General features: G+C 68.7%; 59 protein-coding genes and 1 tRNA gene (2 of these 60 only partly in view). 28 read left to right on the forward strand and 32 right to left on the reverse strand.

Annotation, left to right across the window (positions count from 1 at the left end; all coding sequences use genetic code 11):
* A protein-coding gene (locus DVH23_RS00515) for a DNA topoisomerase VI subunit B (RefSeq protein WP_114575481.1) crosses the window boundary here: on the forward strand, positions 1-1,605 show its 3' portion. The gene continues 837 nt to the left of window position 1, outside the view; the window shows 1,605 of its 2,442 coding nt (coding positions 838-2,442); its start codon lies beyond the left edge, outside the window; its stop codon occupies positions 1,603-1,605.
* Positions 1,602-2,690: a DNA topoisomerase IV subunit A gene (locus tag DVH23_RS00520; protein ID WP_114575482.1), complete on the forward strand. Its 1,089-nt coding sequence runs from the start codon at positions 1,602-1,604 to the stop codon at positions 2,688-2,690. The genes DVH23_RS00515 and DVH23_RS00520 overlap by 4 nt, the downstream gene beginning before the upstream one ends.
* A gap of 9 nt (positions 2,691-2,699) precedes the next feature.
* Here the strand turns inward: DVH23_RS00520 and DVH23_RS00525 are convergent, their stop codons facing one another.
* Positions 2,700-3,059, reverse strand: a complete 360-nt coding sequence (locus tag DVH23_RS00525) for a helix-turn-helix domain-containing protein (protein WP_114575483.1) — start codon at positions 3,057-3,059, stop codon at positions 2,700-2,702.
* A 98-nt stretch (positions 3,060-3,157) separates the two neighbouring features.
* On the opposite strand from DVH23_RS00525, the gene DVH23_RS00530 reads away from it, so the two are divergent.
* Both DVH23_RS00530 and DVH23_RS00535 read left to right on the forward strand, forming a co-directional pair.
* Entirely contained in the window at positions 3,158-3,970 is an 813-nt protein-coding gene (locus DVH23_RS00530) for a succinylglutamate desuccinylase/aspartoacylase family protein (protein ID WP_114575876.1), read from the forward strand.
* Entirely contained in the window at positions 3,970-4,302 is a 333-nt protein-coding gene (locus tag DVH23_RS00535) for a hypothetical protein (protein WP_114575484.1), read from the forward strand. Before DVH23_RS00530 ends, DVH23_RS00535 begins: the two co-directional genes overlap by 1 nt.
* A 53-nt stretch (positions 4,303-4,355) precedes the next feature.
* Here DVH23_RS00535 and DVH23_RS00540 read toward each other — a convergent pair whose 3' ends face one another.
* The 3 genes from DVH23_RS00540 to DVH23_RS00550 all read right to left on the reverse strand — a co-directional run bounded on the left by DVH23_RS00540 (position 4,356) and on the right by DVH23_RS00550 (position 7,081).
* Positions 4,356-5,012, reverse strand: coding sequence for a hypothetical protein (locus DVH23_RS00540; RefSeq protein ID WP_114575485.1), 657 nt, complete (start codon positions 5,010-5,012; stop codon positions 4,356-4,358).
* A 40-nt stretch (positions 5,013-5,052) separates the two neighbouring features.
* The gene (locus DVH23_RS00545; RefSeq protein ID WP_114575486.1) at positions 5,053-6,597 is read right to left on the reverse strand and encodes a flippase; all 1,545 of its coding nucleotides are present in this window, start codon (positions 6,595-6,597) and stop codon (positions 5,053-5,055) included.
* A gap of 97 nt (positions 6,598-6,694) precedes the next feature.
* Complete coding sequence (locus DVH23_RS00550) at positions 6,695-7,081, reverse strand: FxLYD domain-containing protein (protein WP_114575487.1); 387 nt, start codon at positions 7,079-7,081, stop codon at positions 6,695-6,697.
* Positions 7,082-7,169: 88 nt separating this feature from the next.
* On the opposite strand from DVH23_RS00550, the gene DVH23_RS00555 reads away from it, so the two are divergent.
* Positions 7,170-8,096 carry a sulfide-dependent adenosine diphosphate thiazole synthase gene (locus DVH23_RS00555; RefSeq protein ID WP_114575488.1) on the forward strand — a complete coding sequence of 309 codons (927 nt, stop codon included), beginning with the start codon at positions 7,170-7,172 and terminating at the stop codon, positions 8,094-8,096.
* Positions 8,097-8,105: 9 nt separating this feature from the next.
* Here DVH23_RS00555 and DVH23_RS00560 read toward each other — a convergent pair whose 3' ends face one another.
* The gene (locus DVH23_RS00560; RefSeq protein WP_114575489.1) at positions 8,106-9,668 is read right to left on the reverse strand and encodes a SagB family peptide dehydrogenase; all 1,563 of its coding nucleotides are present in this window, start codon (positions 9,666-9,668) and stop codon (positions 8,106-8,108) included.
* Positions 9,669-9,759: 91 nt separating this feature from the next.
* Here DVH23_RS00560 and DVH23_RS00565 point away from each other — a divergent pair, with 91 nt between their 5' ends.
* Together DVH23_RS00565 and DVH23_RS00570 are read left to right on the forward strand one after the other, a co-directional pair.
* A complete protein-coding gene (locus DVH23_RS00565; RefSeq protein WP_114575877.1) occupies positions 9,760-10,524 on the forward strand; it encodes a DUF7001 family protein in 765 nt (254 codons plus the stop codon).
* A 69-nt stretch (positions 10,525-10,593) separates the two neighbouring features.
* Positions 10,594-10,995, forward strand: coding sequence for a thioesterase family protein (locus DVH23_RS00570; RefSeq protein WP_114575490.1), 402 nt, complete (start codon positions 10,594-10,596; stop codon positions 10,993-10,995).
* Positions 10,996-11,009: 14 nt separating this feature from the next.
* On the opposite strand, the gene DVH23_RS00575 is transcribed toward DVH23_RS00570, so the two are convergent.
* The 5 genes from DVH23_RS00575 to DVH23_RS23375 form a co-directional block, all read right to left on the reverse strand.
* Entirely contained in the window at positions 11,010-11,714 is a 705-nt protein-coding gene (locus DVH23_RS00575; RefSeq protein WP_114575491.1) for a class I SAM-dependent methyltransferase, read from the reverse strand.
* Positions 11,715-11,717: 3 nt separating this feature from the next.
* On the reverse strand, positions 11,718-12,617 hold the full coding sequence (locus DVH23_RS00580) for a thiamine-phosphate synthase family protein (protein ID WP_114575492.1): 900 nt from the start codon (positions 12,615-12,617) through the stop codon (positions 11,718-11,720).
* A 134-nt stretch (positions 12,618-12,751) separates the two neighbouring features.
* Positions 12,752-13,816, reverse strand: coding sequence for an NAD-dependent epimerase/dehydratase family protein (locus DVH23_RS00585; protein WP_114575493.1), 1,065 nt, complete (start codon positions 13,814-13,816; stop codon positions 12,752-12,754).
* Positions 13,816-15,120 (reverse strand): nucleotide sugar dehydrogenase, encoded by a 1,305-nt coding sequence (locus tag DVH23_RS00590; RefSeq protein ID WP_114575494.1) that lies wholly within the window; start codon positions 15,118-15,120, stop codon positions 13,816-13,818. The genes DVH23_RS00585 and DVH23_RS00590 overlap by 1 nt, the downstream gene beginning before the upstream one ends.
* 283 nt (positions 15,121-15,403) lie before the next feature.
* On the reverse strand, positions 15,404-15,949 hold the full coding sequence (locus DVH23_RS23375; protein ID WP_157972291.1) for a hypothetical protein: 546 nt from the start codon (positions 15,947-15,949) through the stop codon (positions 15,404-15,406).
* 258 nt (positions 15,950-16,207) lie between these two features.
* Here DVH23_RS23375 and DVH23_RS23380 point away from each other — a divergent pair, with 258 nt between their 5' ends.
* From DVH23_RS23380 to DVH23_RS00615, 5 genes are all read left to right on the forward strand, one after another.
* On the forward strand, positions 16,208-17,407 hold the full coding sequence (locus DVH23_RS23380; protein ID WP_157972292.1) for a glycoside hydrolase family 18 protein: 1,200 nt from the start codon (positions 16,208-16,210) through the stop codon (positions 17,405-17,407).
* A gap of 132 nt (positions 17,408-17,539) precedes the next feature.
* Positions 17,540-18,223 carry a PIG-L deacetylase family protein gene (locus DVH23_RS00600; protein WP_114575496.1) on the forward strand — a complete coding sequence of 228 codons (684 nt, stop codon included), beginning with the start codon at positions 17,540-17,542 and terminating at the stop codon, positions 18,221-18,223.
* 160 nt (positions 18,224-18,383) lie between these two features.
* Entirely contained in the window at positions 18,384-19,418 is a 1,035-nt protein-coding gene (locus tag DVH23_RS00605; RefSeq protein ID WP_114575497.1) for a WbqC family protein, read from the forward strand.
* Positions 19,419-19,538: 120 nt separating this feature from the next.
* On the forward strand, positions 19,539-21,014 hold the full coding sequence (locus DVH23_RS00610; RefSeq protein WP_114575498.1) for a glycosyltransferase family 2 protein: 1,476 nt from the start codon (positions 19,539-19,541) through the stop codon (positions 21,012-21,014).
* A 7-nt stretch (positions 21,015-21,021) separates the two neighbouring features.
* A complete protein-coding gene (locus DVH23_RS00615) occupies positions 21,022-22,323 on the forward strand; it encodes an alkaline phosphatase family protein (RefSeq protein WP_114575499.1) in 1,302 nt (433 codons plus the stop codon).
* An 18-nt stretch (positions 22,324-22,341) separates the two neighbouring features.
* Here DVH23_RS00615 and dcd read toward each other — a convergent pair whose 3' ends face one another.
* Entirely contained in the window at positions 22,342-22,929 is a 588-nt protein-coding gene (gene dcd / locus DVH23_RS00620; protein WP_114575500.1) for a dCTP deaminase, read from the reverse strand.
* Positions 22,930-22,967: 38 nt separating this feature from the next.
* Positions 22,968-23,684 carry a Yip1 family protein gene (locus DVH23_RS00625; RefSeq protein WP_114575501.1) on the reverse strand — a complete coding sequence of 239 codons (717 nt, stop codon included), beginning with the start codon at positions 23,682-23,684 and terminating at the stop codon, positions 22,968-22,970.
* A gap of 83 nt (positions 23,685-23,767) precedes the next feature.
* Between DVH23_RS00625 and pth2 the strand changes: the two genes are divergently transcribed.
* The gene (gene pth2, locus DVH23_RS00630; protein WP_114575502.1) at positions 23,768-24,106 is read left to right on the forward strand and encodes a peptidyl-tRNA hydrolase Pth2; all 339 of its coding nucleotides are present in this window, start codon (positions 23,768-23,770) and stop codon (positions 24,104-24,106) included.
* Here the strand turns inward: pth2 and DVH23_RS00635 are convergent.
* Together DVH23_RS00635 and DVH23_RS00640 are read right to left on the reverse strand one after the other, a co-directional pair.
* The gene (locus tag DVH23_RS00635; RefSeq protein WP_114575503.1) at positions 24,100-25,137 is read right to left on the reverse strand and encodes a S9 family peptidase; all 1,038 of its coding nucleotides are present in this window, start codon (positions 25,135-25,137) and stop codon (positions 24,100-24,102) included. The genes pth2 and DVH23_RS00635 overlap by 7 nt on opposite strands.
* Positions 25,138-25,162: 25 nt before the next feature.
* Positions 25,163-25,942 carry a hypothetical protein gene (locus tag DVH23_RS00640; protein ID WP_114575504.1) on the reverse strand — a complete coding sequence of 260 codons (780 nt, stop codon included), beginning with the start codon at positions 25,940-25,942 and terminating at the stop codon, positions 25,163-25,165.
* A 135-nt stretch (positions 25,943-26,077) separates the two neighbouring features.
* Between DVH23_RS00640 and DVH23_RS23385 the strand changes: the two genes are divergently transcribed.
* Both DVH23_RS23385 and DVH23_RS24035 read left to right on the forward strand, forming a co-directional pair.
* Complete coding sequence (locus DVH23_RS23385) at positions 26,078-26,242, forward strand: hypothetical protein (protein WP_157972293.1); 165 nt, start codon at positions 26,078-26,080, stop codon at positions 26,240-26,242.
* Positions 26,239-26,397, forward strand: coding sequence for a hypothetical protein (locus DVH23_RS24035; RefSeq protein WP_198667820.1), 159 nt, complete (start codon positions 26,239-26,241; stop codon positions 26,395-26,397). The genes DVH23_RS23385 and DVH23_RS24035 overlap by 4 nt, the downstream gene beginning before the upstream one ends.
* 17 nt (positions 26,398-26,414) lie before the next feature.
* Here the strand turns inward: DVH23_RS24035 and DVH23_RS00645 are convergent, their stop codons facing one another.
* The gene (locus DVH23_RS00645; protein ID WP_232833679.1) at positions 26,415-27,611 is read right to left on the reverse strand and encodes a CynX/NimT family MFS transporter; all 1,197 of its coding nucleotides are present in this window, start codon (positions 27,609-27,611) and stop codon (positions 26,415-26,417) included.
* A gap of 147 nt (positions 27,612-27,758) precedes the next feature.
* Between DVH23_RS00645 and DVH23_RS00650 the strand changes: the two genes are divergently transcribed.
* Entirely contained in the window at positions 27,759-28,931 is a 1,173-nt protein-coding gene (locus tag DVH23_RS00650) for an MFS transporter (RefSeq protein WP_114575878.1), read from the forward strand.
* Here the strand turns inward: DVH23_RS00650 and DVH23_RS00655 are convergent.
* Complete coding sequence (locus tag DVH23_RS00655) at positions 28,925-29,827, reverse strand: DNA-3-methyladenine glycosylase (RefSeq protein ID WP_114575506.1); 903 nt, start codon at positions 29,825-29,827, stop codon at positions 28,925-28,927. The genes DVH23_RS00650 and DVH23_RS00655 overlap by 7 nt on opposite strands.
* A gap of 122 nt (positions 29,828-29,949) precedes the next feature.
* On the opposite strand from DVH23_RS00655, the gene DVH23_RS00660 reads away from it, so the two are divergent.
* A complete protein-coding gene (locus DVH23_RS00660) occupies positions 29,950-30,414 on the forward strand; it encodes a DUF555 domain-containing protein (RefSeq protein WP_114575507.1) in 465 nt (154 codons plus the stop codon).
* 299 nt (positions 30,415-30,713) lie between these two features.
* Here DVH23_RS00660 and DVH23_RS00665 read toward each other — a convergent pair whose 3' ends face one another.
* The 4 genes from DVH23_RS00665 to DVH23_RS00680 form a co-directional block, all read right to left on the reverse strand.
* On the reverse strand, positions 30,714-30,950 hold the full coding sequence (locus DVH23_RS00665) for a UPF0058 family protein (RefSeq protein ID WP_114575508.1): 237 nt from the start codon (positions 30,948-30,950) through the stop codon (positions 30,714-30,716).
* A 243-nt stretch (positions 30,951-31,193) separates the two neighbouring features.
* On the reverse strand, positions 31,194-31,373 hold the full coding sequence (locus DVH23_RS00670; RefSeq protein WP_114575509.1) for a hypothetical protein: 180 nt from the start codon (positions 31,371-31,373) through the stop codon (positions 31,194-31,196).
* A gap of 142 nt (positions 31,374-31,515) precedes the next feature.
* Positions 31,516-32,505: a transcription initiation factor IIB family protein gene (locus DVH23_RS00675; protein WP_114575510.1), complete on the reverse strand. Its 990-nt coding sequence runs from the start codon at positions 32,503-32,505 to the stop codon at positions 31,516-31,518.
* A gap of 204 nt (positions 32,506-32,709) precedes the next feature.
* On the reverse strand, positions 32,710-32,994 hold the full coding sequence (locus DVH23_RS00680) for a DUF357 domain-containing protein (protein WP_114575511.1): 285 nt from the start codon (positions 32,992-32,994) through the stop codon (positions 32,710-32,712).
* Between the two features lie 84 nt (positions 32,995-33,078).
* On the opposite strand from DVH23_RS00680, the gene DVH23_RS00685 reads away from it, so the two are divergent.
* The 5 genes from DVH23_RS00685 (at position 33,079) to DVH23_RS00705 (ending at position 38,798) form a co-directional block, all read left to right on the forward strand.
* The gene (locus DVH23_RS00685; protein ID WP_114575512.1) at positions 33,079-34,386 is read left to right on the forward strand and encodes a TIGR00341 family protein; all 1,308 of its coding nucleotides are present in this window, start codon (positions 33,079-33,081) and stop codon (positions 34,384-34,386) included.
* Between the two features lie 80 nt (positions 34,387-34,466).
* Positions 34,467-35,786 (forward strand): FAD-dependent oxidoreductase, encoded by a 1,320-nt coding sequence (locus DVH23_RS00690; protein WP_114575879.1) that lies wholly within the window; start codon positions 34,467-34,469, stop codon positions 35,784-35,786.
* Positions 35,787-35,869: 83 nt separating this feature from the next.
* Positions 35,870-36,637, forward strand: a complete 768-nt coding sequence (locus DVH23_RS00695; RefSeq protein WP_114575513.1) for a Nif3-like dinuclear metal center hexameric protein — start codon at positions 35,870-35,872, stop codon at positions 36,635-36,637.
* Positions 36,638-36,874: 237 nt separating this feature from the next.
* Entirely contained in the window at positions 36,875-37,699 is an 825-nt protein-coding gene (locus DVH23_RS00700) for a hypothetical protein (protein ID WP_114575514.1), read from the forward strand.
* Between the two features lie 94 nt (positions 37,700-37,793).
* A complete protein-coding gene (locus tag DVH23_RS00705) occupies positions 37,794-38,798 on the forward strand; it encodes a deoxyhypusine synthase (RefSeq protein WP_114575515.1) in 1,005 nt (334 codons plus the stop codon).
* On the opposite strand, the gene DVH23_RS00710 is transcribed toward DVH23_RS00705, so the two are convergent.
* The 4 genes from DVH23_RS00710 to DVH23_RS00725 form a co-directional block, all read right to left on the reverse strand.
* Positions 38,795-39,178: a pyridoxamine 5'-phosphate oxidase family protein gene (locus tag DVH23_RS00710; RefSeq protein ID WP_114575516.1), complete on the reverse strand. Its 384-nt coding sequence runs from the start codon at positions 39,176-39,178 to the stop codon at positions 38,795-38,797. The genes DVH23_RS00705 and DVH23_RS00710 overlap by 4 nt on opposite strands.
* A gap of 44 nt (positions 39,179-39,222) precedes the next feature.
* The gene (locus tag DVH23_RS00715) at positions 39,223-39,894 is read right to left on the reverse strand and encodes a glycosyltransferase family 2 protein (RefSeq protein ID WP_114575517.1); all 672 of its coding nucleotides are present in this window, start codon (positions 39,892-39,894) and stop codon (positions 39,223-39,225) included.
* Between the two features lie 58 nt (positions 39,895-39,952).
* Complete coding sequence (locus tag DVH23_RS00720) at positions 39,953-40,888, reverse strand: NAD(P)-dependent oxidoreductase (protein ID WP_114575518.1); 936 nt, start codon at positions 40,886-40,888, stop codon at positions 39,953-39,955.
* Positions 40,889-41,086: 198 nt separating this feature from the next.
* Complete coding sequence (locus tag DVH23_RS00725; RefSeq protein WP_198667803.1) at positions 41,087-42,388, reverse strand: hypothetical protein; 1,302 nt, start codon at positions 42,386-42,388, stop codon at positions 41,087-41,089.
* A 125-nt stretch (positions 42,389-42,513) separates the two neighbouring features.
* On the opposite strand from DVH23_RS00725, the gene DVH23_RS00730 reads away from it, so the two are divergent.
* Positions 42,514-43,485: an aldo/keto reductase gene (locus tag DVH23_RS00730; protein WP_114575519.1), complete on the forward strand. Its 972-nt coding sequence runs from the start codon at positions 42,514-42,516 to the stop codon at positions 43,483-43,485.
* Positions 43,486-43,488: 3 nt separating this feature from the next.
* Here the strand turns inward: DVH23_RS00730 and DVH23_RS00735 are convergent, their stop codons facing one another.
* Together DVH23_RS00735 and DVH23_RS00740 are read right to left on the reverse strand one after the other, a co-directional pair.
* Positions 43,489-44,964 (reverse strand): sodium:solute symporter, encoded by a 1,476-nt coding sequence (locus tag DVH23_RS00735; protein ID WP_114575520.1) that lies wholly within the window; start codon positions 44,962-44,964, stop codon positions 43,489-43,491.
* The gene (locus DVH23_RS00740; RefSeq protein WP_114575521.1) at positions 44,961-45,224 is read right to left on the reverse strand and encodes a DUF3311 domain-containing protein; all 264 of its coding nucleotides are present in this window, start codon (positions 45,222-45,224) and stop codon (positions 44,961-44,963) included. The genes DVH23_RS00735 and DVH23_RS00740 overlap by 4 nt, the downstream gene beginning before the upstream one ends.
* Positions 45,225-45,370: 146 nt before the next feature.
* Between DVH23_RS00740 and DVH23_RS00745 the strand changes: the two genes are divergently transcribed.
* On the forward strand, positions 45,371-46,336 hold the full coding sequence (locus DVH23_RS00745) for a helix-turn-helix domain-containing protein (RefSeq protein WP_114575522.1): 966 nt from the start codon (positions 45,371-45,373) through the stop codon (positions 46,334-46,336).
* Between the two features lie 102 nt (positions 46,337-46,438).
* Complete coding sequence (gene dnaG, locus DVH23_RS00750; protein WP_114575523.1) at positions 46,439-47,758, forward strand: DNA primase DnaG; 1,320 nt, start codon at positions 46,439-46,441, stop codon at positions 47,756-47,758.
* Here dnaG and DVH23_RS00755 read toward each other — a convergent pair.
* A complete protein-coding gene (locus DVH23_RS00755) occupies positions 47,755-49,068 on the reverse strand; it encodes a DUF92 domain-containing protein (RefSeq protein WP_114575524.1) in 1,314 nt (437 codons plus the stop codon). The two genes, dnaG and DVH23_RS00755, sit on opposite strands and share 4 nt — an antisense overlap.
* Before the next feature lie 103 nt (positions 49,069-49,171).
* Between DVH23_RS00755 and DVH23_RS00760 the strand changes: the two genes are divergently transcribed.
* Positions 49,172-49,777 carry an undecaprenyl diphosphate synthase family protein gene (locus DVH23_RS00760; RefSeq protein ID WP_114575525.1) on the forward strand — a complete coding sequence of 202 codons (606 nt, stop codon included), beginning with the start codon at positions 49,172-49,174 and terminating at the stop codon, positions 49,775-49,777.
* A 17-nt stretch (positions 49,778-49,794) separates the two neighbouring features.
* Here DVH23_RS00760 and DVH23_RS00765 read toward each other — a convergent pair whose 3' ends face one another.
* Both DVH23_RS00765 and uppS read right to left on the reverse strand, forming a co-directional pair.
* A complete protein-coding gene (locus DVH23_RS00765) occupies positions 49,795-50,142 on the reverse strand; it encodes a hypothetical protein (protein WP_114575526.1) in 348 nt (115 codons plus the stop codon).
* A 56-nt stretch (positions 50,143-50,198) separates the two neighbouring features.
* The gene (uppS, locus tag DVH23_RS00770; RefSeq protein WP_114575527.1) at positions 50,199-51,155 is read right to left on the reverse strand and encodes a polyprenyl diphosphate synthase; all 957 of its coding nucleotides are present in this window, start codon (positions 51,153-51,155) and stop codon (positions 50,199-50,201) included.
* Between the two features lie 124 nt (positions 51,156-51,279).
* Between uppS and DVH23_RS00775 the strand changes: the two genes are divergently transcribed.
* Positions 51,280-51,696, forward strand: a complete 417-nt coding sequence (locus DVH23_RS00775) for a DUF5778 family protein (RefSeq protein WP_114575528.1) — start codon at positions 51,280-51,282, stop codon at positions 51,694-51,696.
* Between the two features lie 158 nt (positions 51,697-51,854).
* On the opposite strand, the gene DVH23_RS23390 is transcribed toward DVH23_RS00775, so the two are convergent.
* From DVH23_RS23390 to DVH23_RS00785, 3 genes are all read right to left on the reverse strand, one after another.
* Positions 51,855-52,028, reverse strand: a tRNA-Trp gene (locus tag DVH23_RS23390).
* Between the two features lie 46 nt (positions 52,029-52,074).
* Complete coding sequence (locus DVH23_RS00780) at positions 52,075-52,983, reverse strand: DUF5794 domain-containing protein (RefSeq protein ID WP_114575529.1); 909 nt, start codon at positions 52,981-52,983, stop codon at positions 52,075-52,077.
* Positions 52,980-53,192 carry a hypothetical protein gene (locus DVH23_RS00785; protein WP_114575530.1) on the reverse strand — a complete coding sequence of 71 codons (213 nt, stop codon included), beginning with the start codon at positions 53,190-53,192 and terminating at the stop codon, positions 52,980-52,982. Before DVH23_RS00785 ends, DVH23_RS00780 begins: the two co-directional genes overlap by 4 nt.
* A gap of 195 nt (positions 53,193-53,387) precedes the next feature.
* Here DVH23_RS00785 and guaB point away from each other — a divergent pair, with 195 nt between their 5' ends.
* Positions 53,388-54,072, forward strand: partial view of an IMP dehydrogenase gene (gene guaB, locus DVH23_RS00790; RefSeq protein ID WP_114575531.1) — the 5' portion only. The gene runs 806 nt beyond the window's last position; only the first 685 of its 1,491 coding nucleotides appear in the window; it begins with the start codon at positions 53,388-53,390; the stop codon falls past the right edge of the window.

A 54,072-nucleotide genomic window follows, 5' to 3' on the forward strand; every position in this document is an offset into this window, starting at 1 on the left:
GACTCGGTCGTCGACGCCTTCCGGGATCGCCACTACGGCCGCGAGATGGCCTGGACGCCGCCGGGCGCTCGCGGAGGGGTTTCGGAGGGCGACGTCGCGAGCGCGGTCGTCGAGGCGACCGCGAACAAGGGAGCCGACGCGACCGATGCCTTCGCGGAGGGAGTCGCCGATTCCCTCAGAGAGCGCGAGCGCGTCGCCCACCACCAGCTCAGCGAGATCGTCGAGGACGCAGCCGAGGAGATCGGTGAGGAGTTCGGAACGACTTTCGGCGAGACGGTCCGCGAGCGCGCGACCGAGGCCGCCTGGCTGACCGTCGTCGGTGCAGGCGACGAGAGCGAGGACGACGCCGTTGACGAATCCCGAACCGCCGACGACCTCTACCGGATCGCCGACGACGCGACGAGTTCCCGGAAGGACGACGCCGTGATCCGGGCCTTTGCCGACCGACTCGCGGGCACCTTCAGGGAGGGAAGTCACCGACTGACCCGCGACGAGCTTGAGGACCGGGTCGGCCGCGCCGCCGAACTCACCGAGGAGTACGACGACGTCAGTTTCGGGGAAACAGCCCGGGAAAACGTCGTCGAGTCGGTCTGGTCGGTGATGGAGACGGTGCCGGACGACCCGCCGCTCGTGCGCGAACTGGCCGGGAGCCGGGACGCCGCCAGCGACCTCGTCGAGGCGATGCGGGAAACCGACATCATGGCGCCGCCGACGCGGTGTCTCTCGCCGATTTCGTCCGAGCTGATCCAGGCCGGACTCGAAAAGGAGTACGACGCGGACTTCTACGCGGCCGCGACCCGCGACGCGGGCGTGGCGGGCGGGGACCCGTTCATCGTCGAGGCGGGGATCGCCTACGGCGGCGAGATCGAGGCCGAAGGCAGCGCCGACGTGATGCGCTTTGCCAATCGGGTCCCGCTGGTCTACCAGCGCGGGGCGTGTGCGACGACCGACGTCGTCAAGGGAATCGGCTGGCGCAACTACGGGCTCGATCAGCCGGGCGGCAGCGGGATGCCCAACGGCCCCGCCGTGATCATGGTCCACGTCGCCTCGACGAACGTCCCCTTCACGAGCGAGTCCAAGGACGCCGTCGCGAACGTCCCCGAGATCGAAGACGAGATCGAACTCGCGATCCGGGAGGCCGCCCGCGACCTGAAGAGCTACCTCAATAAGCGCCGGTCGATGCAGAAACGCCGGAAGAAACAGAGCGTGCTGGGGGAGATCCTCCCCGAGATGGCAGAGAAGGTCGCCGAGGTCACCGGCAACGACGAACCCGAGATCGACGACGCGATCGCCCGGATCATGAACAACGTGCTCGTCGAACGCCGGACGGAGGCGAACGGCGACGGCCAGCGGGTCCGGGTGGCCATCGAGAACCACTCGGGGACCAACGAGTCGATCGAACTCACCGACATCGTCACCGCCGAACCGACGGAGGTGAGCGACGGCGCGAGCGTCGTCGAGATGGACGGCGAGTGGTTCGTCCGCTGGGAGACCGACGTTCCCAGCGACGGCGAAGCAGTGCTCGAATACCGGACGGGAGACGACGCGGCGTTCGACCTCGACGTGAAGGGAGTCGAAACCGAGAAACTCACGGTGAACCAATGAGCGCAGACGACGACCGGGCCAGAGAGCAATTGATCGACCTCGCCGCACGGTTCTACGACCAGTTCGAGCAGGGGGAGGTCCCCTCGATGTCGATCCCCACCCGGACGAAGAGCAACATCGAGTACGACGAGGAGGCCGACGTCTGGGTGTACGGCGACCGGGAATCGACGCGGTCGGCGAACTCCGTTCGGGGCGCCCAGAAGCTCCTGAAGGCAGTCTACACCATCGACTTCCTCGCCGACCAGCTAGAGCAGGACAGGTCGTCGACCCTGCGTGAGCTGTACTACCTTTCCGAAAGCTGGGACAACGACAACGCCCAGTTCAACGACCAGGACGAGTCGAACCAGCTGGTCGAGGACTTAGAGATCGTCAGCGAGGTCACCCGCGAGGACTTCCACATGCGCCCCGAGGAATCGGGCGCGAAGGTGATGGGGCCGCTTCGGATCAGAGAGCAGACGAACCGAGGTGCCAGAGAGATCCACTGCCAGGACGACGTCGGACAGGGTGGCTACCAGATCCCGAACAATCCCGACACGATCGAGTTCCTCGAGTGTGACGCCGAGTTCGTCCTCTGTGTCGAGACCGGCGGGATGCGCGACCGGCTCGTCGAGAACGGGTTCGACGAGGAGTTCGGCGCGCTGACCGTCCACCTCGGGGGCCAGCCCGCGCGGGCGACCCGGCGGCTCACGAAGCGCCTCCACGACGAACTCGACCTGCCCGTGACGGTGTTTACCGACGGCGACCCGTGGTCCTACCGGATCTTCGGCTCGGTCGCCTACGGCTCGATCAAGTCCGCTCACCTCTCGGAGTACCTCGCGACGCCCCAGGCGCAGTTCATCGGGATCCAGCCCGCCGACATCGTCGAGTACGACCTCCCGACGGACCCCCTCTCGGACTCGGACGTCAACGCCCTGGAGAACGAACTTGAGGACCCCCGGTTCCAGACCGACTACTGGGAAGAACAGATCGAGCTCCAGCTCGAAATCGACAAGAAGGCAGAACAGCAGGCACTCGCCGCCCGCGGGCTCGACTTCGTTACGGAGACGTATCTGCCCGAACGGCTGGACGAGATGGGCGTCCTGTAGTCCGGCGTCTCACTCGGTTTCGACCTCTCCGAGCCAGTCGCCCGCCCAGCACTCGATCTCGTCGAAGACCGGCGCGAGGGACTCGCCTTTCGCGGTGAGGCTGTAGTAGGTCGCGACGGGTGCGTCCTCCTCGAGCCGGCGATCGACGAACCCCGTCTCGCCGAGGTCGTCGAGCACTCGCGAGAGGGTCCGTGCGTTCGCGCCGGTCGCCCGCTTGAGCTCGTTGAACCGGTACTCGCCGTCCTGGAGCTCGTGGAGGACCGCGAGGCGCCACTGGGAGCCGATCTGTTCGATCGATTCGATCACCGGGCAGGCCTCGGGGTTCGGTTCCCGGGCAGTCGCCGCGGGGCTCGAGCGGTCGGATGCCATCGCCGGCCGTACGTCGCCGGGGAGTATAGTGGTTCGGTATCGAACCGCTTTGCCCCGGAGGGAAACACGCATTAGTGGCGAGGGCCTCGAGGACGACGATGACCCGATGGGAAGTTCTCGTGGCCGATATCCTCGCGGGAACGACCGTGGTCGGCCGGGAGAGCGCCTCGGCCGGCGCGGGGCTGGTGGCGGCCGCACGGCGTCCCGGCGGCGAGCCCGTCCGGACGGAGACCGAGACGATCCTCCCCGGGACCCGCCACGAGACGCCCCTCTACGTGGTCGACGCGCCGAAAGCGGGACCGACGGTGATGGTGACGGGAGGGATCCACGGCGACGAACCCAACGGGATCGAGGTCGCCCGCGAGGCCGCGAGCTGGTATCCCGACGCGGGCCGGCTGGTCGTGATCCCGGAGGCCAACCGGGTCGCGATCGAGAACGGCCGCCGGGACGGGGTCGGCGGCGACCTGAACCGCCAGTTTCCGCCGGATCGACCCCCGGAGACGGAGCTCGCCCGCGGGCTCTGGACCGCCATCGAACGCCATGCCCCCGACGTCTTCCTCGACCTCCACCGCTCGCTCGGGATCTACGGCGTCCATCCCAGATACGTCGGCCAGGCGATCTTTCACTCGCCGTCGGCCCGCGGCGAGGAGCTCGCGGCGTACTTGAACGAGGTCGCGATCCCGTGGTACATGCCCTTTCACCGATTCACCGCGGCCACGAGCATGATGGGAGGCCCGCTGCTCTTTCACGCGGTCGACCGGGAGTTCGGCGCCGACGCCTACCTCTTCGAGACGACCGCGTTCCTCCTGGACCAGGAGACGAAAAACGAGCTGACCCGCCACGCGGTCGCGAAGGTCCTCTCGCTCCACGGACTGCTCGAAGCGGCCGACGGCCGGGGGGGTGTGGGCTGATGACCGAACGAACCGTCTCGCTCCGGCGGGTCCTCGCGGGGCCGGCGACGCTCGCCACCTACGCCGTCCTCGTCGTGCCGCTCGCGGCCGGCTGGCTCAGGACCGCCTGGATGACGCCGCTGGCGCTGCCGGGCTATCTCATCTACGTGGTCGGGACGGCGATCGGCAACGTCCTCTCGGCGCGCTTCGAGTTCTGGGCGTACTGGGTTCCCTTCACCGTCGGCTGCTACGCAGTGTCGGTCGCCGTCGGCTACTGCTACGAACTCCTCCGGATCCGCGGGTCGAGCGGGACTGGAGCGGCCGAACCCGATCGCCGGTCGACCGGCCGATAGTCCGGAGCCGCGGCCGGGAGTCACGGTGGACCGACGGTGATCGAGCGACGGGATCAGATCTCGTCGGTGATCCGCGGGGAGACGGCGTCGCGGGCGTCCTCGCGGTCGATCGTCATCCCGCGGTCGTCGCCGTCGACCAGCGGCAGGCGTTTGCGGAGGGCGAGTTCGTACTCCTTTACCTTGTAGTACGAAAGCGAGAGGCGCTCGCTCAGCCGGCGCTCGATGGAGTCGTCGATCTCGTACTCGAGCCCGTCGATGGCGTCGCCGTCGTAGCCGGTGAGCCACCGGCGGGCGAGTTCGACGCCCGTCTCGGCGTCGTACCCCCGGGCGACGTAGTGGCTGTAGGGATGGCGGATCCAGGAACACTCCCAGTGGGCGTAGACGTCGACGCGGTCGTCGGGGTCGTCCGTCAGTGCGTGGAGGACGACGTGGAGTTGCCACGAGGAGCCGAGTGAGGGCCGCCAGACCCACGATCCCTCCGAGGTGTTGCCGTCGAATCGGACCTTCAGGGAGGCGATCGGGTTCCGGGAAAACCCCATCTCCGAGAGGACGGCCTCGATCGACGCCTCGCTACAGTGGGCGGTCAACACGTACTCCTCGGCGGTCGTGTGGCTCACGGCGTAGCCGCCGAAGGTCCCCCGGAAGAGGTAGTGGAGCTGGGGGATCGTGCTCCGCCGGAGGGCGTTTACGACGTCCTCGCTGTAACCCATCGGAGGCGTCTAACGACTGGTTCGCTATGAGGATTCCGACCTACCGACCCCGCAGGCGGGAGCCGAGCCGGTCGAGCGTCGAGCGGGGCGACCAGTTCTCGAGCCCGACGCCGAACTCGGCGGCCATCCGAGCGTCGGCCTCGGTGAACGCGTCGGTGGCGACCAGCGCGAGCGCGTAGGTGCCGACGACGGCCACCGGGAGGGCGGCGGCGATCGCGGTGGTCGACTCGAGGAGGGTGACGACGACGGCGCCGGCGGCCGTTGCCGGGACGCCCGCGAGGAGCACCTTCCCGAACGCGGCCGTAAACGGGTGGACCCGATCGAGGTAGTAAAGTTCGGCGAGCGTGAGCAGGCCGACGAGGACGAGCGCGGTCGCCGAGCCGATCGCGGCGCCCTCGATACCGATGCGAGGGACGAGCAGAAAGGAGACGAGCGTGTTCGCCCCGAAGAGGACCAGCGTGTTCGCGAAGACGATCCGCGAGTAGCCCATCCCCTGTAGGAGGGTACCGTCGGGGCCGCCGAAGACGGCGTTGAAGAGGAAGGCGCCACAGAGGGTCACGACGACGAGGTTCGCCTCGGCGTACTGGGGGGTGTAGAACACCGAGAGGTAGGAGGTGGCGCCGAGCGAGAGGACGATCGCGATCGGGAGGGTGAAGCCGGCGATCCAGCGGGCGGCGATCCGGAAGCGCTCCCGGACGAGTTCGCTGTCGTCTCTGGTCTCGGCGATGAGGGGTTTGAAGACGGGTGCCAGCGAGTTGAAGATGATCATGAGCGCGGAGCCGAGCATGTAGCCGACGCGGTAGATCCCGACGTCGCCCGAGTCGAGGAAGAACCCGAGGACGAAGTAATCGACCTGGCCCATGAGCACGAAGACGACGCTCGTCATCGCCAGGGGAACCGAGTAGGTGACCAGCGGGCGGGCGGGGACGAACTCCGTCTCGGCCGTGAGCACCGACCATGCCTTGTAGAGGAAGACGGCCGTCCCGACCGAGATGGCGACCAGGAGACCGACGATATACCCCCCGAGCAGCCCGAAGAGGCCAAAGCCCGCGAGCAAGAGCCCGAGCGTGATCGAAAAGCGGACGGTCGGACGGACGAGGTCGCGCATGATCACACGGTACTGGAGCTTCTTGATGCTGTAGTAGGACGTGAGCAGGACGTTGTAGATCGCGAGCATCGGAATCGTGACGCTCAGGGCGAGCAGCGCGATCCGGAGAGAGGGCTCGCCCAGGAACACGGAGAGGAAGGTGGCGCCGTAGGCCAGCACACCGGCGACGATCGTCGAAGTCACCAGCACGGTCGCGGTCACCTGGACGATGACGCCCTTTGCCTTCCCCTGCTCGCCGTCGTCTAGGTACTGGGGAACGAAGTAGTCGATCGCCAGCGGGAGTCCGAGGTTCCCGAAGACCTGCATGAAGAGGACGATCGAGGTCGCGAGGATGAACAGCCCGTAGATCGAGGGGCTGACGTACCGCGTCATCAGCATGACGATCGCGAAGCCAAAGAGTCCGTTGGCGACGTTGCCGACGAAGGTGATCGTTCCCTGTTTGGCGAGCACCGACACGCCCTCGTCGTGGTCGCTCATGGCCGTCTCGTGGGGAGTGTTCGCACGGACATGCCAGTCTGTCCGGTCGTTCCGGAGGCGGTCGTGCGATCGGGGAGGGTGGTCGTCGATCTCATTGCTATACGCCCGTGACGATCTCGAGGTCGTAGCCGGCGACCCTGCGGGCACGCGCGCCGAAGTCGGGGAACTCGATCTCGAACTCCCACTCGTCGCCGGAGGTGACGTCGGGAACGGCCTCGATGACCCGGTCTAGCTCCTCGCCGTCGTCGTCCAGAAAGATCGCCCGGATCTCGACCAAGCTCATCTCCCGGTCGCCCTCGTTGCGGACGACCCCCCAGACGTAGACGCGTTCGTCGTCGGTACCGGCGTCCTCCCGAACGAGTTCGTCGTAGGTGATCGCAACGTCCTCGGGGTCGATCGGGTCGCCGCCCTCGTCCTCCGAAAAGCGGTCGAGACAGCCCGCCGTGGCCGCGAGCAGGGAGACGAGGAACGCGCGGCGTTTCATCCTGGCGGTACGTTGGAAGGGTCCCACCTTGAGGGTTCGGACGGCGGGACGACAGTCTTTTCTATACCCAGTGGTACTACCTCGTTGTATGAGCGAGTTCGGCCAGTTCAGCGACGTCGGCGAGGCGGACGTGACCCGCGCGATCGGACAGGAGTGGACCGAGGAGTTCATGGACTTCTCGGACTCGGACGTGATCATCGTCGGCGGCGGCCCGTCGGGGCTGATGGCCGCAAAGGAGCTCTCCGAGCGGGGAGTCCAGGTGATGGTCGTCGAGAAGAACAACTATCTGGGCGGCGGGTTCTGGCTCGGCGGGTTCCTGATGAACAAGGTCACCGTCCGGGATCCGGCCCAGCAGGTTCTCGAGGACCTGGACGTCGACTTCAAGCAGTCCCGCGACAGCGAGGGGCTGTACGTCGCCAACGGCCCCGAGGCCTGTTCGGGACTGATCAAGGCCGCCTGCGACGCGGGCGCGAAGATGCAGAACATGACGGAGTTCACCGACATCGTCATCCGCGAGGATCACAGAGTCGGCGGGATCGTGATGAACTGGACGCCGGTCCACGCGCTCCCGCGGGAGATCACCTGCGTCGATCCGATCGCCGTCGAGGGGAAGCTGGTGATCGACGCCACCGGCCACGACGCGATGGCGGTCACCAAACTCCACGAACGCGGCGTCCTCGACGCCCCGGGGATCGGCGACGCGGCCGCGAGCGCCGGCGGGATGGACCAGACGGGCGACGACTCCTACGGCGCGCCCGGCCACGACTCGCCGGGCCACGACTCGATGTGGGTCGGCGAGAGCGAGGACGCCGTCGTCGAACACACCGGCCTCGTCCACGACGGCCTGATCGCGACCGGGATGGCCGTCGCGACCACCTACGGCCTCCCACGGATGGGGCCCACCTTCGGCGCCATGCTCGTCTCGGGCAAGCGTGCCGCCCAGGTCGCACTCGACGAACTCGAGGTCGAGGCCGACCCCGTCGAGATGACCTCGCGAGCACCCGCCGACGACTGAGAATCCTGCTTAGTCTCCCCGCTTCCCGAAGGCGAACAGACAGGTCGGCGTCCGTTCCCCCTGGGCGAGTTTCTCGCTGGCGAAGTCGTCGTAGAACGTGAGCCCGAGCCCGCCCAGCTCGCGGTGGGCGTAGGTCGCGAGGTAGAGTCGGCCGAGCGTGAGCCCCGCCTCCAACTGGGCGAGCCGGTAGCCCCGATTCCCGAACTCCTCGACGATCCCCTCCACGTCGGCGAGCAGGTAGACGTTGACGTGGGCGTCGCCGGCCCACGACTGGTCGAGTGCGAGCCTCGCTTTCTCCTCACGGTCGATTTCTGCGGCTCGCTCGAGGACGTCCTCGTCGGAACGGTACCGGTAGCTCCCGTCGGGAATCCCCGAGACGCCGGTCGTGAGGACGTGGAGGTCGTTGAACGCCAGGCCGTTTCCCGCCCCGGCGTTCCAGTCGGCGGGAATGCCTCGAGTCGCCCGGTCGAGGATCGTCCCGACCTGCCGTCGGCTCGGCCCCTCCCGGGCGTACTCCCGACAGGAGCCCCGCCGCCGGATCGTGGCGTGCAGGGGGCGCGCGGAGGCCGTCTCGGAATCGACCGGGTCGAGGGCGATCCGTTCTCGGTCCTCGTCCCCCTCGGTCTGACTTCCGAAGCGGCGCCCGCTGATCGCGTCCCGGACCCGCCGGCGCCACTTCCCGGCCGCGTTGCCGTCGGTGAGGGTACTCGCCCCCCACGCCTCGCCGATCAGTGGGTACTCCTCGCAGTCGGACGAGAGCGGTTCGGTCGTAGGGTCGATCGGCTCCACTGGGTGGGGATCGGGAACCGGATCGCCGTTTCCGATCGGGGCGAGTGCGATCGGTGCCTCCTTGCCGGGATCGACGCCCACCAACTCGGCGATCGGGTCGTCGGCGAAGGCGGCGACGACCTCCGCGCGCCAATCGGTCGCGTGGGCCGCCGCCAGCAGGTTCGCGAGTACGGTCCCCGAATCCCAGAAGGCGTGTCGATAGGTGCGCTCGCGGTACTTCCAGGCGTTTCGCCACCACGTCGAGGTCGCGACGAACGTCACGGGCGCGTCGGCGACGCCGCTCGAGCCGTCGCCGCCACCCCCTACTGCGTTGGCAACGATCCCCCGGAAGTCGCCCTCCCGGAGGACGTCCAGCGCCATCCGCGAGGGATCGAAGTGGTAGACGCCGGCCGCGAGGTCGGCGAGGTCGCCACAGACGGCGTAGAGGTCGACGTGGTAGAGCTTTCCCGTACACGAGGCCGCCCGGAACGCCATCTCGCGGCCGTCGGACGTGGTGATCTCCCGGATGACGCCGCTGGCCTCGTAACAGAGCGTCGCGAGGGCCTCACGGCCGAACTCCTCCGGTCCGTCGGCGGCGTCGGTCACGGGGTCCGCTCGGGACTCCGAGATCACATCGAGTGCCGGCCCCTGTGGCGGGCGAATCGACGGCAGTTCGACCCGCGGGAGGTCCTCGTAGACCTTGTACGGCCGGGGCTTGGTCCGCGGATCCAGCGAGAAGTCGGCGTTGCGGATCTCACGGGGGGAGTGGTTCGTCTCCCCGTGGTACTCGAGTGCATCGACCATACCGGATGGTCGAAGGTCAGGGGGAAAGTCGCTGTGGTGGGGCGCGACCGGAAGCGTTTCGTCGGTGGTACCACGAAGAGGTTTCATGAGCGTGGAGCGAGTTTCGATCTACCGCGCGCCGACGACCGTCGCCGACGCCGACGCGATCGAGGAGTGGCTCGCAGAGCCGATCGGTGGTCGGGTGGAGGTTCGCGATCGCTTTCTGGGGACCGACGGCGACGACTCCCTCGCGGAGGCGTTCGCCGCCGCGCGGGTCCGCTCGCCGGGCGAGCGAGAGACCGGCAACACGATGTTCGGCGCCGTCCGCTACGAGGAGCGCGCCATGGCAGAGCCAGAGCGCGCGGGCGGGGTGCTCTACGACGGGATCGCCCTCCGCCTGGCGTTCAACGACGCCCTCCCCGAGGGCGAACGCGGGCTCGACCACGCTCATGTCGTCCTGCTCGATCGGGCGATCGCGACCTGGGGCGACCACGACGCCCGGTGGCACAAGCGCGTCGTGGTTCCGGGCCAGCCCTCGATCGTCTCCGTCCCGGGGCTGTACGAGGCTCCCGCCAAGCCCGAGGCGTATTATCGAGAGAAGGAACGCCACGCGTTGCTTTCGGGAGGGCCGCCGCCGCGGGAAGTCCTCGAAAACGAGGTCGAGGGCGAGTTCTTGGTGGCCGACGATCCCCGGACGACCGATGCGCTGAAAGGGTACGCCCTCGCGGCGGTCCACTTCCTCGAGACGGGCGAGGCGTTCTGCCCCGAGGAAGGCTGTCGGCTCTACGACGCCCACTACCAGGAGAAACTGGTCTCCGCACAGCTCCGCGAACCGGAGTTCTGCCCCGACCACGCCGACCGCTACGGCGGTGGGTGAGAGACCGAGAGAGGAGTCGAGCGCCGGAGAGACCACAGCGCACTTGACACGAGGCCCCGTCTCTCCGCCATGGACGATCCCTTCACGACCGAGGTGCGGGTCCGCTACAGCGATCTCGACACCTACGGCCACGTCAACAACGCCGTCTACGCGACCTACCTGGAGGAAGCCCGCATCGCCTACCTGAAGGACGCGATCGACCAGGACCCTGAAAGCTTCCCCGGCGTCGTCGCGGGAATCGAGCTCTCCTTCGAGCGCCCCGTCGCCCGACGGGGGCCGCTTACCGTCGCCGTCGAGACGACGGCGGTCGGCGAGACCAGCGTGACGATGGCCTACGAGGTCCGCGACGGCGACGACGTGGCGGCGACCGGCGAGACGACGCTCGTCTCGGTCGGCGGCGACGGCCGCCCGACGCCGATCCCCGAGGGGCTTCGGGAGCGCCTCGTCGGCTACGAGGGTCTCGAGGGCTGACCCCAATACCGCGCTCACCGCACCCGGCCGCCGGTGAGCCGGACCGCGCCCAGGGCGTGGGTCTCGTCGGCGACCGCCGACGACCGCTCCCGGAGCCGGTCGTGAGCCGCCGCGACCCGTTCGTCGAGCCGATCGAGTGGATCCTCGTCGTACCGGAGTCGGGTCGTCGGGGGCGTCGAGAGGATCGTTACCGCCCGGAGCGCGGCGTTGACCGCCGGGGCGTACCACCGGCGGCTGCTGGCGGCGTTGACGAGAACGACGTGTCCGCCGGGACCGACGAGGTCCGCCCAGTCGGAGACCGCGCCCGCGGGATCGTCGAGCATTCCGACGACGAACGTCGCGAGCACCGCGTCGCAGTCGGCGACCGGCGCCCGGGTCGCGTCGGCGCGGACGACGTGGACGTTGTCGTAGTCGGCGGTGAGCCCGCGAGCGCGCTCGAGCACTGGTCGGGTGAAATCCACGCCGACCACGCTGCCCTCGGGACCGACCGACTCCCGCAGATGGGGGAGGTTCGCGCCGGTGCCACAGCCCATCTCGACGACGCGGTCGCCCGGAGAGAGTTCGCAGGCCGCAGCCGCCCGCTTCCGGAGGGCGACGATCCCGGGGGTCCGCCGTGCGAGCAGGTCGTAGAGGCGGGCCCACCGGCCGTAGAACCCCTGGGCGTCCTCTCCGTCGCTCGCCCGCTTCGCTCCGCCGTTCGGTCCGGACGGCCCGGTCATGGCTCAGAGCAGCGACCGGGCGGTGTCGGCGACCGCCTCGGCATCGGGGCCGAGCACGTAGACGATCGGCTCGATCCCGTAGCCGCCGGTCTGGTAGAGCACCGCCGCTTCCGGTTCGGCCTTGATCGCCGCACCGACGCTTTCGGCGAGATCGCCGTCCTCCTCGAACTCGACGGCGACGTGGCCCGCATCCTGTAGGTCCGCCACGATCCCGGCGTCGTACCGGAGGTTGATCGCGGCCGACGCGGGGCTGCCGGCTTCCCGGGCCGCCAGCAGCACGCTCGCGACGTGGCCCGAGGCCCCGAACTCCGGCTCGGCGGGCACCGTCGCCCGGCCCTTGACGTCGACGATCCGGCCGGGGACGCCCGCGACGTCGTCTACGTCCTCGGCGTCGGGGAGCGCGGCGACGAGGTTCGACCCCACCGCCGGGATCAGCCCGGCGAAGCCGCTGGCCGACTCGACGATCCGGAGCCCTCGACGGACCGAGGAGAGCACCCGCTCGCTGGTCCGAAGCTCGTTGTCGGGGTCGTGGACCCGGATGCTCGCGTCGTGGTCGGCGAGTTCGGGCATCCGCTCCTCGTGGAGCCGCGAGAGGACGTCGCCGCCGGCCTCGAGTTCGCGGATCAGGACCTCGATCTCGACTAAGGCACCGACCCGGGTCGTCTCGCCGGTCGCGAGTTCCTCCCCCAGCCGATCGACCAGCGACCGCACCCGTTCGTCCTCGGCGATCGCCTCGGTGGTCTCGACGTCGCCGTGGGCGTACTTCGAGACGGCGCTCTGGCTGATCCCGAGTACGTCGGCGACCTCGCTCTGGGTCAGCCCCTGTTCGCGGAGTTCGGCCGCCAGCAGCGACCGCACCGTCGGCAGGAACTCCTCGACGACGACTTCCTCGACGAACCTCATTTGGCGGACGTTGGAACGCCGCGACCAAAACCCTGCGGTCGTCCGGCCGCCTCATCCGGACCGTTGTAAGTCATCACCGGCGTACCCGCGACCCGCCATGCGGGTACCCCGGGAAACGGGTACAGCAAACCGTATCAGCGGTCGCCGGATCGGGCCTCCCCTCCCGCGGGCGCTACCGACTCGGCGACTCTCCCGATCCCCTCCCGGAGGGGAACCCGCGGCTCGTAGCCCAGCCGGTCGCGCGCCCTCGTGACGTCGGCACACCGGCGCTCGACTCGGTAGGGACGGGGATCCTCGACGTGCTCGACCCGGCCGCCCCCGACGACCTCCGCGACCCGGTCGGCGAGCGTCCGGACGCTCGTCTCGATGCCCGTCCCGAGATTGAACGTCCCGTTCCGGCCGGCGGGGCCGAGCGCGCGGACCGTTCCGTCGATCGCGTCGTCGACGAACGTGAAGTCCCTGCTCTGCTCGCCGCTGCCGTAGACCGGGATCGACTCGTCGGCGAGCGCGCGCCGGATGAACTTCGGGACGACGTAGCCGTCGGTCGAGCCGTCCTGGTTGGGCCCGTAGACGTTGAAGTAACGCACGATCGTGTAGGACATCCCGGCCTGCTCGCAGTAGGCCCGGACGTAGCGCTCGTTGACCGCCTTCGCGACCGCGTAGTTGGTCTTGGGCGCGATCGGCCCGTCCTCGCGGTAGGGAGGGTCCGAGAGGTCGCCGTACATCTCCGAGGTCGAAGTAAAGAGGACTCGATCGACGTCCGCCTCGAGAGCCGTCTCGAGGACCGTCCGGGTGCCCTCGACGTTGACCTCGAGGGTGTCGACCGGGTTGTCGATCGTCCGCTGGACGCCCGCCATCGCGGCCATGTGGACGAGGACGTCCTGGCCGTCGACGGCCGCCGCGACGGCCTCGCGGTCGCGGACGTCGGCCGTCTCGACGTTGACCCCCAGGTCGCTGACGTTCTCGCGGGCGCCGCTGGTGAAGTCGTCGAGGACAGTGACCTCGGCGTGTGGCGCGAGCCACGCCGCGAGGTTCGAGCCGATGAACCCGCCCCCGCCCGTGACGAGGACGCGCCGGCCCGCGAGGTGGTCGATCGCCTCGCCGTGGGATCGTTTGCGTGCCCGGACCTCCCCGTCGCTTCGGGGCTCTGCCGGGAGGGGATCGGTCGATGTGGCCCCCGACGACGATCGGTCCGCCATTAGAGCCTCCGGTAGATGACGTCGGCGTCGGCCGGCGCCTCGAGACGACCGGTCGTATCGACGACGACCGGGGACTCCCGGAGATCCTCGACGAGGTCCTCGACCGTGAGGTCGGCGAACCGGTCGTGTGCAGTGAGCGCGAGCACGCCCGCGATGTCGCTGACGTCGAGCTCGGGCCTGACCTCGATGCCGAACTCCTCGGTCGCGGCGTCGGGATCGACGTGCGGGTCGTAGCCGATCGGCTCTATGTCGGCCTCGCGGAGCCCGTCGAACAGCCGGCGTTTCGCGTTCGACCGGACGTCGTCGGTGTCGGGCTTGTACGCGAGCCCGACGGCGAGGAGGCGCTCCCCGCCACCTTCGCCCACGCGCTCGCGGCGCTGCTCGAACGCGTCGACGGTCAGCGACCCGACGTGATCGACGACCGATTCGTTGACCGCCCTGGCCTCCCGGATGAGCGACGTCTCCCCGCCCTCGCGCTCTATGGCGTGGGCCAGGAAGTACGGGTCGATCGGGATGCAGTGGCCCTCGACCAGCCCCGGCTCGTAGCGCCGGAAGTTCCACTTCGAGTCCGCGACCGCAAGCACCTCCTCGTGGTCGAGCCAGTCGATCCCCGAACACGCCATCGCGAACTGGTTGACGAACGCGATGTCCACGTCGCGCTGGGCGTTCTCGAGACACTTGGCGGCCTCGGCGGCCTCGATCGACGGCGCCAGGTGGACGTCGCCGACGACCTCCCCGTAGAGGGCGGCGAGCATCGACCGGGTGGCCGTCGAGCTCGCGCTGACGGGCTTCGTCGTGGTCTCGAGCCGTCGGTCGCTGCCGGGATCGATCCGCTCGGGCGAGTAGCCGACCTCGAAGTCCGTCCCCAGCCGAAAGCCCGAGGCGTTCTCGATCTCGGGGACGAACTCCCCCCGGGTCGCACCCGGATACACAGTCGACTCGAGGACGACGGTCGTCCCCGCGGTGAGCCGTTCGCCGATCGTCCGACCCGCCGCCCGGACCCTGCTCAGATCCGGGCTCGACTCCTCGGTCAGGGGCGTCGGGACCGCCGTGACGATCACGTCACAGGCGGTCAGCGAGTCCGGATCGGTGGTGTAGACCGGTGGTTCGGTGCCGACCGTCCCTCCCGCCGACCCCGTGCCGGTCGCGCCTCCGGCCGGCTCCGCGACCAGCGTACGGTTCGCCCGGAGGGAGTCGATTCGCGCGTCGTCCACGTCGTAGCCGGTGACCGGGAAGTCGGCGTCCGCGAACGCTGCCGCGAGCGGCGCACCGACGTATCCCAGCCCCACGATTCCTATGTGCATCTCAGGTAACCCCACCGGGATCGGCTACCGTCTCGGATTAATCACCCACCCATAGTTTCCACAATAAGAATCCGATTTCCACGCCTAACGGGGATTACGTTCCCTGAAACGGCCGTGTACGCACTGTCTACCACTCGACGGCGGTCGGATTCGAACTACGGGCCACGGAGTCCTCACTGGCCCGCTCCGTTCTCGGCGATATTACTTTCCGATGGTGATATTTAACTATCCCTTCTCCCGCAGGTCCGTAGGGGTGATTGCCGGAGCGGATGAAATCGGTTCCTCATCCCTCTCGGCGACGACTCGCCCACCGTTCGACCCGGTCCGTGATCTCCAGACAGAGCCCGGAGACCGGGACCTTCGGCCGGCCGTCGGGACGCGTGTAGGGGACGTACCGTTCTCCCGCGTAGGCGTCCTCGACCGCCGCCGGGAGCGCGGGGACGTCGGCGTAGAACCGCCGGCGCTCGGCGTCGATCTCGAATCCGAGGATCAGCAGGTCCTCCTCCGGGTTCGCCGCCTCGGCGGGATCGGCCCGGAACTCGACGATCGCCGTCCGGTTCCTGCGGGCGAACCGCCGGAGCGGTCCGTGGGCTCCCAGTCCCGTCGGCGCCGACTCCCGGCCGTCGCGGACGTCGAGGAGGTCGATCGCGGCGTTGATCCCGACGAGATATCCCCGCAGCGAGCTGGCGATCCCCGAAGTGTCGATCGGCTCGAGACCCGCCGCCTCCGGATCGACGTCGCCCGCGCTCTCGACGTAGCCGGCGAAGGCCCTCGCTCTCCCGATCGAGTCCCCGATCGCGCCCGTCAGTTCCCGTTCGACTGCGTCCATCGTTCGTTCCCTCGGTCAGTGTCCGTCCGACGGCCAGCAGAATATTTCTATTGGATATTGTTATGGGCATCGTACCGGGAGCGGGTTTCCGGCCCGGCCGTCCGAACCGTCTATAACGGCGAACCAATCCGGGATTACCGGAGCGTCGCCCGACGTACCCTCATCCTAACAAAACCGGCGAGCGCGATACACGGTCCAATGGTGCAGACGACGTGGGGAAGAGAGGGGGGGTCGGAGCGAGCGGCGTCGATCCGTCGGATGTTCGCATCCCCACCGCCTCCCGACGACCTCCGTTCGACGACCCGCCGCCGGCTCCTCGAGTCCACCCTTCCGGTCGGGGCCGCCGTGCTCGCGGGCTGTCTCGACCGCGTCGGATCGACCGCGGATTCGGCGGGGGGGCGGGACCTCCCCGTACTGGGGTGGTATCCGGGCTGGATGCGCGAGGAGTACCCCCCCGAGGACGTCGCCTTCGACCTGCTCGACCTGCTCTACTACGCGAACTTCGAGCCCGCGGCCGACGGGACGATCGAGTTCACCGACGAGCACGACGAGCCCAACCTGGCGGACATCCGGGAGCTCACGGCGCCGGGAGAGCCCGGCGAGGACGTCCGGACGGGGTTTGCGGTCGGCGGCTGGAACAGTTCGACCCACTACTCGGACGCGGCGAGCTCGCCCGAGAGCCGGGCACGACTCGCCCGGAACGCGATCGCACTCATGCGCGAGTACGGCTTCGAGGGGTTCGAGATCGACTGGGAGTACCCCACCGGCGGCGGCCGAGCGGAGAACGCTCGGCGCGAGGACGACGTCGAGAACGCGCTCGCGCTGGTCGAGGAGTGTCGCCGACAGCTCGACGAGGCAGGCGAGGCCGACGGTCGGGAGTACGTCCTCTCGTATTCGGGGCCGTCCGATCCGAACCACGTCCGGCCGCTCGACGTGGAGGGCCTCTCGGAGCACCTCGACTGGGTCAACGTGATGTCCTACGACATGTCCGGCCCCTCGAGCCCGACGACGGCCCACAACGCGCCGGTGTACGGCTCTCCGTCCGCCGAGGAGGCGGTCTCGACCTGGGCGGCCGAGGGGATGGACCGATCCCAGTTGATGGTCGGCCACGCCTTCTACGGCCGCGCGTTCGACGGGGTCGAACCGGGACCGAACGACGACGGCCTCGGCCAGGACTTCGAGTCCTACGAGGCCACCATCGACGGCGGGGAGTGCGCGCGGCGGATCGCCGACGGCGCCTGGAGCTACTACTGGGACGACCACGCCGAGGTTCCCTACCTCTACGACGCCGACGAGCGCAACTGGGTCTCGGCAACCGATCCCGACTACGTCCGGGCGGCGACCGGGTTCGCCCGCGACGCCGGCTGTCGCGGGGTGTTCTGCTGGGAACTGAGCTACGACTACGACGACGAGTTGCTCGAGGCGATGGCCGACGCCGCGAGCGGCTCCGACGGCTGACTCCCGAGGTCGGGCCCCGTTCGTCCGTAAACGGAGCCGCCGGGTCCGAAAGGGGCGCGGTTCGGAGTAAGTCGCGATTGCCGGCTGTATCGTCCGCATACTTACTCCCGGGACCCCCGACAGAGGGGAGCGATGACCGTGCTCTGTGTGGGGGCCCATCCCGACGACGAGGTCCTCGGAGTCGGCGGGACGCTCGCGAGACACGCGGCCGACGGCGAGACGGTCTCCGTGCTCCTCCTGGGCGACGGCGAGATGGCCCGTCACGAGACCGAGACCGAGGCCGCGAGGGAACGCCGGGAGGAACGCCGCCGCGAGGCCCGCGCCGCCGGCGAGGTCCTCGGCGTCGAGTCGGTACGAATCCTCGACTACTGGGGCAACCAGCTCGACGACGTCGCGCTGATCGACGTCGTGAGGGACGTCGAGCGGGCCATCGCGGACGTCGAGCCGACGACGATCTACACACACTATTCGGGGGATCTGAACGTCGACCACCAGCTCGTCGCGCGGGCCGTCCGGACGGCCGCACGCCCCGTCGCCGACACCACGGTCGATCGGATCCTCTCCTTCGAGACCCCCTCCTCGACCGAGCTGGCGATCCCCACCGAGAACAACCCGTTCCAGCCCTCGACGTTCGTCGACATCACCGAGACGATGGAAGCGAAGATGGAGGCGATCGACGTCTACGGGAGCGAGATGCGAGACCGCCCGCATCCGCGAAGCCCGGACAGCCTCCGGGCGAACGCCCGCCTCTGGGGGGACCGGTCGGGCTTTCGGGCCGCCGAGCCCTTCGAGGTGGTGCTGGATCGCCGCCGATGACTCGATTTCGATCGGAGCCATCGGCCGCGCGCGCGACGGACGGCTGTTTCGCCATTCGAACGCGGTCGGTCAGTAACGGTCGCTTTCGGCTGCCGGCGCCCCGGCGAGCGATCGCTGTACGCGACGGATACTGAAGGGCGTCGTCGGGGAGGCGACTGCCATGACCGGCCTCGTCGCGGCGTACCAACCCCATTACTATCCGCGACTGCACTACCTCGCGCGGGCGCGGCAGGCGGACGTGTTCGTGATCTACGACGACGTCCAGTTCTCCCGGAGTTCGCCCCACCACCGGGCGCCCATCGACTACCAGGGCCGGTCGTGGCTGACGGTTCCGGTCCGGAACACCGGCGTCGAGACGCCGATCGACGACGCCCGGATCGACATGTCCGAGCCGTGGCCGGCACGCCACCTCCGGACCCTCGTCGGGAAGTACGGCGAGGCGGCGACTGAGCTGCGCCCGTTCTACGAGCGGCTCTGCCCGCCGCTGGTCGATGCCTCCGACCTCCGGGAGAATCCACCCGCCGACGCCGGCGACGACGAGGTGGACGCGTGGCGGATGGTGGACGCCGAGTGGCGCACCCGCCGACGACGGCTGGATCGGCTGCGAGCGCGCAAGAACCGGCTCGGGGACGAGATCGCCCTGCGAAAGCGCGAGGATCCGGCGGCGCCCGTCGAGGGCCTGGTCGCCGCCGCCGCCGACCTCGAGTCCCGGCTCGAGCGGGTCGAGGGCGACTGCCGGGAGCTCAAGGCCCGGCGCGACCGTTCGCTGGCGGCGCTCTCCGCGGAACTCGAGGGCACCGTCGAGGGTACTCCGATGGAGCGGCGCTGGGAACTCGAGGGCGTCGACGTCGGCGAGTGGGCCGGGGAGGTCCGACTGGTCGATCTCACGGTTCCGCTGCTCTCGGAGCTGTTCGACCGGTTCGGGGTCGGCTCCCGGGTCGTCCGCTCGAGCGAGCTTCCGGTCGAACGGACCGGGGACGCCCCCGAGTATCTCGCCCGGTTGACCGAGCACTTCGGCGGCGACGGCTACCTCTCGGGGAGGACGGGTTACGAGAACTACATGCGAACCGGCCCGTTCGAGCGCCGGGGGCTCGAGGTCCTCGTCCAGGACTGGACCCCCGACTGGGAGGGCGGGAACGTCTGTGCGCTCGACGTGCTCTACGGGGCCGAGGACCCCTCTCGGTGGATCGAGTGAGCGTCCATCTCCCGTCTTCGCTCCCGCCGTACGTCGTCCCTATGGCGGGTAACGGCGGGCTTCCCGGCGAAACGGTGGACGCCCTCATATGAGCCTGCCCCGAACCTGGGGGACGGGGAGATGGTCGTAGGACTCTCGACGCTGATCTCGGCGTACGGCAAACTGTTCAGGTCCCGTAGGTCGTTTCCGGCGTCGGGAGAGCGGCCGACGGTGACGGCGATGATCCCGGCGCTGAACGAGGAACGGACGATCCCCTACGCGCTGGCGTCGCTTGCCGCCCAGACGGTCCCGCCCGACCGGGTCGTCGTCGTCGACGACGGCTCGACCGACGACACGACCGAGATCGTCGCCGAACTCGCGACGGAGTTCGACCTCGAGATCGTCCACCGGCGCCACGAGGTCCCTCAGGGGAAAACGGTCGGGATGAAGGAGGTCGCCCGGGAGTCAGAAACCGACACGGTGTTCGTCCTCGACGCCGACACCTTCCTCGAGAGCCCCGACTACGTCGAGCGGCTGCTCGAACCCCATGCCGATCCCGGCGTCGCCAGCTCCTTCGGAACCGTCTACCCGACGAGCCCGCGGGCCAAACGCCAGTTTTACCACGAGCAGGTCGTCGATTCACTCCCCGAGGGAAGCGTCGCTCATGAACACGTCCGGGCGGACCTTGCCGAACACGCCTCCCGGACCGGGGTCGAGGGCTACCTCGCGAACAACGAGGCGATCATCGGCTTCCGGAACGTGGACTACCACGTCCAACAGCGGGTCTTCGCCGACGGGATCATGCGGGCCTTTGGCTCGACGCTGTTTCCCGTCGGTGCGGCCGTGCTGTACGACCGCGAGCGGCTGGTCTCGGTGTTCGACGACTACGAGGAGTCGCTGGGCGACGACCTGACCAACAGCGAGGACATCTTTCTCGGCTTCGCGTTCTCCGAGCGGGGCTGGGCGAACGTTCACCTCCACGACACCTACCTCCGGTCGGACGTCCCGGGGCTCCGGAAGACGTTCAAACAGAACTACCTCTGGGGGTCGGGCTATCTCCAGAGCGCCTTTTACTTCACGAACCTCACGTTCCGGTTCCGGACGCACTCGGTCCCCGCCGACGAGAAAAGCGGGGTGACGACCGACGGCGGCACCGACCGGGGCACCTCCACGTCCGCATCGACGGCGGTCACACGCGACGAGGAGATCGAATCGGACGACGAACGGGCCGAGAGGGAGCCGACCCCGACGGAGGACGACGGGTCAGAACTCGAGTCAGAGCGCGAACCGGACCGGAATCCCCCGGCACTGAAGCGGCCGATGGGGCGGCTCATCATCGCCCAGGTTCTCGACGGACTGTACCCGACCACGGTGTTCGTCATGCTCGCGCTCTCGGGACTGGGGTTCGTCGCTATCGACGCCGTCATGATATTGATGGTTCTCGAGTACCTCCTGTCGGTCGGGCTCGCGGTGATCACGCGGACGCGCCGGGTCACCCTCCTCAGGGGGCTCGTCCCCTTCGTCCTGATCCGGACGGTGGTCCTGCCCGTGTTGACCTACACCTACCTCCGGGTCGGGACGGACATCCTGCTCGGAAACCGCGACTGGCGGAAGTGATCGCCCGATGGAACCGGAGGATCGGGACGACCGGGCGGCGGTCAAGGCACTCCTCGACCGGGTCGGCGAGGACGGCCTCGTCCTCCCCGACTACGGAGAGTACTGTTTCGCCGGCGTTCCGGGTGCCTGCCTCGACCTGCTGGACGGCCGTCCGGACGGCGTCCCGTCGCTGCCCGCGGACGTGTTCGAGGGGATCGATCCGGACCCGATCGCGAACGTCGTCCTCGTCGTGATCGACGGCCTCAGCTACGACCGGTTCCGGAATGCCCGGGATCGCCTCGACGCACCGTTGCTCCCGGCGGTCGGAGACCGCGGGACGGTGACGGCGCTGACGTCGATCGTCCCCTCGGAGACCGCCAGCGCGATCCCGACGGTCCATACCGGCCAGTATCCGACCGAACACGGGCGACTGGGCTGGTGGCAGTACGTCGCGGGCGTCGGCCCGGTCCAGGCGCTTCCGTATCTGACGACCGACGGGACGCCCGTCCGGGAGGCCGTTCCGGACGCGCCCGACCCGTCGGCGCTCTCGGGGGCGACCCCGATCTACCCGCGCGTTCCCGACCGGATCTCGACCGGCCTGTTCGAACCCCACGAGATCAGCGACGGCCGACGGCACTTCTCGCGCGGTGCGGGGCGCTACACGGGGTACTCGACGCTTCCGGACCTCGCGGGGAGACTCCGTCAAGCCCTTCAGGGAACGCCGGGAGCCCAGTACCTCTACGCGTACGTCCCCACGATAGACCGGGTCTCCCACCGCTCGGGGCCGTGGGCGCCCGAAACCGACGCCGCGCTCGAGGAGCTGTTCGACGCGCTGTGGCGGGAACTCGTCGCTCGACTCGACGGCCGCGTCGCCGAGCGGACGCTGCTCGTCCTCACCGCGGACCACGGACAGATCGACTCCGGCGGGAACAACGTCGATCTCCGGGAGTACGTTCCCCTCTGGGAATCGCTCGCGACCGATTCCGAGGGAAACCGGATCCCGCCGGTCGGCGGGAGCAGGCAGCTACAGCTCCACCTCCGGGCGGGAGCCGCCGAGGGCCTCCAGCGACGGCTGCGGCGGGGGTTCGACTGTCGCGTCTTCGCGCGACCGGAATACGAGTCCCGGGAGCTGTTCGGGCCGACCGATCCGAGCGCGGTCTACGACCGCAATGCCCCCGACCTCCTCTGGTTTCCGTCGGGAGGGGGCGCGTGGTACGACGACGACTCGCTCCGGACGGTCGGGCTCCACGGGGGGCTCTCCCGGGCCGAGATGCTCGTTCCGTTCGCGGCGTTCCCCCTCGGTGCCGCCCGGGACCGAAACGCTCAATGAGGGCCCGGAGGACCGCAGTCAGCGGTCGCCGTCGAACTCGGTGTCGCCGCCGATCCGCGACGCCTGGGGGCCGTCCTGGTCCTGGTACTTCGAGCCGCGTTCGGCGCCGTAGGGCCGGTCGGCGGGCGAGGAGAGTTCGGTGAAGATCAGCTGAGAGATCCGCATTCCGGGAGAGAGCGCGACGGGTGCCGTCCCGAGGTTCGACAGTTCGAGCGTGATCTGACCCCTGTAGCCGGGATCGACGACGCCGGCGGTGGCGTGGACGACGACCGCGAGCCGGCCGAGCGAGGAGCGCCCCTGGACGTGGGCGATCAGGTCCCGGGGGATCTCGACGCGTTCCGTGGTCGTTCCGAGCACGAAATCGCCGGGATGGAGGATGAAGTCGTCGCCGTTTGCGACGACCGTCTCGCTGACGTACTCCTCGACCTCGCCCGCGCTGTCGGGGTGGATACACGGGATGTTCGTCCGGCGGAACTCGAGGAAGCGCTCGCCCAGGCGGAGGTCGACGCTCGCGGGCTGGATCTGGAGGGCCGGGTCGTCGATCGGTTCGATGGCGAGGTCGCCCTCCTCGAGTCGCCGGAGGATGTCCGCGTCCGAGAGGATCATGTCCCAACGACTCGGACGGGCGGGCGTAAGTCTTCTCTTCAGGCGAGCCCGAACAGGATCGAGACGACCGCCACCGCGCCCGCGGCGCCCGCTGCCGCCCTAACGGACAACTCCCGGCCGTGTTTCAGACCGTGGGTCCAGACGTACCACTGCCAGATCCCGAACGTGATCGCCAGGACGGCGCCGCCGGCCAACGGCTCGATCCCCTCGACCTGCCCGACGAGCGCCTCCGGATCCGACGACAGCGCCATCGTCCGGACCTGGTACCACCAGAGCCCGACCACGAGCGCCACTTCGAGGACCGTCGGTGCCATCCCCCAGCCGGCGACCGCGAGCGTGCGCCGGAACGAGCCCTCCCCGCCGGCCAGCCGGGAGACGACCTGGAGGGCGACTGCGGTGAGGGGCCAGGCGAGGAGAACGGAGAAGAAAAGCGCCCCCACGTTCCCCGGATCGGCCCAGGCGTCCCACAGCACCTCGCCGGTCTCGACCTCGATCCTCTCGGGTTCGTCACAGGCGTTCTGTGTCGGACCGTCCTCGCCCTGCTGTTCGCAGACCCAGTCGGGCACGTATGCGGGGTTGTCAACCGTCGTCGTTCCGGTGACCTCGTCGGCGAGCACCCACCCCATCGCCACGAATCCGGCCCCGCTGACCAGCGCGAGGACGACGACGACGGCGGCCGAACTGGCGAGCAGCCAGTCCCACCGTTGCCGATCGAAAAAGCGATCCGGGCGGACCAGAGGATCGATCGGTGACACGGATCGACGTTACGGCAGCGTTACAAGAAGGTTTCCCGGGCCGAGTGGCCACCGCTATAACCCTCGGGCCACCGAGTACGGCCATGAAACAGGCCATCGTCGCCCGGACCGACATCGGGATGGGGACCGGAAAGCTCGCCGCCCAGGTCGCACATGCCTCGCTGTCGGCCGTCGAGAAGACCGAGAAATCCGCGAGATCGGAGTGGAAGGGAAGCGGCCAAAAGAAGGTCGTTCTCAAGGGCGACGGCGAGCGGACCCTGTTCGAACTCGCCGAGCTCGCCGACCGGGAGGGGATTCCAAACGCCATCGTCCGCGACGCCGGCCACACCCAGCTCGAGCCCGGCACCGTCACGACCCTCGCGGTGGGACCCGCGGCCGACGACCGCGTCGATCGGGTCACCGGCGACCTCCCGCTTTACTGACCGGGCGACTCCCGGAGGTGTGCGTCGATGAAGGGCCAGGCCGCCTCGGGGTAGTAGCGGTGACCGCCGTCGCGGACCCGGAGCTGGCAGTTCTCGGGGGCACCGGCGGCGTCATAGATCTCTTCCAATCGTTCGAACGCCCGGCGGGTCGCCTCGACGGGAAAGATGTCGTCCTCGCGGCCGTGGACCGCCCGGAACGGCCGGGGCGCGATCAGTCCGGCGACGTCCCCCATCTCGCCGAGTTCGAGGATTCCGGGAACGTAGTTGCACGCACAGTGGGGAATCGAGCCGATCGAGTCCGCGAACGTACAGAAGTAGGAGACGGGGACGGCGACGTCGATCCGGTCGTCGACGGCGGCCGAAAAGAGCGTCACCGTCCCGCCCCCGGAGTTGCCGGTAACGGCGATGCGCTCCGTGTCGAGTTCGGGGCGGCTCTCGGCGAAGTCGAGCAGCCGCCGGAAGTCCCAGACCCGGTCGCCGACGAGCGAGCGGCCGACGAGCTGGCCGCGGAGCTGCATCGGCTGACAGCTCCGCCCTCCCGCGTGGCGGTCCTCGGGAGCCGCGAGCTCGCCGAACCCGCGCATGTCGGGGACGAGCGCGGCGTACCCCCGACGGACGGCCTGGAGCCCGACGTCGCGGCGTTCCTCCTCGACGTGGGCTCGCTGTTCGTCGGTCTCCGTGCGGCCGACGTACAGCTCCTTGCCGATCGGGGTGTGGCCGTGGACGGTACAGGCGACCGGGTACGGCGGCGAGCCCTCGTCCGGCACCAGGAGGTAAAAGGGAAGCCGAAAGCCGGGTTCGGTCCGGATCTCCCACTTCTGGCGCTCGTGGTCGGCCAGTTCGGTCGTCTCGAGGCGACGAGCGTCGAGGGCGACCTCCGCCCGGTCGGCGAACCCCAGCGTCTCGATCAGGTCGGCCCGGAAGGCCCGCTGCCAGTCGGCGACCGCCTCGCCGTCGTAGGCGTGACGGCGCTCGGACTCGCGAACGAGTCGGTCGGACCACCGGTCGAGCCGGAACCCGCTTCCGTCCATACCTCCGTCCTCGCGGGAACCGCCATCAACGCTTCGCCCGGGAGCCGACGCCCCGGTCGGCCCCCTGCTCGGGATCGGGCGCCTCGCTTCCCGTCCCCCACAGCGCCGCCCGAAGGTCGGTCCCCCGGAGGTGAGCGCCCAGCGAGTCGCCCTCGAAGTTCGGGCGGACGGCGAGGATCATCGTCGTCACGCCCAGGGAGAGCCCGACCATGCCGGCGACGAAGCCGCCGGCCACCGTCGCCTCGCCGACCCGCCAGGCGTCGGCCCGGACGAGCGTGGCCAGCCAGCCCGAACAGAAGAGGACGGCGCCGACCCCGGTGAACCAGGGGCGCCACCACGAGCCGTCCGGGCGGGTCGAGCGATGGAGGACGTAGATCAGGAGGGCGCCGGCGGCGAACTCGAGGGCGAAGACGGCGACCGGGAAGGCGAGTCCCGAGAGCGCCGGCACCGCGTCGGCGGCCGTCTCCCCGAACGCCGCCGCTGTGGCGTCGATTCCCAGCAGGGCCACCCGGAGCCAGGCCGCCAGCAGCGCATCGAGGAGGCGGACGGCCAGCCCGAGAACCGCGCTTTCGGCCCGGATCAGGAGGTCTGCGCCCCGGTCGAAAAGCGGGTTCGCCGCGAACTCCGCGAGGAAGAGGGCCACGAAGAGCGGGACCCCGAGGAGGAGCGCCCCCCTCACCGCCCAGCGTCGGAGCGCGTCCCGACAGGATCCAAAGACGCGGTAGGTCACCCAGAGCGCGACCAGAAACGGTATCACGGCTACGGGCCGCTGGGCGAGGATCCGGAACGTCGACTCGAGGAGCACGGTCAGTTCGTGGGGACGGTACTGGCCCCGTGAAGATAGGCGTTTCTCCCGGCCACGAGGTTCTCCCGTAAATAGCTACGGGGTCGGTACGCTCGCTGGAACCGCCCGGATCATTTACCCTCGATGATGGTCAAGATGGGCGTGATGTCCACCCACGACACGCCGGCACTCGGCATCTGCCCGGAGTGTGCGGCTGCGATCGCGCCCGCACGCGTGCTCATCGAGTACGAGCGTGGCGGGGGGGAGGTGACGGCGTTCGCCGAGTGTCCCGGCTGCCGGGAGGTGATCCGTCCGGTATGAGTTCGCCGATCCCGCGGCTGTTCCGGGCGGCGCTCGGGGGGCCGGCGTCCGGGGAGTTCCACGAGTGTCGGCGATGCGGAACGACCGTCGAGGGTGGGGCCGAGCGCTGTCCGCGCTGCGAGTCGGCGGAGATCGCGACCTACTTCCTGCAGTGACGCGGTTAGGGGCGGCCTCAGGCGACCCCTCGGAGTGCTCGGCCGGCGAGGACGACGACTGCCCCGGCGGCGAGCAGGAGACAGAGCCCGGGGAGAAACGAGCCCGTGAGGTCGCGGGCGGAGCCGACGAGGACGGGCCCGAGAAAGCCCCCGATCTCGCCGACGGCGAAGATGAAGCCGACCGCGGTCCCGGTCAGCCGCGAGCCGATCCCTTCCAGGTCCGGCGGGATCGCCCGGACGAGCGGCGAGACCCCGCCGGTACTGGCACCGGTCACGACGATGCCGGCGACCGCCACCGCGCCCGCATCGCCGGCGATCACGCCCGCCATTCCGACGACGACCCCGAGCCCGCAGCCGACCAGGGCGAGCCCACGGGCGCCAAAGCGGTCCGCGAGTTCCGGGATCGCCAGGACTCCGGCGACGTAGGCCGCGACGAACAGGCTCGTCGCCCGGCCGGCGACGGCCGGTGAGATCCCCCGGGACTCGAGGATCGTCGGAAGCCATCCCTGTATCCCGTGGTTGAGCAGGAGGTACATCGTCCCGACGGCGACGACGAGCCGGAGCTCCCGGTGGGAGAGCACCAGGCGGAGGTCGGCGACGACGGACTCGAGGGCGAAGCTGCCGCCGTCGGTCCCGTCGTCGATCCCGGCCGAAAGCGCGAGGGCGAGCCAGCAGACGCCGTAGCAGACCGCGACGATCCCGCTCCAGAGAAAGAGCGGACGCCACCCCCCGAGAGCAGGTCCCAGGACTGGCCGGCCGACGGCGAAGACGAACGCCGATCCAGCGGAGGCCCCGACCAGATAGATCGCCGACGGACGGCCGGTCTCCTTGGGGGCGAACAGGATCGAGACGAGCTTCGGGAGACCGAAGGTGATCGTCGTCGCGCCGACCCCGATCAGCAAGGAGAACGCGAGCAGCGAGGCGAAACCGGGCGAGAGACTCCGGCCGATCTGGCCGAACCCGTAACAGATCGCGCCGACCGCGATGATCCGTCCCGGGCCCACGCGATCGACGGCAAGTCCCGAAAACAGCGCCAGCGGGACGTACGTGAGCGGGACGGCCCCGGCGAGGATCCCCGCCTCGGTGCTCGAGAGCCCGACGTCCTCGATGATCGTCGGGAGGTACGCCGGCAGCGAGAACCAGATGACGGAGAGACAGGCGTAACCGAGCGTCGCGGCGACAACCAGCCCGTACGCCCGGCGAGTCTCGTCCACGGCAGACCCGAACGGGGAGGGAACGAAAAGCGTATGGAATGGGCGACGAGCCGAGAGCATCGCGGCCGGACGAACCCGGATCGCGGGAGGTCCTCGCCGGAAGCACCACCCTCATGTCAGTCCACCGAGTCGCGTACACATCGCGTGATAACCTGGCAGTACCGGCACACGGTCCTCCTCTCGTGTCTGCTCGCGTTCTTCGTCACCTACTTCGGCCGGCTGGCGATCAGCCCCGTCGTCCCCCTTCTGACGGCGGAGTTCGCGATCACGAACACGCTGGTCGGGGTCGCCCTGACGGGGATGTGGCTCGCCTACGGGCTCGCGCAGTTCCCGAGCGGGATCCTCGCCGACCGCTACGGCGAGCGTCCGGTCATCCTCGTGGCCGTCGGCGGGACGACGGTGATGGCCCTTCTGCTCGCGCTCGCGCCGGTCTACCCCCTGTTCGTCGCCGCCGCGGTCGCGCTGGGCGGCGTCGCGGGCCTCCACTACGCGGTCGCGACGACCCTGCTCTCGCGGACGTTCGACGACCTCGGCACCGCGGTCGGGCTCCACTCCGTCGGCGGTCCGCTGGCGGGACTGGTCGCGCCGGTCGCCGCCGCCGGGATCGGTGTTCGATGGGGATGGCGGCCCGCGGTCGCCTCGACGGCGGTCGTCGGGGTCCCGATCTTCGTCCTGTTCGCCCTCCGGGTCCGTCCGACGGAACCCCGGAACCCCGGAAAGCCGCTCCGGGAGAGCCTCGAGTTGGCCCCGCTGCTCGATCTCCTCGCGCGGCCCTCCGTCGCCTTTCCCCTCGCCATCGCGGTCGCCGGAACGTACGTCGCCCAGGGGCTACTCTCCTTTCTCCCCGCCTTCCTCGTCGGCTTCCACGGCTACACGGCGACCGCGGCCGGGGTCGCGTTCTCGGCGTTTTTCGTCGTCAGGACGGGCGGCCAGATCGCCGTCGGGCGCGTCTCCGACACCTACGGCCGGGACGCCGCGATCGCCGGCTCGATGGCCGCCGGCGCGGTCGGCCTCCCGCTGCTCGTCGTGGCAGGCGGGCTCGCCACCGTGGCGGCCGGAATCATCCTCGCCGGGCTCAGCTCGAGTTTCTTCTCGGCGATCGACCCCCGCTTTATGGACGCGCTCGGAGACGAGGACCGCGGGACCGGGTTCGGGCTCGTCCGGACGGTCTACACCGTCCTCGGTGCCGCGGGATCGGCCGGCGTCGGCCTCACCGCCGACCTCCTGGGATGGGGCGTCGCCTTCGCGACGCTGGGGGTGCTCCTGCTCGGCTGTTTCCTCGCGCTTGCGGCCAACCGCGTCCTCGCGCTCGGCTACTGAGCCTCGCCGCCGGTGCGGAGATGGTGGAAGACGTAGGTCTGGACCCAGCCCGCCTCACTCCCCCCGAAGCGCTCGCGGATCGCCCGCGAGGTGTCGGCGTAGGACCCCCGGTCGCAGTCGGGGTAGCGCTCCTCGATCGCAGAGCGGATCCAGGTGTCGAGGGGGACGGCCTCGTCGAACCCCAGCGCGAACAGACAGACGCAATCGGCGACCTTCTCGCCGACGCCGACGAACCGGGTGAGGTACTTCCGGGCATCCTCGTAGGGGAGGTCGCGGGCCTCTTCGGGGTGGCCCTCGCCGGCGGCGACCATTTCGGCGGTCCGGACGACGTAGGGCGCGCGATACCCGAGGCCGAGTTCGCGGAGTTCGGCCTCGGTTGCCGCCGCGAGGGAGTCGGGATCGGGAAAGGAGTGGTAAGTCATCCCATCGAAGACAACCTCCTCGCCGTAGGCCCGCGCGAGCGAGGCGACCATCGCGTGGATCCGCGAGACGCGCATCTGGGCCGAACAGATAAAGGAGATCAGCGTCGGGAACGCGGGATCGTCGACGAGTCGGAGCCCCCGATGGCGCTCGAACGCCGTCTGCACGAGCGGGTCTGCGGGTGCGCGCCCGGCGATCGCCCCGAGGTCGGCGTCGAGTCGCAGGAGGCGCCGGACCAGCTTCCCCGCGTCGGTCGTGGACTCCCACTCGAGAACCCCTTCGCGCTGGCGGACCTGGACGACGTTGCCGTCGGCGACGGTCGCGTACCACGCGCCGGGAGACCGTTCGCCGCCGTACATCGCGCCGTCCTCTCGGGTCCAGAGGTAGGTCTGGCCGCTCTCGAGGGTACAGTAGAGGTCGAGGCCGCCGGGGAGGTCCTCGATCGGGACGGCACCGGAGACGGGGTCGCCTGCCATGGTCGTCGTGTCGGGAGCGGTCGCTTTTGCCTTTCGGAACCCGGCGGCTCCCTCCAGAGGCCCGCTACGGCCGCTCTCGGGGCAGGGAGAACCTTCATACTGCCGGCGACGGTACTCCGGGTATGGACTGCAGGGTCGTCGTCGAGGCTGCCGTGCCGGTGTTCGACGTGGAAACGGAGGACGAGGCGATCCGCATCGGAATCTCGAAGACCGGCGAGATGTTGAACCCCGACCTGAACTACGTCGAGATCGACATGGGCACCCGAACCTCCCCCTCGGGCGAGGAACTCCCCCCGGCGTTCATCGCGGCCGACGAGGCCCTCGTCGCGCTCGAACTCGAGATGACCGTCTTCAACGTCGAACGCGAGGAACACGCCTCCCGGATCGCCCGCAAGGAGATCGGCCAGCGCCTCGAGAACATTCCCCTCGAGGTCCTCGAGGTCGAAGTCCTGGAAGACGACGACGGCGAGGAGGAGGAGACGAACGACGACGAGATGGGGGACGACCGCTCGGACGACGGTTCCGAGGACGCGGGCGACGACGGTGACGACGACATCCTCCCCGAGTTCGAGGACCTGGTCGAGTGACTCCGGTCGTTTCGGTCGGAAATCCATCCTTGCTACGGCGAAACGATCGACTCGCTTCTTTCGTTCCGGTCGGACCTGGAGAAGTCGGGGTCCCGGTCGGCGTCGGACGGCCCGGATCGATGGGGTCCCCGCACGGGTTGCTGTGCCGGCGGATCGGCCCGATTCCCGAGCGGTCGCGGCTGCTTCGATCGTGGCTGTGCTCGAAGGTGTGGCAGCCCGTCACGAATCCGGGGCAACCGTCGTGAACGGTCGAGTCTCGCCAGTAGGACGTGTGTTCGGACTGCGACGACGTCTCCTCGTTAGTCCGCGGTCGCGGCGACCGGTCGGGACTCGGCTTCGTCCATCTCCTCGGTGATGCCCGCCGCGAGCGCGAAAACAGCCGCCTTGTGGTCGGTCTTCGACTTGTGGATCGACGTCGGTCGAATGCCAAGGGAGTCGTACTCCTCTAAGTCGATCCGACAGTCGTCCCATGCCGCACACTGGTTCGATACCTCCGCAAGAAGCCCGTGAAGGTGGATGAGTTCCTGTTTCTTCATAACCATCCTCGCCTATCCACCGCAGGGTTATATTATTATCTTGAGCCTCGTTACCATACTGAGTCCACCGGAACCCGTTCATGTAACTCCGAGGACCGTTCTCGGCGCGGGCCGGTAGGAGAACCAAACGGGGTGAACGGTCGCAGAAAGGCGCGATTACGAACGATCCTGAACGATTTATGGTCGTATTTTGTCGGTGAACGGGGAGCTTCCGGGAGGGGTCGAACGACCGGCCGGACGGGGTTAGCCGAGTTGTTTCAGCGTCTGCAGATCGCGGTCGGTCCGGGTGAACTCGGCGGTCAGCCGCGAGGCGTGACAGTTCGGGCAGTGGAACAGCTCGGAGGCGCCCGGAAGCTCGCTCGGGCCGAGCTGCCAGTCTTTCGCACATTCCGGACAGAGGAGTTGTACGCTCGTTTCGTCCATGCTGCGTGTGTACAGACCACTAACCCAAAACGTTTCGCATCGCGGCGGGAGCGTCGCCACTCGCGGAGTCGCGTACGGCGTCGGCGAGAATTAAGGGCGGAGAACGATGGGTGCCGTCGTCGCGGTCGTCGGGTCGGTCATCTCAGGCCGCCGGGGCAGTCTCGGAGGCCTCGAGGAGCTCCTTGTAGCGGTTGCGGATGGTGACCTCGGAGATGCTCGCGACGCCCGAAACCTCGTTCTGGGTGACCTTCTCGTTGGTCAGCAGGGCGGCGGCGTAGACGGCCGCGGCCGCGAGGCCGACGGGCGATTTACCCGAGTGGACGCCCTCGTCGCGGGCGCTGTCCAGCAGGTCCCGGGCCATTCGCTCGGTCTCGTCGGAGAGATCGAGGTCGCTGACGAACCGCGGGAGGTAGCTCTCGGGGTCGGCGGGCTTGACCTCGAGGCCGAGTTCCCGGACGATGTAGCGGTAGGTCCGGGTGAGCTCCATCTTGTCCACGCGGCTCACCGAGGCGAGTTCGTCGAGGCTCCGGGGGGTGCCGGCCTGGCGGGCGGCGGCGTACAGGCTGGCGGTCGCGACGCCCTCGATCGAACGCCCGGGCAGGAGGTCGTCCTCCAACGCTCGGCGGTAGATGACGCTCGAGGTCTCCCGGACGTTCTCGGGGAGGCCGAGCGCGCTCGCCATCCGGTCGATCTCTCCGAGGGCCTGCTTGAGGTTTCGCTCCTTGGAGTCACGCGTGCGGAAGCGCTCGTTCCAGGTGCGCAGGCGCTGCATCTTCTGGCGCTGGCGGCTCGACAGGGACTTGCCGTAGGCGTCCTTGTCCTGCCAGCCGATGTTCGTCGACAGCCCCTGGTCGTGCATCATGTTCGTGGTGGGGGCGCCGACGCGGGACTTCTCGTCTTTCTCGCTGGCGTCGAACGCGCGCCACTCGGGGCCGCGGTCGATCTCGTCTTCCTCGACGACGAGCCCGCAGTCCGTACAGACGGTCTCTGCGTGTTCGTCGTCGGAGACGAGCCGGCCGCCACACTCCGGACAGTGCTCTTGCTCGCCGGCCTGTTCCTCTTCGGTCTCCTCGGTCCGGGCGTTCGTTCGCTCCGTTTCTTCGGTATAGCTCCGGGTAATGGTGTCAGTCATTGTTGGTCTGTTACTCGGGGCTCCCGGGTGGGTGAAACCAGAAGAACCCCGGACGCCCCAGCTAACATAGCGTAAGTCCGAAAGCCGTATAAATCTTTCGCCTCCATAATAAACGACTTACCATGTAGTTTATGAAGGTTTCGGCCGGCCCGGCGGTCGCCCGCCCGGAGTCGGCGCCTCGACCGTACATATCGCTTCCGGTCGTCAGACCGTAAAGAGGTGGCCCTCCTCGGGCACGTCGAAGAGCCCGATCCGCGCACCCGCGTCGAGCCAGGCGTGGCCATACGAAAAGGCCGCGAGGGCGTTGACGGGGTCACCCTCGGCCCGGAAGTGCCGTCCGTCCTCAAGGTAGGCCTCGGCCATCTCGTAACACTCCGTGGCGGCCTCGGCCATCGGCGTCCCGTCGGGGGGAGCGATCGCCGCCGCCTCGAGGGCCGCCTCGAGCAGTTCCCCGTAGCGGTCGGTCTTCTCCGAGAGGTCGGCCGGCATGGGTGGGGGTTCGCCCGTCGCCTAAACGCTCTGTCGGTTTCGGACAGGCGTAAGTAGCTGACCGTCCTGGGAGCCAGACGTTAGATGCGGGAGATTACGCTACTGGTGTCGGGAGAGGACGTCGAGGCGGTCACCGGCGTGTTGAACGACGAGAACATCGACTACGTGGCCGCAAGCGAGGAGGAAAACGGCTCCGACGCGATGGTCATCGAGTTTCCAATCCCGACAGAGGCGGTCGATCACGTCCTTTCGCGGGTCAGGGAAACGGGGTTCGACGACGGCGACTACAGCGTCGTTTCGACGATCGAGACCGCACAGACGACGAACATCGACGAGCTCGAGAAGCGGTTCGTCAGCGGATCCGAAACTGATGACTCCGTCGCCCACGAGGAGATCAGGTCGAAGGCCATCGGCATGACCCCCGGCGCCGGGACCTACTACGCGATGACGCTGCTCTCGGCGTTCGTCGCCACTGCCGGACTGCTGCTCGACTCGCCGGCGATCGTCGTCGGCTCGATGGTGATCGCCCCGCAGGTCAGTGCCGCGATGACGGGCACCGTCGGCACCGTGATCAACGACCGGGAGATGGTCGTCGACGGGCTCTCCTCGCTGCTCGGCGGGCTGGTCGTCGCCGTCTGTGGCTCGCTCGCGTTCGCCGTGCTCGTCCGCCACGGCGGCTTTTTCCCCTCGACGATCGACGTCTCGGCGATCCAGCAGGTGAACTCCCGGATCTCTCCGGGACTGCTCTCGACGGTCGTCGGCGTCTCGGCGGGTGCGGCCGGAGCCTTCGGCCTGGCGACGGCGCTTCCCGTCTCGCTGGTCGGCGTCATGATCGCCGCGGCCCTGATCCCCGCCGCGGCTGCCGTCGGCATCGGCGTCGCGTGGGGCGAGCCCCTCATCGCCCTGGGGGCGCTGGTCTTGCTCCTGACCAACGTCGTCGCGATCGTCCTCGCGGGCCTGGTCGTCTTCTGGCACCTGGGCTACCGTCCCGACGGCTGGAACGCCGGCCACCTTCGGGCGAACCTCAGGCGCGACCGGATCGGAACGATGCTGACAGCGGTCCTCGTCCTCTCGGTCGTCCTCCTCGCCGGCGGCGCCGTCCTCGGTCAACACGTCGCCTTCGAGAACGAGGTCCACGACGAGGTCCGGACCGTCCTCGCCGACGAGCGCTACGAGGACCTCGAGGTGGTCGGCGTCCGCGTGGAGTTCGAGGACCGGGGGCTCCTGAGCGAGACGAACGAGATCGCGGTCTCGGTCAGCCGTCCGGCCGACCGGGCCTATCCCGATCTGGCCGAGGCGATCGACGAGCGGGTGAGCGAGCGCTCCGGACGGGACGTCGCCGTCACCGTCGAGTACGTCGAACAGACCACCACCGAGAGCGGGGATCGGTAAGCGAGCCGACCCCGTCGTGTCTACCGGACAACGGTGGCGCGAGCGCAACGCGTATACGGCGCGTTTCCCTACACATGACCATGAGCGACCAGCCCCGGGTCGAGATCTACACCAAGGAGGAGTGTCCCTACTGTGAGAAGGCAAAGGACCTCTTCGACGCGAAGGGCATCGAGTACGAGGAGTACAACGTCACGGGCGACGAGGAGCGCTTCGAGGAGATGGTCGAACGCGCCGACGGCCGCAAGACCGCCCCCGAAGTGTTCGTCGACGACGAGCTGATCGGCGGCTGGGACGAGACGAGCGCGATAGAGGAGACCGGCGAACTCGACGAGAGACTCGGGATCGAAACGGAGGACGACGGAGAGGCCGAGCACCGAACGCTGCTCGTCGCGGGAACGGGGATCGCGGGACTGACGGCGGCGATCTACGCGGCCCGCTCGAACAACGAGCCGCTGGTAATCGAGGGCGACGAGCCGGGCGGACAGCTCACCCTCACCACCGACGTCGCGAACTACCCCGGCTTCCCCGAGGGGATCGGCGGCCCCGAACTGGTCAACAACATGAAAGAGCAGGCGACCCAGTTCGGCGCCGAGCTCAGAAACGGGATCATCGACGACGTGGACGCCTCGAGCCGGCCGTTCCGCGTCGAACTCACCAACGGTGACGTCTACACCGCCGACGCCGTGATCGCGGCCTCGGGGGCGAGTGCGCGCACCCTCGGGGTCCCCGGCGAGGAGGAGCTGATGGGCTACGGGCTCTCGACCTGTGCGACCTGTGACGGCGCCTTCTTCCGGGACGAGGACATGCTCGTCGTCGGCGGCGGCGACGCCGCGATGGAGGAGGCCTCCTTCCTCACGAAGTTCGCCGACACGGTCTACCTCGTCCACCGCCGCGAGGAGTTCCGCGCCGAGGACTACTGGATCGATCGCGTCCAAGAGCAGGTCGAGGCCGGCGACATCGAGATCATGCGAAACACCGAGCTGACCGAGATCCACGGCTCCCAGGAGGAGGGCGTCGATCACGTCACGCTGGTCACGAACGACGCCGGCCATCCCACGGACCGCCTGGACGACCCCGAGACCGAGGAGTTCGCGTTCGACGTCGGCGCCGTCTTCTTCGCGATCGGCCACACCCCGAACACGGAGTATCTCGAGGGGACCGGCGTCGAGACCGACGAGGAGGGGTATCTCGAGACGCGTGGCGGCGAGGGCGGCGGCCAGACCGAGACCCACGTCCCCGGCATCTTCGGCGCCGGCGACGTCGTCGACTACCACTACCAGCAGGCCGTCACCGCCGCAGGGATGGGCTCGAAGGCCGCCATCGACGCCGACGAGTATCTCGAGGACTTGGAGCGAGCCGAGGAGAGCGCCGAGAGCGAAGCCATTGCGGCCGACGACTAGACGGCTGGTTTCGGCGCTGCAGGCGGATTCGACGGGCCGTCGCGAGACGTGAGCTACAAGGGCTTCCTGATCGAACGGCCGGCATGGACCTCCAGGACCTCGCCGACCGGCTCGACGACGAACTCGGGACCGCCGACTACGCCGACGTCGACGCGAGCGCGAACGGGCTCCAGGTGGGCCCCGGCGAACGGGAGGTCAAGCACGTCGCCTTCGCCGTCGACGGCGTCGGAGAGACGTTCGAGGCGGCGAGCGAGGCCGGCGCCGACGCCCTCGTCGTCCACCACGGGCTCTCCTGGGGCGGGTTCGAACGCGTGACTGGCCGGACCTACGACCGGATCGCGGCGCTCGTCGAGGCCGACCTCGCGCTGTACGCCTCCCATCTCCCGCTCGACGGCCACCAGGAACTCGGCAACGCCGCCGGCGTCGCGCGTACGCTCGGCCTCGAGGAGCGCGAACCGTTCGGCGAGCTCGGGAGCCAGTATATCGGCCAACGGGGTACGCTCCCGGAGCCGCGATCGCTCAAGGAGATCGTGAGTCGGTTGAACGACGAACTCGATACCGGCGGCGAGCCGGTTCGGAGCCTCGAGTTCGGCCCCGAGGAACTCCAGCGGGTCGCCGTCGTCACCGGCAGCGGCGTTGACTGGCTGGACGAGGCCGAGGCCGGGGGCGCCGACGTGTTGATCACGGGCGAGGGCAAAGGGAAGGTCTACCACGAGGCCCGGGAGTCGGGGGTCTCGGTCGTGCTCGCGGGCCACTACGCGACCGAAACCTTCGGCGTGCGCTCGCTCGCGGACCTCGTCTCGGACTGGGGACTCGAGACGACGTACGTCGACGCTCCGACGGGGCTGTGAGCGCAAGTCGAGCCAGTCACCGGGCGGATCAATTCGAGTGCCGTATCCGTACCCGAAGGTAGGAATTCGTTACCGGGACGGGGGTCGCTGCTCCGACAGGTCAGGGACGATCTCGGTTCGGGATGGCGAACGGACACCCCTGAGATGGCAGTCGCTAGCGGCTGATACTCCTGAACTAACAATAGTCAGGGGCCGAGGACCGTCCTCCATCCCTCGGACGACCGCGAGGGAGCCACCATGACGGACCGAAAACGACTCACTCGACGGGACAGCCTCAAAGGAATCGCCGCGGCCGGCACGGTGATCGGCGGCGCGACGCTCGGGCTCTCGACCGCGATGGCCCACGAGGAGGGCGACGAGAAGGAAAGCGACGAGCACGGAAACGAGACGGACGAGGACGGCAACGACGACGGCAAGGGAGGAAAAACGGACGACGGGAAAGACCGCGACGGCAAAGACGGCCGGAAGAAGGACGGAAAACGCGGCAAGAAAGACGCCGGGAAGGGCGAGAACGAAAAGGAGTACGACGAGAGCGACGGCAGAGACGACAACGGCAAGCACGACGACAAAAAGGGCCGGAAAAAGAGCGACGGGAAGAAGGACGACCACGGAAAGGACGACGAAAAAGACGGCAAGCACGACGAGAAAGACGACCACGAGAAGGACGGGAAGAAAGACGACCACGAGAAGAAAGACGACGGCAAGCACGACGGAAAAGACGGCACGTACGACGACGACGACGACGAGAAGGACGATCACGGAAAGGACCCCGCCAAGCGGATCGACCTGGCCCCGGTGTGCTACGAGTCCGGCGCGAAGAAAGGCAACGAGAAGTACGGCACATTCCGCGTCGAGAACCACGGCAAGCAGGACGTGAAGGTCGGCTGGAAACGCCACTGCGACGGGAAGCGAGACTACATGGCGGTCGCCGCGGGCAAAAAGGAGTGCTTCCGGGTCGGCCTCGGGAACTCGGGAACGGCGACGGTGTCGCTTTACTACGACGGGAAGAAGATCGCCACCGCGGACGCGGAGACGGATATCGGCTGCGACTGCAAGGACTGATCCCGACTGATCCGGCGGCTCGTCGGTTCGGGCGACCAGTCCCTCGCCGGGACCGATCGCGGCGTTGAAGCCCCCGGCGGTTTCATCCTTCGACATGACCCACGACGGGACGGGAGACCGGGAAACGTTCTCCCACGATCCGGTCGGCCACGCCGAGGCTCGAGCGGGGATGACGGTCGGCGACCTCGCCGACGAGTACGGGGCTGCGGGCCTCGGCGCGACCGACCTCCACGAGGCCGTCTCCATTACGGAGGCGATGTTCGACGACGACGTGAGCGTCTTCTTCGGGCTCGCGGGGGCGATGGCCCCTTCGGGAATGCGCCGGATCGTCTCGGATCTGATTCGTGACGGGTACGTCGACGTCCTCGTGACGACGGGCGCGACGCTGACCCACGACTCGATCGAGGCCATCGGCGGCAAACACCACCACGGCGAGGTCTGTAGCGAGGGCAAGACCGAGCGCGAACACGACGAGGCCCTGCGTGAGGAGGGCGTCGATCGGATCTACAACGTCTACCTCCCACAGGAACACTTCGCCGAGTTCGAGAGCCATCTCCGCAGCGAGGTGTTCCCCGAAGCCGAGGGGACGGTCTCGATCGAGGAGTTGACCCGCGAACTCGGGCGAGCGAACGCCGTGGTCAACGACCGCGAGGACGTCGCGGAGGACCCCGGTATCGCCGCCGCAGCGTACGAAAACGAGGTCCCGATCTACTGTCCGGCGATCCAGGACTCGGTGCTCGGCCTCCAGGCGTGGATCTACTCCCAGACCAACGACCTCACGCTCGACGCCCTGGGGGACATGACCTCGCTGACCGACCGGGCGTTCGAGGCCGAGGAGGCCGGCGCGTTCGTCGTCGGCGGCGGCGTCCCGAAGAACTTCACGCTCCAGACGATGCTCGTCACGCCCGGCGCCTACGACTACGGCGTCCAGCTCACGATGGACCCACCCCGGACCGGCGGGCTCTCGGGCGCCACGCTCGACGAGGCCCGGTCGTGGGGGAAGTTCGAGAAAACGGCCGAGAACGTCTCGGTGTACGCCGACGCGACGATCACGCTCCCGCTGGTCGTCGCCGCGGCCCGCGAGCGCGTCGAGTCCTAATAGGTGCTGTAGGTCGCCGACCCCACCTCGACCCGGACGAACTCGTTGTCGCCGTAGGAATCGGCGCTCGCGCCGTACTTCTCGTTGATCCGGGCGATCGCGGCCTCCGCTTGCTCCCTCTCTTCGACGACCCGCGCAGTGCCACGCAGGGAGACCATCCAGCGGGCGTCGCCGTCCTCGTCGTGCTGGACCGAGAGCGCGATCCGGGGGTTCGCCCGGACGTTCTCGAGCTTTCGGCCCCCGATCGAGAGGTCAATAGTTCCGTCCTCGTATCGGTACCACACCGGGGCCACGTGCGGGCGATCCTCCACCGAGGTCGCGAGGTGGGCCATCAGCGGTCGGCTCTCGAGCAATCGCTCGGCCTCCGGGGGGACGCTCATGGGCGACGTACGGTGAGGACGGCCAAAGCGGTTTGGCCCGGTGGTCAGTACCCCGACCGAAGCCGGGCGGCGTCGAGAGCCAGATAGTGGACGGCGGCGCCGGTGAGGCCGCTGTCGGCGATCCGCCGGCCGGAAGTCTCGACTAAGACTTCGGGACAGTAGCCGGTCGGATACCGGCTGGCGAGCCGGCGGCTGTAGGCCGTGTCCTCGTTGCCGACGTTGGGGAACCCGCCCGACGCCTCGTAGACCTCCCGGCGGACGAGGAGGTTGAATCCGGGGAGGATCGGCCGCGAGAGCCGGGGAAAGACGTGGTTGATGGTCGCTTCCATCAGCTTCGCTCGCCAGGGACCCGTGATCCGACACCGCGAGGAGGCGGCCGCGAGCCCCTCCCGGTGGGCGAAGCCGAGCAGTTCGGTCAGGTAGTTCGCGCGGAGTTCGGTGTCGGCGTCGACGAACGCGAGCCACTCGCCGTCGGTCTCCGTGGCCCCCTGGTGGCGGGCCGCACCGATCCCCGTTCCCTCCTGGGCCACCAGTCGGGCGCCGGACTCGCGGGCGATTTCGGGGGTTCCGTCCGTGGAGCCGCCGTCGACGACGAGAGTCTCGTAGACGTAGTCAGTATCGAGGTCCCGGATGCTTCCGAGAGTTTCCCGAACGTAGTCGGCCTCGTCGATCGCCGGGACGACGAAGCTCACGTCGGGTGGGTCCGTCCGCGCCATCCCTCCCGATTCCGACCTCGAGGGTCTTAACCGTCCGTGCTTTCGGCCCGCAGGCGGGTTACAGCCACTCCGGATGCGAGGATGTCTCCTCCTCGACGCCTCGCCAGGAAACGGCGGGTTCCCACCCCAGCAGCTCCTCGGCTTTCGCGTTCGAGAAGGCCGACTCGTCGCCCGAGAGCCCGTGGTCGGCCGGGAGGTCGTGACCCGTCGCCTCGATGAGCTCCGCCGTCGGGTGGCCGAGGTGGTTCTCGTCGGCGGTACAGCAAAAGATCTCGTGGCCCGGCAGGTCGGCCGCGAGCGCGGCCTCGGCCATCCGGGCGACGTCCCGGACGTCGACGTACGACCAGAAGTTCCCGCTGAGTTCGGCCGAGGAGAGGTCAAAGCCCTCGCGCTGTGGGCGGGCGCGGTACTCGCCGGGGGTGTAGATCGAGGTCGGACGCAGCGTCGTGACGGACACTCCATAGCGGCGGGCGACCATCGCCGCGATCTCCTCGCCGGCCGCGTTCGAGGTTCCGTACGGGTCTTCGGGTCGGAGCTCCGTCCCCTCGTCGATCGGCAGGTCGTCGGGCACCCAGGGCTCGGCGGCGAACAGGGGTCCGTACACCGCCTGCGAGGAGGTCCAGACGACCTCCGCGTCGGCCCGCCCGGCGGCAACGAGCGTGTTGTACGTGCTCATGACGTTGTTCTCGTAGACCCGCGTCCCCGGATCGTCGAGCGGGCCCGAGATCGCCGCACAGTGGATTACCGCGTCGGGGTCGATCTCGTGGATCGTCTCCCAGGTCGGTCCCTGCTCGGTGAGGTCTACGCTCCGAAAGTGGGCGTTCGAGCGGGTCCCCTCCGGCAGATTCAGGTCGAGCCCGACGACCTCCACGCCGTCGTCGGCGAGCCGATCGGTCACCCACGAGCCGACGCTCCCCGCCGCGCCCGTGACGACCGCGGTCTCGATAGCGTGATCGAACTCGCTCTCGCCGTCGTCGGCCTGCGTGTTCGCCATACGCGGGGGCTCGCGCCGGACCCACTAAAACCGTCCCGATGTGGGTCGTCCCCGCTCGAGCGGGTCGCAAGGGTCTTTGGCCCGACGACGGTAGATCGGGGTGGCCGATGACGAATCATCCGCTCCGAGCCGGACTCGGCATCCGGTCGTGACGAGCCCTATGAGTGCCGAGGCCAGCTTTCAGGCACCAACTCGAGATCAGGGGCGATCGAGAAAGAGAGTGAGGTGGCTGACGATGGTCCGACTCTCCAGTCCGCCCGCGAGTGCACCCGAGAGGACCCCGATAGTGCTGATGAACGCGCCGGTCCGGACGAGGTCGGCGAGCCCGACCGAGGGATCCTCCAGGCTCGGCCAGTTTCCCATCAGGTTCGGCGGGAAGACGACCAGTTCGATGACGAGGATGATCGTCCAGACGAGCGTGAACAGGCCGGCCATCGCCAGCACGAGGACGAGAAAGACCGTGACGTTGACCAGGGCGGTGTGTTCGGTGACGATCCGGTGGCGCTTCCGAGGGAACTGGAGGTTCTGGGCGAACAGGAGATAGAGCGCCGCGACGAGGACGCTCGTGGCGGCGAACAGCGCTGCGGTCGGGTTCCCCATGTGGAAGCCGACGTCCCAGGACTCGGCGCTGAAGACGATGACGAGCGTCGGGGTCACCGCGGCCGTCGAGAGCTTCGGCAGCGAGAGGGGAAGCAGGGGTGCCCGGCTGTCGAGGAGGGCCCGACCGACCATGCGGGAGTTCCGGACGGCGCTTCCCGCGTGGAAGGTGAGACGGGCAAGCGGTCCCCGCGGGCGGGTTTCGGACGCGGGGATCTCGCCGGCGAGCCGGTGGAGGGAGGCCTCGACGTCGGCGTCGAAGGGGGGAACCTCTCGCCGGTCCGGGTCGAACCGGAACCGGTCCATGACGCCGCCGCCCTCGCGGTGGCGGGCCCCGAGGACGTGTCCGACGAGGTGGACCACGAGCGTCGCCGCGTTCCAGCGGACGGGCGCCCCATCGAGGGCGTAGCGCGGTCGGCCCCGCCGCGCACGCCGGAGGAGCCGGGTCGAGACGACCGCGACCCGCGAGAGCGGCGACGCCAGCCCGGGGACGACCCGCTCGCGCCGCGAGATCAGCGGGACGTCCGTTACGACCACCACCGCGTCGTAGGGGCCCTCGACCATCCGGTGGGTCGCACGGTCGAGGAACTCCGAGGGCCGGCGCCGGTCGTGGTCGGCGAGGCGCGTCGAGTCCTCGAGGTAGAACCGCCAGGTGACGTCCGTCGCCGACGCCAGTTCCTCGACGGCGTCTCCCGCTGCCCGCCTCGCGAACGACCGGAGGGCGTCGGGGTCGGTGTCGGGAGCGTGGGCGACGACCACGCCGACGTCCACTCGCAGGTCGATCGCCCCCTCGCACTCGGCGGCCACCAGTTCGGGGTCCTCCGGGCGCTCGCCACCGGACGGGCGTTCCGGGCGAGCCGGGGGGTTCGAATCGTCCGGACGCTCCGGGCGGGAATCGGCCATCACCGACGACGTTCCTCCCGGACCCACTTAAGGTCCGCCGGGGGAGACACGCGCGGGTCGCCGACGACACGGGCCCCATCGCCGGAACGACAACACGTATCACCGACGGGATTGACCGGTCGGCCATGGAGTACACCACCCTCGGGAACACGGGCCTCTCGGTGAGCGAACTCTGTCTGGGCTGTATGAGTTTCGGAAGCAGGGAGTCGTGGATGTTGGACGAGGAGGAGAGCCACGAGATCATCGATCGGGCGATCGACCTCGGGGTCAATTTCTTCGACACGGCGAACATGTATTCGGGCGGAGAAAGCGAGGAGATCCTGGGTTCTGCCCTCGAGGGCTACGATCGCGAGGAGTTCGTCGTCGCAACCAAGGTCCGGTTTCCCTCCGACACCGACCACCCGAACTCGGCGGGGCTCTCCCGCAAGACGATCGGGACGGAACTCGAGAAGTCCCTCGGGAGGTTGGGGATGGACACGGTCGACCTCTACCAGATCCACCGCGCCGATCCGGAAACGCCGATCGAGGAGACCCTCCGGGCGCTCGACGACGCGGTCCGCCGGGGCCAGGTCCGGTATCTGGGGGCCTCCTCGATGTGGGCCCACGAGTTCGCCGAGGCGCTGTACGCGAGCGACCGGCTGGACAAAGAGCGGTTCGTCTCGATGCAGAACCACTACAACCTCGCCTACCGCGAGGAGGAACGCGAGATGCTGCCCCTCTGTGATCGCGAGGGCGTCGGCGTCGTCCCGTGGGGACCGCTCGCCCAGGGCTTTCTGGCCCGGCCCCACGAGGACCACCGGGCGACGACCCGCTCGGATCCCGACAACAAACACGATCCGGGCGACGTCTACCACGAGGGCGGCGGCCACGAGATCAACGAGCGCGTCGAGGAACTCGCCGACGAGAAGGGCGTCTCGATGGCCCAGATCGCGCTGGCCTGGCAGTACGGCAGTGAACTGGTCACCGCGCCGATCGTCGGCGTCACCTCGATCGATCACCTGGAGCAGGCCGTCGAGGCGATGGAGATCGGTCTCACCGAGAGCGACCGGGAATATCTCGAGGAACCGTACGAGCCGCTGCCGGTGTTCGGGATCTAACCTCTAGTCGCCGCCGACCCCCTCGAAGTATCGCGCTCGGCGTTCGTCGGTCGCGGGCGTCGTCACGAGCGAGACGCCGACGGTGAGTGCGAGCCCGATCGCCATCCCGACGACGCCGGGGGTCCACCCGGCGTACGTCGCCGGGAAGATCGCAGTAAAGAGGCTCGCGAGGTAGAACGTCTGGCTGGCGGCGATCCCGGCAGTGATCCCCGCGCGGGTCGTCCCCCGCCAGTAGAGTGCGACCATGAGGGGAAGTGCGAGCTGGGCGAAGCCACTGAAGGCGGCGTCGCCGATCTCGAAGAGAGTGGCAGGATTGTAGAGGCTCGCGACGAAGGCGGCGGTCGCGAAGAGAACGACGCCGACGCGGGCGATCAGGTCCTCCCGGCGGTCGGATATCGAGCCGTCGATAAACGGCCGGTAGAGGTCTCGGGTAAAATAGGAGGATCCCGAGAGCAACATCGAGTCCGACGAGGACATCATCGCGGCCATCGCGCCCGCGATCACGAGCGCGGCGAGCCAGGTCGGGGTGTATTCAGCGAGGATCACCGGCAGGACGTTATCGCCCGCAGGCACGGAGAGCTCGAGCCCGGCGGCCCACGAGCCGAGCATGAACGCGGGGACGAAAAGCAGGACACAGAGGATCGGCCACAGCGCCAGCGACCGTTTGAGGACTTTTCGGGAGCCCGCAGCGAAGAATCGCTGGTTGACCTGGGGAAAGAGCGCGACGCCGAAGCCGATCGTGATCGCCGTCGAGAGCATCCACTGGGGGGTGTAGAAGTCGCCGCCCAGCGAGAGGAAGCCGGCGGTTTCGGCAGAGTCGGCGAGGGTCGCGGTCGCAGCGGAGGGGCCGCCGATGGCGACGAGCACCCAGAGGAGCGCGACCCAGGTCATGACGAGCATGAACGCCCCCTGGAGGGTGTCGGTCCAGGCGATCCCGCGCATCCCCGCGAGGACGACGTAGACGATCATGAACAGGGTGATGAGCCCGGCGCCGACCGAGTAGGGTATCGCCCCCTCGGTCAGCGCCTCCAGGGCCGTGCCGGCACCGACCTGCTGGAGCATCACGTACGGAAAGAGCCAGAGGAGGCTGACGCCGGCGACGAGTCCCCGCAGGTACCGAGAGCCAAACCGGTCGCCGAGCATCTCGCCGACGGTGACGTAGCCGTACTGGCGGCCCAGGAGCCACTGTTTGTAGCCGATGACGTACCAGAGGATCGCGAAGACGATGCCGTCCATCAACCCCATGACGAGGATCCACTCGGGACCGTTCGCGTAGGCGATGTTCGGCCCCGCAAAGAACGTGAACGCCGAGAGCAGCGTCGCGAACGTCGTAAAGAGGAGGACGACGGTCCCCAGGGTGCGACTCGCGAGGTAGAAGTCCTCGGCGGTCCGGTCGGTCAGGCGGTAGGCGTAGACCCCGACGAGCAAGGCGAGGATCAGATAGCCGACGATGATCCCGACCTGGAGGGCGACGCTCATCGGGACTCGACACCCCGCTCCGTGTGGTCGGAGTCGCCGTCCGTCCCGTCGCCGGTTTCGATTCCGATTCCCCAGGCACGGTCGGCGAACAGCCGGAAGACCACCGAGGCGAGGAGCATCCAGCCGACGTGCCACCAGAGCCAGACCGGCAGGCCGGCGGCGGTCGTCTCGACTCCCCAGAGGAACCAGGGGATCGCGAGGGAGACGAGGACGACCGCCACGGCGATCCAGCCCGCCAGTTCGAGGCTACCGTGGTTCATGACCGGGCTTGCCGTGGGCGGGTGGTAACGCTTTCCATCCCGGCAGCCGTCCAGTGAGGACGGTGAAACGCCCGTTTTCCAAGGTGAAACGGCGATTTCAGGTAGCAGAAGGGATTATACGTGTCGCTTCGAATGACCGACCTGAGATGGCCCGGCTGTTCCCCCTGCGCTCGGAGACGCCGGAGACCGACGACCGACCCCGCGTCGTCGACCTCGAGGGCGAGGACGCCGACGCCGTCTTCGGGGCGCTGTCCTCGACGACGGCCCGGCGGATCTACGGCCACCTGGCCGCAGAGCCCGCGACGCCGAGCGACGTCGCCGAGGCGGTAGACACCTCGATCCAGAACGTCCGCTACCACATAGAGAGCCTGGAGGAGGCGGGGCTGATCGAGGTCGTCGATACTTGGTACTCCTCGCGGGGCAACGAGATGAGCGTCTACGCGGCCAGCGACGGCCCGCTCGTGGTCGCGGCCGACCGCTCGCGGGCGGACCGGCTCCGGGAGGCCCTGTCGCGGTATCTCGGCGGGCTCGCGGTGCTCGCGGGCGCGAGCCTGTTCGTCCAGTACGGCCTCGAGCGACTCGCCTCGGCGATGGGGTTGTTGGACTCGTCGGGTTTTGGCGGCGACGACGCCGGTCCGGAGGACGCCTCGACGGACGGAGACGACGCTGGCGAGGACGGCGGTACCGAAGGGGACGACGCGCGCGAGACCGAGGCGGCCGACGAGGAGGACGCCCTCGAGGAGGAGGGTGCTGGGATAGAGGACGTGGGAGGGGCGAACGAATCGAGCGGCAACGACACTGGCGGCGTTGACACCGGCGGCGGCGCGAACGAGACCGGCGGCGTGGACGACGGTGCCGACGCGAACGCGACCGGTACGAACGAAACGGGCACTGGCGGGGCCGACACCCCGACGCCGACCGAGACGTCCACCCCGACGGAGACGCCAACACCGACCGAAACCGAACCGGTCGGCACCGGGACGCCCGCCGACGGGGTGCCGGAGGCGGCCGACGCCGTCCTCGGTGCGGTCCCGCCCGGCGTCCTCTTTTTCCTCGGCGGGTTGTGCGTGCTCACTCTGGTGACCGTCTGGTGGTACCGCAGGCCCTACTGAGACCGACCGGGAGGTCAACAGGTATTTGCACGTAACGTCCGTACGAGTATCCAATAGATCGCCGGCGCGGGCCCGCGCCGGTCCCCCGAGAGGGGTGGTTCCATGGAAGACACGTCGAAATACCTCATTCACGCGGACGTCACGGCCGACGGGGTCGTCGAGCGAAGCGACGTCGTCGGCGCCATCTTCGGGCAGACCGAGGGGCTGCTCGGCGACGAACTCGACCTCCGGGACCTGCGCCACTCCCAGAAGGTCGGCCGGATCGATGCCGAGATCGAGAGCACGGAGGGCCGTTCGAGGGGGAAAGTCACGATCGCGACCAGCCTCGACAAGGTCGAGACCGCGACGCTGGCGGCCTCCCTCGAGACCATAGACCGGGTCGGCCCCTGTCGGGCCGAACTCACGGTCCGCGAGATCGAGGACGTCCGCGCGGCGAAACGAAAGCAGGTGGTAGACCGGGCGACCGAACTCCTCCGGACGGGGTTCGACGACACCGTGATGAGCTCCGAGGAGATCTTAGCGGAGGTCCGACAACACGTCAGGGTCGACGACGTCACCGAGTACGAGGGGTTGCCCGCGGGCCCGCGGGTCGAGGAGGGCGACGCGATCATCGTCGTCGAGGGGCGGGCGGACGTCCTCACGCTTCTGAAGTACGGCATCAAGAACGCGGTCGCCGTCGAGGGGACGAACGTCCCCGAGGCCGTCGCGGCGCTGTCCGAGGAGCGGACGACGACGGCCTTCCTCGACGGCGACCGCGGCGGCGACCTCATTCTGGAGGAACTGACCCAGGTCGGTGACGTCGATTACGTCGCCTTCGCGCCCGAGGAGCGCTCGGTCGAGGAACTGGGCCACCACGAGGTGTTCACCGCGCTTCGCAACAAGACCCCCTACGACGCCGTCGCCGAGGAAAGCGCCCCCAGGGAGGTCGCGGCGACCGACGGGAGCGCGACCCCGGCACCGGCACCCGATCCGGCGCCGACCCCCGAGTCCACCGGAGAACCGGAGCGGCCGCCGGAACCGGACGGCGCGAACGTGGGATCGGGAAAGGGTACGGCCACACCCGGCGAGGAAGGAACCGACACGGACGGCGACGGGGACGACTCCGGGGGCGGCCCCGCCAGGACCGTCTACGACCACGCCACTGAGATCGTTCGCGAGGGAACCGGCCGGGTCCGGTACGTCGACGACGCCGGGACGGTCATCGCGGAGACCGACGCCGGCGAGGCCTACGACCGTCTCGAGGGACTCGAGACGGTCCCCGAGACGGTCGTCGTCGACGGCGTCGTCGATCAGAAGCTGGCGGACCTGGCGGCCGACCGGGGAGTCGCCCGGATCGTCGGCCGGTCGCTGGGGGAGTTCACGAAACGCCCTACGGCCGTTCGGCTCCACTCGATCGCCGACGTCGCCCCGGAGAATCCTTAAAACACGAACACCGCGAGGGCCCCGACGAGAGCGCCCGAGAGCGTCGCGAGGAAGTTGACGCCCTGGTTGCCGACGGCTCCGCCCTCGATCGTCGCGCCCAGCAGGCTGTCGACGGTCATCCCGACGACGCCGGCGACGACGACGACCGCCGCGCCGGCGCCCCCGACGGTCGGGAAGAGCGCGTAGACGATGCCGGCGACGGCCGCCGCGCCGGCGATCCCGGCGAGTTCGCCCTGCCAGGTGACGGCGCCGTCGGTGCCCGGATCGACGGGCTTCAGGGTCGTGATCAGCCGGGGCGTATCGAAGACGCCGCCGACCTCGCTCGATAAGGTGTCGCTCAGTGCGGTCGCCAGCGAGCCGGCAAAGGCAAAGAGGAACGGGTCGGGCGGGACGGGAAGGAGGTCGGCAGAGCCGGCGGCGTAGCCGAGGACGGCCGCAAGCGCGACCGCGGAGTTCGCGAGGACGTTCGAGCTTCCCCGGGCGCCGTCGTTTTCCTGTGCGATGCCCCGGCTTCGCTTCTCCTCGTAGCGGAACTTCGTCGAGACGCTGCCGATCCCGAAGAACGCCATGAGGACGGCGAACCAGCTGTATCCCCCGAGGACGATCGTCAGAAGCGCGAGCAACGTTCCGGTGAGCATGCCGGCGACCGATGCCGCGCCCAGGGCGACGGCGGCGTAGCCGACGGCGGCGGTAACCGCGAGCGCACCCGCGATCTCGACGGTGCCGACGACGGGCTCGAAGCCGGCGAGCAGCCAGGCGAGCAGGCCGACGGCGAGCATGACGATCGGGTCGTCGTAGGGGGTGAGCACGTCCCGGAGGAGCGCCCCGAGCAGGCCGGCGCTCGTGGCGACGAAGACGACCAGCGGGAGCGCGGGCTCGACCGGGGCGGCGAGGAGCCACCGCGCGAGGGTCTGGCCGGCGACGGCCGCCGTTGCCCCCCCGAGACAGAAGGCGACGGCAGGGGCCACGTCGCGGTCGGTCCGGTCGCCGGCGGCGACCGCCGCGAGGTTGCCGTAGCCGACGAGGACGACGGCGGCGACGAAGACGGGGATCGGGAGCCCGAAGGCGGCCGCGAGCAGGCCGAGGGCGGCCGCCGCGAGGACGAACGTCGCGAGCCCGTAGAGGCGCTCGTCCTCGTAGTCGCCAGGATAGGCAAAGAGATCGAACAGCGGGCCGTCGCGGACGGCGATGACCCCGGCGAGAACGACCGCGGCGATCGGGGCCGCGGGCGCCGGGCCGACGAGCGGGACGGCAAGCGAGAGCGTCGAGAGCGCGGCGAACGCTCCCGCCCGCCGAACGGTCGATGTCACGGTGTCGCTTCTTTCCGTGGGGGTTACTTAACTTCCCCTTTCCGTGAGTTTCGACCCGACCCGAAACCGGTATCGTTAGGATTCCGGGCCGGAACGGGAGACCGTGGGACTGTACGAACGCTATCTCTCGGTTCGCCTCCGGCGCCACGAGGGCGACCCCCCCGACCACGTCGCGCTCGTGATCACCGAACGCGACCTCCTGGAGCAGGGCGCCTACGGGACCCTCACCGACTTCTTCGAGTGGGCGATCGAGTACGCCGAGCGGGTGACGGTCTACGTGAGCGTCCTCGATGCTGCAGCGGTCCCGACGCTCCGCCGGGAGTTAGAGGGGATCGACGCCCCGCGAGCGGTCGCCGTCCGGGGACCCGACGACCGGACGCCCGCGTCGGCGCCGATCCAGATCGGGATCGGCCTCGGCGGGAAACACGAGTTCACGAGCGCGGTCGAAACGATCGCCGGCGGCGTCGAGGCCGGCGAGCTGTCCCCCGAGGAGATCGACGACGGCCACATCGAGGACCACCTCGTCTTCCCAGAGGAGCCCGACCTGGTGATCAAGACCGGCGCCGAACGGCTCTCCGATTTCATGATCTGGCAGTCGGTCTACTCCGAACTCTACTTCACCGACGTCAACTGGCGGGACTTCCGCAAACGGGACTTCCTTCGGGCCGTCCGCGAGTTCTGTAACCGATCGAGGCGCTACGGCGAGTAGGCGACACCGACGTCCGATCAGGCCCGGTCGGCCGTGACCACCGCCGCCGCGAACGCCTCCGCGGAGAGCCCACGCTCGACGACGAGCCGACCGTCATCGCGCTCACGGTCGAGAAGACCGTACTCCTCGAGTTTGGGGAGCGTGACGTGGACGAGTTCGATCCTGACGACGTCAGCCCGGACCGTGCTCTCAACCCGGAAGACAGCCTCGACGAGGCGATCGATGCCGACGACCTCGTTCTCGCGGAGGACCAGAAGCGTCGTCCGGACGCGGCTGTCGGCGAGCAGTCGGTACGCGTCGTCCGTCCCGATCCCCGTCCGGTCCCGGAACCGTTCGACGTCGATCGGGGTGGCCGTCGATCCCATTACCAACGGCAACTCCTGGTTATGTTATAAATATAACTCCATCCGCGGACCGCGGGCTACAGCCGGGGGGACTCCCCGCCGTCGGCGACGCGGGCCGAATCCGCGACGTCGCCCTCTATGTCCTCGGCATCGGGGCGTTCGGCGATCGGCAGCGAGTCCCGGAATCGGGCGAGGACCTCGCGGGCCTCGGCGAGTTCGGTCTCGCCGACCGCACGCAGGAGCGAAAGCGCCCGGCGGGCCCGGGTCCGGCGCCAGGAGGCCTCGCGGTGCTCGTACGTTCGAATGCCCCGAAGGAAGTCGGTCTTCGAGAACTCCGGCCAGTAGGGCGTACAGAAGAAGACGCCGGCCTCGTTGCCGTTTGCGTGCCAGGGCAGGAAGTTCGAGGTCCGCTCGTCGCCACCGGTCCGGATGATGAGGTCTACGTCCCGCACGGGGTCGTCGTACAGCCGCTGCTCGATCGTCCCGACGTCGATCTCCTCGGGAGCGAGCTCGCCCCGGTCGACGTCGCGGGCGACGCTCCGGGCGGCTTCCAGTAGTTCGGAGCGGCCGCCGTAGGCCAGCGCGATGTTGAGCACGAACCGGTCGTAGCCCTCGGTCCGGCTCTCCGCGTAGTCGACGACCTCCTGGACCCGTCCTGGAAGCTGGTCGATGTCGCCGATCGCGCGGATACAGACCTCGTTGTCGTGGACCTCATCGGCGTCGGCGAACTCCGAGAGCTTCTCACAGAGCAGATCGAACAGCGCCTCCCGTTGGTCCTCTGGCCGGTCGAAGTTCTCCGTCGAGAACGTATAGAGGGTCAGCTCCTCGACGCCGACCTCCTGGCACCACTCGAGGACCCGCTCGGTCGTCTTCGCGCCCGCATGGTGGCCCTCCGTGGGCTCGTCGCCGGATTTCCGGGCGTAGCGACGGTTTCCGTCTTGGATGACCGCGACGTGGGTCGGCGCTTTCCCGACCTCCCGGCTCAGCAGGCGCTCGTAGGCCGCGTAGACGCCCCGGCGAAGGCGACGTTTCATTCGTCTCCCCCATGCCAGCCGACGACCATGATTCTTGCGACTCGGCGGCCCCCACAGGAATCCCGACAGTCGATCACGGACACCGATCGTGAGCGCTATCCGTCCGGCCCGCCACCTCACGAGCATGCCCGACTCGATCGACGACGACCTCTACCGGCGGACACAGGCCCTGCTCGAGCCCGGCGAGATCGAACTCAACGGCGCGATCGTCCACACCGACTACGGCTCCGACGAGGAGGTCAAGATGATGCAGGCGACCATCGACGCCGGCGACGTCATCGCCGCAGCCGCCGGCCACGACCCCGCCGACTGCTACGTCTACTCGGGCAACGACGACACCGACTTCTCCTCGAACCAGCACCAGGGACGGACCTTAGAGGACGAGGCGTTCGTCTGGGAGTGCCAACAGTTGCTCCAGGAGGGGACCTTCGACGTCGTGCTCTACTACGAGGCGACGGCCGATCACGAGGCGATCCTGGAGGGGATCCGAGAGATGGGCCACGAGGTGACGGGCGTGGTTCCCGACGATCGGGTGGAGTAAGCGGTTTCGGCAGGTCGAAATATCGTTCGTCGCTGTAGGGTCGGAGGGATTGTGAACTACGCCCGAGAACCTGCTCGCTTCGCTCGCAGAACCTCGGTCTCGTTCAAATCCTCCTCGGCCGATTTCTGCTGCTCACGACGTTGTTCGCAGCAGAAATATGGGGTCGGAGGGATTTGAACCCCCGATCGACTGATATCTCCGGTGCGCCTCGGAACTCCAGAGGGTCATCACACCGACGGTGATCAGCCGCCGGATCAGTATATCAGTCTGGAGTTTCGTCCCGGGCGCATACCTCTGGAGTCAGTCGCCATTCCTGGCTTGGCCACGACCCCGCGTCCCTCCGTTGGGTGATCCCGCCTAAAGTGGTTTCGGTTCCCCCTACAGCCAGGGGGCGCGTTCCTCGCCGGAATCGCCGCCGGGATACGCCTCGTCGATCGCTCCCGACTCCCCCTCGCTCGCGCCGTCGGCGCCCATCTCCGGGCTCGCCTCGGGCTTCTCCGGAGAACCGCCATCGGCGGTCTCCCTCGAGCCGAACGGCCCGGTGACGGCGTCGCCGAGGTCGACGTCGCCGGGGTCGAAGGCGAACAGCGCGCTCACCGCGAGCACCGCCAGGGGAGCGTTTCCGAAGGGCATCCCGAGCACCGCAAGCGGGAGCAAGCCGAGCGCGACGGCGCTGCCGAACCGGAACCGGTCGAGGTCGACGTACGCCCGGAGGTACGGTCCCGAGAGCGAGAGCGCGAGCGCGAAGGTCACTGCGACGACCGCCGCGGCGGTCGCGTTGACCACGAGCGCGGTGTCGTGCAGGACCGCGAACTCGGCGCCCGAGGGATCGAGGCTCGCAACCAGCCCGAGCGCGATGATGACCGCCGAGCTGGGGAGGTAGTCGCCGATGGTCGCGCTCGCGGTCTTGGCGGCGACCGCCATGATGACGAGCGCGGCGAACCGTTCGAAGATCGCGATGTCGAGCACGCTCGCGATCGCGGGCGCCAGCGCGGCCTGGATCGCCGCCAGAACGATGAGCGGGACTCCCACGAGGAGGACGACGCCGGCCTGCTCGCGGGGCGTTCCGGTCATGTCCGCGAGGATGACGGCGACGGTGGCGCTGCCTCCGAAGATGAGCAGGCCGACCTGGACGGCCCCGACAACGGTGTCAAGGGCTCCCGAGAGAACGAGAGCAACGAAGATCCCGTCCACGAGCGGCAGGGCCATCACGAGCGCGAGCAGGCGCGCGTCGTTTCCCACGATCGACTCGAGGCGCAGCGCAACGGGGTGGCGTGAGGTGCTCATCGATGGTGGCGGGGGCCCCGTCTTTCGGGTCGGGCGGCTCCTCGATCGGGGTGGCTCCACGTCGCGGGGGCGAGCCAGTCCATCGACCGTGTGAAACCGCCCGTCGCTGCAAAGGGGGTGAACGTGCCCGTGAACGCTTTGGCGCCGCCGCTGGCGTCGCCGTTCGTCCGACCGCCGATGCGGGCATCGTTCGTTCCTGCAGCGAACATAATAGATCGCAACAGACTTGCGTCAATAAAGATTGCGTGAGACGCGCCCCCATCCGCCACGCGTTTGTCCTCGAAACAGAGGCCGACCGTCCGGAAACGGTCACCGATGAACGTATCCGATCACCGAACGTGGGGTTCGGTCCGTGGAACCCCCTCCCTCGCAACCCTTTTGAGGCGGGGTTCCACACAGTTTACATGGCGAACGATGTAGACGAGCCGTTTTCCTCGAAGCTTCGTGTCCCGGAGGCGCTCACCTTCGACGACGTCTTGCTCCGTCCCAAAGAGAGCCGGGTCGAACCCGACGAGGCCGATCTCGGCTCGCGGGTCTCCCGGTCGGTCGAGGTCTCGGTCCCGATCCTCTCGGCGGCGATGGACACCGTCACCGAAGGAGAGATGGCGGTCGCGATGGCCCGCCACGGCGGGATGGGCGTCATCCACCGGAACATGAACGTCGACGGGATGGTCGAGGAGATAGAGAAGGTCAAACGCGCCGACGAACTCATCATCCCCCTCGAGTCGGTCGTGACGGCCCACCCCGAGACGTCCGTCCGCGAGGTCGACGAGCTGATGGCCCGGGAGGGCGTCGGGGGCGCACCCGTCGTCAACACCCGCGGCGAGGTGCTGGGGATCATCTCGAGTACGGACATCCGGCCCCATCTGGAGGTCGGCGAGGACGACCCCGTCACCGAGGCGATGACCGACGAGGTGATTACCGCCCCGAAGGACGTCGATCCCCGCGACGCCTTCGAGTTGATGTACGACCACAAGATCGAGCGCGTTCCCGTGGTCGACGACGAGAACCTGCTCGTCGGCCTGGTCACGATGCAGGGGATCCTCCAGCGCAGAGAGTACAAGGAGGCCGCTCGGGACGGAAACGGCC

This window comes from Saliphagus sp. LR7 (assembly GCF_003344565.1).
Lineage (GTDB): Archaea > Halobacteriota > Halobacteria > Halobacteriales > Natrialbaceae > Saliphagus > Saliphagus infecundisoli.

Excerpts from the sequence above, each read along its gene's own strand:
- DVH23_RS00580 (WP_114575492.1), bottom strand. The coding sequence starts at position 12,617 with ATGAGGTTCGTCGAGGAAGTCGTCGTCGAGGAGTTCCTGCCGACGGTG.
- DVH23_RS00675 (WP_114575510.1), bottom strand. The coding sequence starts at position 32,505 with ATGACTGACACCATTACCCGGAGCTATACCGAAGAAACGGAGCGAACG.
- DVH23_RS00660 (WP_114575507.1), top strand. The coding sequence starts at position 29,950 with ATGGACTGCAGGGTCGTCGTCGAGGCTGCCGTGCCGGTGTTCGACGTG.
- uppS (WP_114575527.1), bottom strand. The coding sequence starts at position 51,155 with ATGAAACGTCGCCTTCGCCGGGGCGTCTACGCGGCCTACGAGCGCCTG.
- DVH23_RS23385 (WP_157972293.1), top strand. The coding sequence starts at position 26,078 with ATGGGCGTGATGTCCACCCACGACACGCCGGCACTCGGCATCTGCCCG.
- pth2 (WP_114575502.1), top strand. The coding sequence starts at position 23,768 with ATGAAACAGGCCATCGTCGCCCGGACCGACATCGGGATGGGGACCGGA.
- DVH23_RS00700 (WP_114575514.1), top strand. The coding sequence starts at position 36,875 with ATGACGGACCGAAAACGACTCACTCGACGGGACAGCCTCAAAGGAATC.
- DVH23_RS00635 (WP_114575503.1), bottom strand. The coding sequence starts at position 25,137 with ATGGACGGAAGCGGGTTCCGGCTCGACCGGTGGTCCGACCGACTCGTT.
- DVH23_RS00720 (WP_114575518.1), bottom strand. The coding sequence starts at position 40,888 with ATGGCGAACACGCAGGCCGACGACGGCGAGAGCGAGTTCGATCACGCT.
- DVH23_RS00740 (WP_114575521.1), bottom strand. The coding sequence starts at position 45,224 with ATGAACCACGGTAGCCTCGAACTGGCGGGCTGGATCGCCGTGGCGGTC.
- DVH23_RS00615 (WP_114575499.1), top strand. The coding sequence starts at position 21,022 with ATGGAACCGGAGGATCGGGACGACCGGGCGGCGGTCAAGGCACTCCTC.
- DVH23_RS00710 (WP_114575516.1), bottom strand. The coding sequence starts at position 39,178 with ATGAGCGTCCCCCCGGAGGCCGAGCGATTGCTCGAGAGCCGACCGCTG.
- DVH23_RS00610 (WP_114575498.1), top strand. The coding sequence starts at position 19,539 with ATGGTCGTAGGACTCTCGACGCTGATCTCGGCGTACGGCAAACTGTTC.
- DVH23_RS00520 (WP_114575482.1), top strand. The coding sequence starts at position 1,602 with ATGAGCGCAGACGACGACCGGGCCAGAGAGCAATTGATCGACCTCGCC.
- DVH23_RS00560 (WP_114575489.1), bottom strand. The coding sequence starts at position 9,668 with ATGGTCGATGCACTCGAGTACCACGGGGAGACGAACCACTCCCCCCGT.
- DVH23_RS00535 (WP_114575484.1), top strand. The coding sequence starts at position 3,970 with ATGACCGAACGAACCGTCTCGCTCCGGCGGGTCCTCGCGGGGCCGGCG.
- DVH23_RS00670 (WP_114575509.1), bottom strand. The coding sequence starts at position 31,373 with ATGGACGAAACGAGCGTACAACTCCTCTGTCCGGAATGTGCGAAAGAC.
- DVH23_RS00575 (WP_114575491.1), bottom strand. The coding sequence starts at position 11,714 with ATGACCGGGCCGTCCGGACCGAACGGCGGAGCGAAGCGGGCGAGCGAC.
- DVH23_RS00525 (WP_114575483.1), bottom strand. The coding sequence starts at position 3,059 with ATGGCATCCGACCGCTCGAGCCCCGCGGCGACTGCCCGGGAACCGAAC.
- DVH23_RS00765 (WP_114575526.1), bottom strand. The coding sequence starts at position 50,142 with ATGGGATCGACGGCCACCCCGATCGACGTCGAACGGTTCCGGGACCGG.
- dnaG (WP_114575523.1), top strand. The coding sequence starts at position 46,439 with ATGGAAGACACGTCGAAATACCTCATTCACGCGGACGTCACGGCCGAC.
- DVH23_RS00725 (WP_198667803.1), bottom strand. The coding sequence starts at position 42,388 with ATGGCCGATTCCCGCCCGGAGCGTCCGGACGATTCGAACCCCCCGGCT.
- DVH23_RS00690 (WP_114575879.1), top strand. The coding sequence starts at position 34,467 with ATGAGCGACCAGCCCCGGGTCGAGATCTACACCAAGGAGGAGTGTCCC.
- DVH23_RS24035 (WP_198667820.1), top strand. The coding sequence starts at position 26,239 with ATGAGTTCGCCGATCCCGCGGCTGTTCCGGGCGGCGCTCGGGGGGCCG.
- DVH23_RS00735 (WP_114575520.1), bottom strand. The coding sequence starts at position 44,964 with ATGAGCGTCGCCCTCCAGGTCGGGATCATCGTCGGCTATCTGATCCTC.
- DVH23_RS23380 (WP_157972292.1), top strand. The coding sequence starts at position 16,208 with ATGTTCGCATCCCCACCGCCTCCCGACGACCTCCGTTCGACGACCCGC.
- DVH23_RS00530 (WP_114575876.1), top strand. The coding sequence starts at position 3,158 with ATGACCCGATGGGAAGTTCTCGTGGCCGATATCCTCGCGGGAACGACC.
- DVH23_RS00665 (WP_114575508.1), bottom strand. The coding sequence starts at position 30,950 with ATGAAGAAACAGGAACTCATCCACCTTCACGGGCTTCTTGCGGAGGTA.
- dcd (WP_114575500.1), bottom strand. The coding sequence starts at position 22,929 with ATGATCCTCTCGGACGCGGACATCCTCCGGCGACTCGAGGAGGGCGAC.
- DVH23_RS00550 (WP_114575487.1), bottom strand. The coding sequence starts at position 7,081 with ATGAAACGCCGCGCGTTCCTCGTCTCCCTGCTCGCGGCCACGGCGGGC.
- DVH23_RS00785 (WP_114575530.1), bottom strand. The coding sequence starts at position 53,192 with ATGTTCGCTGCAGGAACGAACGATGCCCGCATCGGCGGTCGGACGAAC.
- DVH23_RS00545 (WP_114575486.1), bottom strand. The coding sequence starts at position 6,597 with ATGAGCGACCACGACGAGGGCGTGTCGGTGCTCGCCAAACAGGGAACG.
- DVH23_RS00555 (WP_114575488.1), top strand. The coding sequence starts at position 7,170 with ATGAGCGAGTTCGGCCAGTTCAGCGACGTCGGCGAGGCGGACGTGACC.
- DVH23_RS00570 (WP_114575490.1), top strand. The coding sequence starts at position 10,594 with ATGGACGATCCCTTCACGACCGAGGTGCGGGTCCGCTACAGCGATCTC.
- DVH23_RS00680 (WP_114575511.1), bottom strand. The coding sequence starts at position 32,994 with ATGCCGGCCGACCTCTCGGAGAAGACCGACCGCTACGGGGAACTGCTC.
- DVH23_RS00585 (WP_114575493.1), bottom strand. The coding sequence starts at position 13,816 with ATGGCGGACCGATCGTCGTCGGGGGCCACATCGACCGATCCCCTCCCG.
- DVH23_RS00730 (WP_114575519.1), top strand. The coding sequence starts at position 42,514 with ATGGAGTACACCACCCTCGGGAACACGGGCCTCTCGGTGAGCGAACTC.
- DVH23_RS00705 (WP_114575515.1), top strand. The coding sequence starts at position 37,794 with ATGACCCACGACGGGACGGGAGACCGGGAAACGTTCTCCCACGATCCG.
- DVH23_RS00695 (WP_114575513.1), top strand. The coding sequence starts at position 35,870 with ATGGACCTCCAGGACCTCGCCGACCGGCTCGACGACGAACTCGGGACC.
- DVH23_RS00780 (WP_114575529.1), bottom strand. The coding sequence starts at position 52,983 with ATGAGCACCTCACGCCACCCCGTTGCGCTGCGCCTCGAGTCGATCGTG.
- DVH23_RS00540 (WP_114575485.1), bottom strand. The coding sequence starts at position 5,012 with ATGGGTTACAGCGAGGACGTCGTAAACGCCCTCCGGCGGAGCACGATC.
- DVH23_RS00715 (WP_114575517.1), bottom strand. The coding sequence starts at position 39,894 with ATGGCGCGGACGGACCCACCCGACGTGAGCTTCGTCGTCCCGGCGATC.
- DVH23_RS00685 (WP_114575512.1), top strand. The coding sequence starts at position 33,079 with ATGCGGGAGATTACGCTACTGGTGTCGGGAGAGGACGTCGAGGCGGTC.
- DVH23_RS00745 (WP_114575522.1), top strand. The coding sequence starts at position 45,371 with ATGGCCCGGCTGTTCCCCCTGCGCTCGGAGACGCCGGAGACCGACGAC.
- DVH23_RS00590 (WP_114575494.1), bottom strand. The coding sequence starts at position 15,120 with ATGCACATAGGAATCGTGGGGCTGGGATACGTCGGTGCGCCGCTCGCG.
- DVH23_RS00655 (WP_114575506.1), bottom strand. The coding sequence starts at position 29,827 with ATGGCAGGCGACCCCGTCTCCGGTGCCGTCCCGATCGAGGACCTCCCC.
- DVH23_RS00605 (WP_114575497.1), top strand. The coding sequence starts at position 18,384 with ATGACCGGCCTCGTCGCGGCGTACCAACCCCATTACTATCCGCGACTG.
- DVH23_RS23375 (WP_157972291.1), bottom strand. The coding sequence starts at position 15,949 with ATGGACGCAGTCGAACGGGAACTGACGGGCGCGATCGGGGACTCGATC.
- DVH23_RS00775 (WP_114575528.1), top strand. The coding sequence starts at position 51,280 with ATGCCCGACTCGATCGACGACGACCTCTACCGGCGGACACAGGCCCTG.
- DVH23_RS00600 (WP_114575496.1), top strand. The coding sequence starts at position 17,540 with ATGACCGTGCTCTGTGTGGGGGCCCATCCCGACGACGAGGTCCTCGGA.